This is a genomic window from Streptomyces sp. BK208 (assembly GCF_004364245.1).
Lineage (GTDB): Bacteria > Actinomycetota > Actinomycetes > Streptomycetales > Streptomycetaceae > Streptomyces.
This window is the reverse complement of sequence record NZ_SOAV01000020.1, coordinates 1-51,969: the sequence shown is the minus strand read 5'-3', so window position 1 is coordinate 51,969 and position 51,969 is coordinate 1. Positions and strand designations below refer to the sequence as shown.

General features: G+C 70.6%; 42 protein-coding genes and 4 pseudogenes. 24 read left to right on the top strand and 22 right to left on the bottom strand.

Annotation, left to right across the window (positions count from 1 at the left end; translation table 11 throughout):
• The first annotated feature begins 391 nt into the window (after positions 1–391).
• Positions 392–928: a GNAT family N-acetyltransferase gene (locus EV562_RS34310; protein ID WP_133890780.1), complete on the top strand. Its 537-nt coding sequence runs from the start codon at positions 392–394 to the stop codon at positions 926–928.
• A gap of 757 nt (positions 929–1,685) precedes the next feature.
• On the opposite strand, the gene EV562_RS34305 is transcribed toward EV562_RS34310, so the two are convergent.
• The gene (locus EV562_RS34305; RefSeq protein ID WP_208298486.1) at positions 1,686–1,847 is read right to left on the bottom strand and encodes a hypothetical protein; all 162 of its coding nucleotides are present in this window, start codon (positions 1,845–1,847) and stop codon (positions 1,686–1,688) included.
• Positions 1,848–1,937: 90 nt separating this feature from the next.
• Here EV562_RS34305 and EV562_RS35830 point away from each other — a divergent pair.
• A pseudogene (locus EV562_RS35830) lies at positions 1,938–2,075 on the top strand (HNH endonuclease); the annotation flags it as partial.
• 157 nt (positions 2,076–2,232) lie between these two features.
• On the opposite strand, the gene EV562_RS34295 reads toward EV562_RS35830, so the two are convergent.
• A complete protein-coding gene (locus tag EV562_RS34295) occupies positions 2,233–2,550 on the bottom strand; it encodes a hypothetical protein (protein ID WP_133890778.1) in 318 nt (105 codons plus the stop codon).
• Between the two features lie 600 nt (positions 2,551–3,150).
• Here EV562_RS34295 and EV562_RS34290 point away from each other — a divergent pair.
• Both EV562_RS34290 and EV562_RS34280 read left to right on the top strand, forming a co-directional pair.
• The gene (locus EV562_RS34290) at positions 3,151–6,414 is read left to right on the top strand and encodes an RHS repeat-associated core domain-containing protein (protein WP_243860318.1); all 3,264 of its coding nucleotides are present in this window, start codon (positions 3,151–3,153) and stop codon (positions 6,412–6,414) included.
• A gap of 1,440 nt (positions 6,415–7,854) precedes the next feature.
• Positions 7,855–8,127, top strand: a pseudogene (locus EV562_RS34280) (IS5/IS1182 family transposase); the annotation flags it as partial.
• Positions 8,128–8,208: 81 nt separating this feature from the next.
• On the opposite strand, the gene EV562_RS34275 reads toward EV562_RS34280, so the two are convergent.
• Positions 8,209–8,979, bottom strand: a complete 771-nt coding sequence (locus EV562_RS34275) for a methyltransferase domain-containing protein (RefSeq protein ID WP_133890776.1) — start codon at positions 8,977–8,979, stop codon at positions 8,209–8,211.
• Between the two features lie 200 nt (positions 8,980–9,179).
• A complete protein-coding gene (locus EV562_RS34265) occupies positions 9,180–9,803 on the bottom strand; it encodes a TetR/AcrR family transcriptional regulator (protein ID WP_166662154.1) in 624 nt (207 codons plus the stop codon).
• Between the two features lie 139 nt (positions 9,804–9,942).
• On the opposite strand from EV562_RS34265, the gene EV562_RS34260 reads away from it, so the two are divergent.
• The 4 genes from EV562_RS34260 to EV562_RS34245 all read left to right on the top strand — a co-directional run bounded on the left by EV562_RS34260 (position 9,943) and on the right by EV562_RS34245 (position 14,162).
• Positions 9,943–10,758, top strand: a complete 816-nt coding sequence (locus EV562_RS34260; protein ID WP_133890774.1) for an oxidoreductase — start codon at positions 9,943–9,945, stop codon at positions 10,756–10,758.
• Positions 10,759–10,871: 113 nt separating this feature from the next.
• Complete coding sequence (locus EV562_RS34255; protein ID WP_133890773.1) at positions 10,872–11,132, top strand: hypothetical protein; 261 nt, start codon at positions 10,872–10,874, stop codon at positions 11,130–11,132.
• Positions 11,133–11,392: 260 nt separating this feature from the next.
• Positions 11,393–12,442, top strand: coding sequence for an NAD(P)/FAD-dependent oxidoreductase (locus EV562_RS34250; protein ID WP_133890772.1), 1,050 nt, complete (start codon positions 11,393–11,395; stop codon positions 12,440–12,442).
• Between the two features lie 88 nt (positions 12,443–12,530).
• Positions 12,531–14,162 carry an MFS transporter gene (locus tag EV562_RS34245; protein ID WP_133890771.1) on the top strand — a complete coding sequence of 544 codons (1,632 nt, stop codon included), beginning with the start codon at positions 12,531–12,533 and terminating at the stop codon, positions 14,160–14,162.
• 347 nt (positions 14,163–14,509) lie between these two features.
• Here EV562_RS34245 and EV562_RS34240 read toward each other — a convergent pair whose 3' ends face one another.
• The 4 genes from EV562_RS34240 to EV562_RS34225 form a co-directional block, all read right to left on the bottom strand.
• Complete coding sequence (locus EV562_RS34240) at positions 14,510–14,917, bottom strand: hypothetical protein (protein WP_133890770.1); 408 nt, start codon at positions 14,915–14,917, stop codon at positions 14,510–14,512.
• Complete coding sequence (locus EV562_RS34235) at positions 14,914–16,026, bottom strand: hypothetical protein (RefSeq protein WP_133890769.1); 1,113 nt, start codon at positions 16,024–16,026, stop codon at positions 14,914–14,916. The genes EV562_RS34240 and EV562_RS34235 overlap by 4 nt, the downstream gene beginning before the upstream one ends.
• Before the next feature lie 966 nt (positions 16,027–16,992).
• The gene (locus EV562_RS34230) at positions 16,993–18,810 is read right to left on the bottom strand and encodes a hypothetical protein (protein WP_133890768.1); all 1,818 of its coding nucleotides are present in this window, start codon (positions 18,808–18,810) and stop codon (positions 16,993–16,995) included.
• Positions 18,807–20,195, bottom strand: coding sequence for a site-specific integrase (locus EV562_RS34225; protein ID WP_243860317.1), 1,389 nt, complete (start codon positions 20,193–20,195; stop codon positions 18,807–18,809). Before EV562_RS34225 ends, EV562_RS34230 begins: the two co-directional genes overlap by 4 nt.
• A 430-nt stretch (positions 20,196–20,625) precedes the next feature.
• Between EV562_RS34225 and EV562_RS34215 the strand changes: the two are divergent.
• A pseudogene (locus EV562_RS34215) lies at positions 20,626–21,241 on the top strand (ADP-ribosylglycohydrolase family protein).
• Positions 21,242–21,524: 283 nt separating this feature from the next.
• Here the strand turns inward: EV562_RS34215 and EV562_RS35950 are convergent.
• The 7 genes from EV562_RS35950 to EV562_RS34180 all read right to left on the bottom strand — a co-directional run bounded on the left by EV562_RS35950 (position 21,525) and on the right by EV562_RS34180 (position 29,295).
• Complete coding sequence (locus EV562_RS35950; protein ID WP_133890766.1) at positions 21,525–23,318, bottom strand: ABC transporter ATP-binding protein; 1,794 nt, start codon at positions 23,316–23,318, stop codon at positions 21,525–21,527.
• Positions 23,319–23,507: 189 nt separating this feature from the next.
• Positions 23,508–23,822, bottom strand: a complete 315-nt coding sequence (locus EV562_RS35285) for a helix-turn-helix domain-containing protein (protein WP_279588525.1) — start codon at positions 23,820–23,822, stop codon at positions 23,508–23,510.
• Between the two features lie 89 nt (positions 23,823–23,911).
• Complete coding sequence (locus tag EV562_RS35280) at positions 23,912–25,126, bottom strand: hypothetical protein (RefSeq protein ID WP_166662152.1); 1,215 nt, start codon at positions 25,124–25,126, stop codon at positions 23,912–23,914.
• The gene (locus EV562_RS34195) at positions 25,102–25,716 is read right to left on the bottom strand and encodes a flavoprotein (RefSeq protein WP_133890764.1); all 615 of its coding nucleotides are present in this window, start codon (positions 25,714–25,716) and stop codon (positions 25,102–25,104) included. The genes EV562_RS35280 and EV562_RS34195 overlap by 25 nt, the downstream gene beginning before the upstream one ends.
• Positions 25,713–26,690 carry an LLM class flavin-dependent oxidoreductase gene (locus EV562_RS34190; protein ID WP_133890763.1) on the bottom strand — a complete coding sequence of 326 codons (978 nt, stop codon included), beginning with the start codon at positions 26,688–26,690 and terminating at the stop codon, positions 25,713–25,715. The genes EV562_RS34195 and EV562_RS34190 overlap by 4 nt, the downstream gene beginning before the upstream one ends.
• Positions 26,691–26,782: 92 nt before the next feature.
• Positions 26,783–28,027, bottom strand: coding sequence for an insulinase family protein (locus tag EV562_RS35945; protein WP_133890762.1), 1,245 nt, complete (start codon positions 28,025–28,027; stop codon positions 26,783–26,785).
• On the bottom strand, positions 28,024–29,295 hold the full coding sequence (locus EV562_RS34180; protein ID WP_133890761.1) for a pitrilysin family protein: 1,272 nt from the start codon (positions 29,293–29,295) through the stop codon (positions 28,024–28,026). The genes EV562_RS35945 and EV562_RS34180 overlap by 4 nt, the downstream gene beginning before the upstream one ends.
• Before the next feature lie 158 nt (positions 29,296–29,453).
• On the opposite strand from EV562_RS34180, the gene lxmK reads away from it, so the two are divergent.
• The 7 genes from lxmK to EV562_RS35260 all read left to right on the top strand — a co-directional run bounded on the left by lxmK (position 29,454) and on the right by EV562_RS35260 (position 35,436).
• Positions 29,454–30,560, top strand: a complete 1,107-nt coding sequence (lxmK, locus tag EV562_RS34175; protein ID WP_133890760.1) for a class V lanthionine synthetase subunit LxmK — start codon at positions 29,454–29,456, stop codon at positions 30,558–30,560.
• Position 30,561: 1 nt separating this feature from the next.
• On the top strand, positions 30,562–31,530 hold the full coding sequence (locus EV562_RS35940; RefSeq protein ID WP_133890759.1) for a T3SS effector HopA1 family protein: 969 nt from the start codon (positions 30,562–30,564) through the stop codon (positions 31,528–31,530).
• Positions 31,531–31,553: 23 nt separating this feature from the next.
• Positions 31,554–32,855: a tryptophan 7-halogenase gene (locus tag EV562_RS34165; RefSeq protein WP_133890758.1), complete on the top strand. Its 1,302-nt coding sequence runs from the start codon at positions 31,554–31,556 to the stop codon at positions 32,853–32,855.
• 32 nt (positions 32,856–32,887) lie between these two features.
• Positions 32,888–33,055 carry a hypothetical protein gene (locus EV562_RS35275; RefSeq protein ID WP_166662150.1) on the top strand — a complete coding sequence of 56 codons (168 nt, stop codon included), beginning with the start codon at positions 32,888–32,890 and terminating at the stop codon, positions 33,053–33,055.
• Positions 33,056–34,525: 1,470 nt separating this feature from the next.
• A complete protein-coding gene (locus tag EV562_RS35270; protein WP_166662149.1) occupies positions 34,526–34,690 on the top strand; it encodes an LxmA leader domain family RiPP in 165 nt (54 codons plus the stop codon).
• Positions 34,691–35,023: 333 nt separating this feature from the next.
• The gene (locus tag EV562_RS35265; RefSeq protein WP_166662148.1) at positions 35,024–35,179 is read left to right on the top strand and encodes an LxmA leader domain family RiPP; all 156 of its coding nucleotides are present in this window, start codon (positions 35,024–35,026) and stop codon (positions 35,177–35,179) included.
• A gap of 101 nt (positions 35,180–35,280) precedes the next feature.
• Positions 35,281–35,436, top strand: a complete 156-nt coding sequence (locus tag EV562_RS35260) for an LxmA leader domain family RiPP (protein ID WP_166662147.1) — start codon at positions 35,281–35,283, stop codon at positions 35,434–35,436.
• A gap of 78 nt (positions 35,437–35,514) precedes the next feature.
• On the opposite strand, the gene EV562_RS34160 is transcribed toward EV562_RS35260, so the two are convergent.
• On the bottom strand, positions 35,515–35,820 hold the full coding sequence (locus tag EV562_RS34160) for a transcriptional regulator (RefSeq protein WP_243860316.1): 306 nt from the start codon (positions 35,818–35,820) through the stop codon (positions 35,515–35,517).
• Positions 35,810–36,232: a hypothetical protein gene (locus EV562_RS34155; protein WP_133890757.1), complete on the bottom strand. Its 423-nt coding sequence runs from the start codon at positions 36,230–36,232 to the stop codon at positions 35,810–35,812. Before EV562_RS34155 ends, EV562_RS34160 begins: the two co-directional genes overlap by 11 nt.
• A 171-nt stretch (positions 36,233–36,403) precedes the next feature.
• Between EV562_RS34155 and EV562_RS34150 the strand changes: the two genes are divergently transcribed.
• The 3 genes from EV562_RS34150 to EV562_RS34140 all read left to right on the top strand — a co-directional run bounded on the left by EV562_RS34150 (position 36,404) and on the right by EV562_RS34140 (position 40,097).
• Positions 36,404–37,315 carry an ATP-binding cassette domain-containing protein gene (locus tag EV562_RS34150; RefSeq protein WP_133890756.1) on the top strand — a complete coding sequence of 304 codons (912 nt, stop codon included), beginning with the start codon at positions 36,404–36,406 and terminating at the stop codon, positions 37,313–37,315.
• Positions 37,312–38,487 (top strand): ABC transporter permease, encoded by a 1,176-nt coding sequence (locus EV562_RS34145; RefSeq protein WP_133890755.1) that lies wholly within the window; start codon positions 37,312–37,314, stop codon positions 38,485–38,487. Before EV562_RS34150 ends, EV562_RS34145 begins: the two co-directional genes overlap by 4 nt.
• A 305-nt stretch (positions 38,488–38,792) precedes the next feature.
• A complete protein-coding gene (locus EV562_RS34140; RefSeq protein WP_166662146.1) occupies positions 38,793–40,097 on the top strand; it encodes a cation:proton antiporter in 1,305 nt (434 codons plus the stop codon).
• 293 nt (positions 40,098–40,390) lie between these two features.
• On the opposite strand, the gene EV562_RS34135 is transcribed toward EV562_RS34140, so the two are convergent.
• Entirely contained in the window at positions 40,391–40,741 is a 351-nt protein-coding gene (locus EV562_RS34135; RefSeq protein WP_133890753.1) for a helix-turn-helix domain-containing protein, read from the bottom strand.
• Between the two features lie 155 nt (positions 40,742–40,896).
• On the bottom strand, positions 40,897–42,012 hold the full coding sequence (locus EV562_RS34130) for a transposase (RefSeq protein ID WP_133890752.1): 1,116 nt from the start codon (positions 42,010–42,012) through the stop codon (positions 40,897–40,899).
• Between the two features lie 337 nt (positions 42,013–42,349).
• Here EV562_RS34130 and EV562_RS35255 point away from each other — a divergent pair, with 337 nt between their 5' ends.
• The gene (locus tag EV562_RS35255) at positions 42,350–42,988 is read left to right on the top strand and encodes a TetR/AcrR family transcriptional regulator (protein ID WP_166662145.1); all 639 of its coding nucleotides are present in this window, start codon (positions 42,350–42,352) and stop codon (positions 42,986–42,988) included.
• A gap of 49 nt (positions 42,989–43,037) precedes the next feature.
• Here the strand turns inward: EV562_RS35255 and EV562_RS34120 are convergent, their stop codons facing one another.
• Positions 43,038–43,997 (bottom strand): NAD(P)-dependent oxidoreductase, encoded by a 960-nt coding sequence (locus EV562_RS34120; protein WP_133890750.1) that lies wholly within the window; start codon positions 43,995–43,997, stop codon positions 43,038–43,040.
• A complete protein-coding gene (locus tag EV562_RS34115) occupies positions 43,994–44,632 on the bottom strand; it encodes a ScbR family autoregulator-binding transcription factor (protein ID WP_243860315.1) in 639 nt (212 codons plus the stop codon). Before EV562_RS34115 ends, EV562_RS34120 begins: the two co-directional genes overlap by 4 nt.
• A gap of 119 nt (positions 44,633–44,751) precedes the next feature.
• Between EV562_RS34115 and EV562_RS34110 the strand changes: the two genes are divergently transcribed.
• Positions 44,752–45,696, top strand: coding sequence for a ScbA/BarX family gamma-butyrolactone biosynthesis protein (locus EV562_RS34110; protein ID WP_133890748.1), 945 nt, complete (start codon positions 44,752–44,754; stop codon positions 45,694–45,696).
• Positions 45,697–46,255: 559 nt separating this feature from the next.
• Here the strand turns inward: EV562_RS34110 and EV562_RS35805 are convergent.
• Positions 46,256–46,414: pseudogene (locus EV562_RS35805) on the bottom strand (XRE family transcriptional regulator); the annotation flags it as partial.
• Positions 46,415–46,601: 187 nt separating this feature from the next.
• Here EV562_RS35805 and EV562_RS34105 point away from each other — a divergent pair.
• The 3 genes from EV562_RS34105 to EV562_RS34095 all read left to right on the top strand — a co-directional run bounded on the left by EV562_RS34105 (position 46,602) and on the right by EV562_RS34095 (position 51,019).
• Positions 46,602–49,103 carry a DEAD/DEAH box helicase gene (locus EV562_RS34105; RefSeq protein ID WP_133890747.1) on the top strand — a complete coding sequence of 834 codons (2,502 nt, stop codon included), beginning with the start codon at positions 46,602–46,604 and terminating at the stop codon, positions 49,101–49,103.
• 186 nt (positions 49,104–49,289) lie between these two features.
• Positions 49,290–49,889: a hypothetical protein gene (locus EV562_RS34100; RefSeq protein ID WP_133890746.1), complete on the top strand. Its 600-nt coding sequence runs from the start codon at positions 49,290–49,292 to the stop codon at positions 49,887–49,889.
• A gap of 869 nt (positions 49,890–50,758) precedes the next feature.
• Positions 50,759–51,019: a hypothetical protein gene (locus EV562_RS34095; protein ID WP_133890745.1), complete on the top strand. Its 261-nt coding sequence runs from the start codon at positions 50,759–50,761 to the stop codon at positions 51,017–51,019.
• The last annotated feature ends 950 nt before the right edge of the window (positions 51,020–51,969 follow it).

Here is a 51,969-nt window from a genome sequence, read left to right as displayed (position 1 = left end):
CCCGCCCCCGCCCCCCCCCCCCCCCCGCCCCCCCCCCCCCCCCCCCCCCCCCCCCCCCCCCCCACTCGTGGCTCTTCGGCCCGCGCGGCGCCTAGTTTGCTCGGACGGGACGCGGCCGGGTGCCGGGGCTGGTCTGTACGAGGGCAGGGCGCGGCGCGCCCTGGTCGTTGGCGCCGTCGATGCTGAGCGTCAACGGTGGATTCTCTGTCCTGCTTCGGTGAGGGCAAGCGTGAGGCACCCCAGCCACTCACCGGATCGCGGGTACTCCCAGGTCTCGACGTCCGCCAAGGTTGCGCGAAGGTCCTTCGGGGTTGGGGGACCGGCCTGCTGGCCGAGTGACCGGCTGAGCGATCACTTGGCCCGACCTCGAAGGAGAGATCATCATGTGGGGATGTCTGACAACCAGCCCTCTGTGGCACCGGTGGTGGTGCGGCTTCCTCAGTACACGAAGACGGACCAGGACGAGATCCTCGGTGACCGTGATGACCCCTTCGGTGTAGCCGCGGCCGGTTTGACCTGGCTGCCCAAAAAAGAGCACTTCGGTATCAGACACGGCGACCGGCTTGTGGCACACGCCGGCCTCCTCCGGCTGCCTGTTGCGATCGGCGATGCTGAGACAGAGGTGGTAGGCGTCGGTGGCGTGGCCGTCGCACCCGACATGCAGGGCCAGGGATTGGCCCGGCGCGTGGTCACGGCGGCACTTGAGCACGCTCGCACGATGGGTCCTCAGCACGCGCTCCTGTTCTGCAGGTCTCCCCTCGTACCGCTGTACCAGCGCCTCGGATGGCACCCCCTCGACAAGGAGGTCCTTGTCGAACAACCCGAAGCCCGCCTGGTGCCCATGCCACTGCGGACCATGGTGACGCCCCTTCGCGACAACGCACGCTGGCCTTCAGAGCTGGTGCGTCTGTTCTCCCTCCCGATGTGACCGGACCCTTCCACTACGTTCTGTCCGGCCGATCTTGGTCTGTGGGAGGATGCCGTCCGTGACTTACATCCGAAGGGATAGTGCCTCGTAGAACACCAGCTTCGCTTCGGCCGCGGGAACGCGGCTGTGGTAGATCTTGGGTGCGGTATCGCGATGTCCCAGGCCTGTCGGGAGCGGCGAATGCTGCTGTCCGTGTGCTCGAACGGGAGCGATTGTCTCCGGGCATCGTGTCGGTGGCGCTGAGCCTGTGGTCCGTGCGCGTCCACGGCACGAGGCGCCGGTGGAGGCAATGGGAGGCGGAGTTCACCTGCCCCTGCTGTGGCGAGGGTTGGGCCCGGGACAAGCTGCAAGACGCTCTGTGCATGCTTCCGCCAAGGGCCTCCGGTGAACTGCGGGTGCAGGTCGAGCGCCTGGACGCGGTGCTCCTTGGGCGAACGCATCACGAGCCGACGGAAGACCCCGGGCTAGCGTGGTGGCATCGCAGATGCTGACCGTGCCCGTGTCACTCACTGGTTCGTTGGCTGTTGCGTGACTGGCCGGGGGGATCTGACAGAACAGTGCTTTCACCGTCTGACTCCAGAGTCGGCCATGGCTGGCAGACGTGGTCCTCAACGCCTTCGCCTGAGTGGCAACAGCGACATCACCTACGACGTCTGACCCGCCCACCTGCCCACCTGCGCCCGCGGACCGGCCGCCGGGCGTCTGCACGGCGGCCGGTCCTGCGTCCGCGCCCTTACCCGCGCGCGGCCGGGAGGGGTTACGCGGCGAGTTCCCAGGTCATTCGCTGGTCCGGGCCGCCGTCCACCGCGTCCCGCAGCGCCACCACCTCGGTCTCGTCGGCCGTCAGGCTCCAGCGGAGCTTCGCGGTGATCCGTTCGGCGATGTACCGGCAGTGCGCGCGGCGGCCGGCGGCATTCATGGGCCGGCTCCCGGTCTCGATCCGCCCCGCGCTCATGCTGGGAGCGGACGCTCGACGAGCCAGCGGCCGCAGAGCCCTGACCATGTCCTGGCGACGTGGCTGCCGCCGGCCGCTGAGGTGCACTGCCGCTATATCGCCGAGTGGGCGGGCACCAAGCTGCGCTGGAACCTATGGGCCGACGAAGCCGAGGCAGCGGCCGTGCGCGAGGTCGTGGCCAGCTGCCCGTAGACGACCGTTACGTACGAGCCGGTGCCTTAGGAGGCGAGGCCACCGCCCTTGTCGGTCTGCAGATGCGGTTCGCTGGTGGCAGTGCCACAGTCCTGCGGACAGTCTGGTGCCGACGTGGGGAGGGAGGGTGGGCACCAGGCTCCGTCGTGCCTGAGGATCAGGCGGCTTGCCCGTACTCCCTCGTCTGGAAGTCGTCGTGGTCCTCTGGCTGCCGGTGCGCTGCCCTTTCGCGCAGGCGCAGGAGACTCCAAGTCAGGATGCCGGCGAGGGTGAGGTACCAGGGCAGGGGCCACAGGAGCGACCACCAGATGACTCCGGGGTGCAGCAGTGTCTCGGTCGCGGCGCCGCCCATGCCGGCGGCGAGGCTCCAGCACAGCAGCCGGCCGGCCCGCCGCACGGATCGGTCCGCGCGGTGGGCGGCGGGGTGCTGGCGACTGAGGGACGGGCAGGTTCTGCGTCTCGCAGGGGTGCTCATGGGAAGGGGGCCTTTGCGGCGGAGGCGGTTGCCACGGGCTGGGGACCACGCATGCGGGGCGCGGCAAGTGTGCACGGTGCGATCCCGGCCTTGCAGCACAGCCAGACGCTCAACCATGGTTCTGGGACAACTTCCCGGCCCCGGTGGTGAGTCGTGGCGAACGCGGAACCTGGGTAGCCAGGCCCGATGGGAAGATCAGGTCAGGTCTGAACCTGTCCTAAAAGCGATCTCTGTCGGCCACTTGCTTCCACCAAGTGACGGTTTCGCTCGATTCACGCCAGGTTTCACAGCTAGATCGATAACAGGACCGCCTCCTCCCTGCGTCTGGCGTCGGTTTCACCCCTCTTTATGTATGAATGATGCACAGAAGCGGTGGGGCTTATTCCGGCCGGAATGCATATGCGATTCGGGGGGAGGGTGGGCTGTTTTGTGTGGTTCCTGTGACAGGTTGTGAGCCCGCGGTGACCGTTGGGGTTGCCGTGTCTGTCTTCCTGTGGGGGGAAGTTGATGCACTCGCGTGCCACGAGCGCGCCGTTTCGGCGTGCCCGCAGAACGCACAGAACCGCTCTCGTCTCGGCGATCACCACGGCCGCAGTCGTGATCGCCGCGGCACCCGGCCTGGCGGCGACGCCGAAGCCAGAGCTGCCGGAGCCGGAGAGCCCATGGACGAAGCCGACGAAGGTGGAGGCTCCCGCGACGCCCGCCGGCAAGACGAAGGTGCCGGCGTCGCAGGCGGAGGCCAAGCCGTCCGCTGAGGTGGCCGCCTGGCGGGCGGCGCAGAAGGCCCGTGCCGCGGGCGAGGAGCCGGCCAAGAGCTCGTCCTCCCGCCCGTCGGCTGCCGCGGACGCCACCGCGACCACCGACTACCTGCCCGAGGGGCAGGGCGAGGTGCCCTGGCACCAGATTCTCGACACCCGGCTGGACGACGCGCTGGTGGCGCGGGTGAACGTCTCCGACGGCAACCTGATGCTCGCCGCGACCGACTTCGACATCGCCGGCGCTGGCCAGAAGCTCCAGCTGACCCGCACCTACAACTCCCTTGAGGCTCCGTGGGGGAAGGTGTCGCAGCGCTGGTGGCAGGCTTACGAGCGCTACCTGCAGGTCAACGACGGCGAGGTGGACGTCTTCGACGCCACCGGCAACCTGCTGCGCTTCACGGCCAAGGCCGACGGCACCTACACCACGCCGACTGGCTACTCCAAGGACCTGAAGAAGAACGCGGACGGCACCTACACCCTCACCGACCGCAAGTCCGGCACCAAGGACACGTACAACGAGTACGGCACCCTGCTCAAGGTCACGGACAAGAACAAGGGCACGATCACCGTCGACCAGCACGACGAGGGCAGTGAGCACAAGGGCTTCAAGCTCACCGAGACCCGCTCCGGCCGCTGGATCGATCTGGTCAAGACCTACCCGAACCAGTGGCAGGCCAAGGACCACACCGGCCGCACCGCCGTCCTCGACCTCGACGGGGCCGGCAACCTCGCCAAGGCCACCGACACCGCCGGCAAGGCCACCACCTACGCCTACGACTCCTCCCGCCGCGTGACGAAGGTGACCACCCCGGAGGGGACGGTCACCCTCTTCACCTACGACGGTCACAACCGCGTCACCTCACTCCAGCGCGCCACCGAGTCGACGTCGAGCGGCCACACGGGCCCGACCTGGCGCTATGACTACAGCGCCGCCACCCCCTCGGAGGCGGGCACCACCACCGTCACCGACCCGGACGGTGACGCCACGCAGTACGTCCACAACGCGGACGGCGAGGTCACCAAGGTCACCGACCCGCTCGGCCACTCCCGCCACTCCACGTACAAGAACCACCTCACCCAGACCGCGATCGACGCGATGGGCACCGGCACCGACGGTACCGGCGGCAACACGACGACCTACGGCTGGGACGGCCGCAACAACGCTGTCTCCCAGAAGTTGCCGCTCGGCGCCACGGCGTCCGTGTCCGCGTACCAGACGGTCGCAGGGACGGACCTGCCCAACGACTTCACCAGCGCGGACGGCCGCAAGGATTCGTTCAAGTACGACACCAACGGCAACACGATGTCGGTGACCACCACGGGTACCGCCGGCGCGACCCGCGAGTACACCTACAACGAGGCTGACCCGAAGTGCGGCGGGTTCGAGGGGCAGCGCTGCACGGCGAAGGACGGCAACGGCAAGGTCACGTCGTTCGAGTACGACGACGAGGGCAACCTGTGGAAGGTGAAGCCGCCGGCGCCGCTGGGGGAGACCACCTACACCTACGACGCGCTGGGCCGGGTGGAGACGGTCAAGGACGGCCGCGGTATCACCACCGTCTACAGCTACGACACCCGTGACCGCGTCCGCGAGGTCTCCTCCACCAACTTCACCGTCACCTACTTCTACGACGGCGACGGCAACCTGAAGGCACGCACGGACGCCTCGGGCACCACCAAGTGGGACTACGACAAACTCAACCGCGAGAGCGTGCGCACCCTGCAGAGTGGCGCACAGACGGCCCTCGCCTACACCCCGGCAGGCGACGTCGACTACTACACCGACCCGACCGGGAAAACGGACTACACCTGGGACACGGCCGGCCGCCTCGACTACCTGATCGCGCCGGACGGCAAGAAGACCGACTTCGACTACGACAACAACGACAAGCGCACCGAGACCGTCTACCCTGGCGGCACCACCCAGGCGATCACCCTCGACAAGAACGGCCGCCCGGAGAAGATCAAGACCACATCCGGCCCCCAGACCTTCGTCGACCTGGCCTACAGCTACAAGAACACGGCGGGCAAGGACACCACCAAGATCCGCACCCGCACCGACAACCTCACCAAGTACACGACCAGCTACACCTACGACTCCCAGGACCGCCTCTCCTACGCCCTCGAGGCGGATGCGACGGGCACGCGGAAGGCGTCGTGGCTGTACTGCTTCGACAAGGCGGGCAACCTCACCGGTCAGGACGGCAGCAAGAACGCCTGCCCGGGCGGCACGACCTATACCTACAACGATGCCAGTGAGCTGACCGGCAAGAACGGCTCCACCGCCGGCTGGTCCTACGACAAGCTTGGCAACGAAACCGGCGCAACCAGTGGCACCGTCCGCACGAACGAATCCTGGACCGACTACAGCCAGCTGGCCGGTATCACCGCAGGCGGCAAGACCTACGACCTCGTCCATGCGGGCACGGATAACGCCGAACGTACCAAGCTCGGCTCGACCTGGTTCCACCACACGACCCTAGGCCTGGCCTCCACGACCACGAACGGCGTCGACATCGGATTCATCCGCGAACCGGTGGGCACGCTCAACTCCATGACGACTGGGGGGAAGTCCTACTACTACCTCACCGACGCCACCGGCAACGTCCTCGGCCTCGCCGACAACACCGGCAAGCGCACCCACACTTACGCCTACGGCCCCACCGGCCTCCCGCGAACCACGCCGACTGAGACGGTGGCTCAGCCGTACCGCTATGCGGGTGCATACGCTGACTCGACGGGCCTGTACAAGATGGGCCACCGGTACTACGACCCTGCCCTTGGTCGCTTTACCCAGCCTGATCCCTCCGGCCAGGAAAGCAACTCCTACCTCTACGCCAAGGGCGACCCCGTCAACCAGAGTGACGTCCAGGGGCTGTTCAGTTTCTCTGACCTCGGTATCGACGCGGCAATAGGGGCTATCGGCGGCGCTGTGACGGGCTGCGTTGGTGGAGCGATCACGGCCGGCCTCGTCGGTTCCGCAGCTGGTCCGGCGGGAACCACGGTGGGAGCGCTGGGCGGGTGTGCCATGGGAGCCGTTGCTGGCGGCTACAGCGGTATAGCTGGTGGCATCGTCACTTCCACCCTGAACCAGACGCTTAAGTAGCTGGACGAGAATGTGAAGGTACAGAGATGAGTGGACTCAATGTGCTTCTGGTAGGTCTGATCATCGGAGCTGTCGTGGGGCCCGTGACAGTCCTGCTGGTACGCAGGTCGCGGCGCTCTCGATGACGCTCCTGCCCTAAGAGGGCCCCAAGCGACTCAAGGAATACGCCAGCGGTTCGAGCCCGGTTACCAGATCGGCCGCATGGCGGCCTGCTGGTACCGGTTGAAGTCCGACCAGGACCCGGCTGAGTGACTGCCGCCAGCGGGACCAGCCTTTGATATGCCGAGTCCTACTCGCACGAGCGGAACGACGCGCCTCCCAAAGGCGCCCGGCGGTCCGAGAAGGCCGATCACGGACGGATGGCGGTAAGGGCCCCAACGCCCTGCGAAGCCCGATCCAGCCAAGGTTGACGACGAAAGCGCGCCGCCCTCACTCGGGCGACGCGCTTCCGGCGTATGGTGGCGAGCCTCTGGCCAATGGTCAGGCGCGTCCTTCGCGACAGCGTCCGGCCCGGTGCTGAGGCGCGCAGCCCGCAGCCACTTCCTGCCGGCCGTGACGCCCCCCGTCCGGGCGACAGCACTGCTCAGGCGCGCCCAGGGCGGAAGACTTTCGATTATGGCGTGGATGCTGCCGGAGCCGATGCTCACCACGTCGGCGGCCAGCCCCGACCTACCCCGCGGATCCGCCGCTGAGCCGAAGTTATGGACAGGGTTTGTTGTTGTCCGTTGTCCAGTGCCAACGGCCCGGGCGAGGTCTCTGTCGTGGATCCGTAACCGGACGTGGCCGACGGGACGGTGAGTTCGTACCTACGCCGTATGCGGGGCCGTCGCCGCCTTCGTCAGTGTCGGATCAGGCCCGTGCGTTTAACGGTCGCCAGCAGCGGAGCCGTGTCCATGTCGCCCGGCCCGAGATCGCCACGCCGACCTGGATCCGCGCCTACTCCAGCCCCTTCCCGACCCTCGCGGGGATCGGGCCAGCGGCCGAACGGGCCGATCTGGCTAGGGCGTTCGGCTCCGAGAGCCCCGGGGCCCTTCGCACGGTGCGACACCAAGGGGATCACGCGTGCTCCCCTTGGTGTCGGGTGTGCGCGAGCAGGGCGGCCACGACGTCGTTCGCTTGGTCCTCGGTCTGTTCAACGACGGTGCCCACCGCGTCGGTGGTGACGCTTCCGGGCCCGGTGAGCTCCACGCGGGTCGGCCGGCGCGGGGCGACGGTGACCAGTCGGCCGGGGTGGCCACGCGGTACTCGTCGTCGGGGACCGGCGTGGACGCCAGGTCGCGCCACTGCTCGTGCGGATCGGGATCGTCGCCGTCGTACTCGACGACCAGGCGGAGGCCCGCCGTGAACTCGTCGAGCTGACCGGCTGTTCGACGGGGGCCGGAGACGATCGCCGCGTTCTCCTCGGGCATCTGCTCGTCCCGGCCCTCGCCGCCCTCGCCCGCTTACACCGGAAAGCTCGTCGACTGGGCGAAACAGCACTTCAACCTGACCGTCAAGCCGGTCAGCCGGCCCAAGGACGCCTCTGGCTTCGTCATGCTGCCCCGCCGCCGGGGCGTCGACAGGTCGTCGCGTGGATGATGCACGCACGCCGTCATGCCCGGGACCAAGAACGGCTCATCCAGTACTGAGACCCTGAACACCTGGGCCGTCATCACCCTCATGACCAGGCGTCTCGCACGGAAGGGGCCCACCCTCAGCTGGCCAAGGAAACCCGTATCGGCCACGAGTGCCTGACAGACGTGGTCACCGTTCCTCGGTCAAGCGGATTCCCGCAGCCCGTGCTCCATCTGCTCTCTAGGCGGAGGCGGCAGCCACGAAGAACGGAATGGCGATGAGGAAGCGGCCGGCCTCGGCGCGTCGGCGCTGTTCGGCGACCCACTCATCGGCCTGGCCACGGCCGACCGCACCGCTCGTGCAGGCCCCCTCGGAGAGCATGGTGGCCAACGACAGCATCGCAGGATCGGTGAACACGCTCGTGTGCACCTCGACGGTGACGTCGTTGAAGCCGCCGTCCAGGAGCAGGTTGCGGTACTGGCGGCCGGCGCGGGGCGTGCCCAGGAGGTCGGCACGGGCGTGCACGATCGTGCGGGTGAGCGCCGCGTCATCAGAGTCGACCATGATGGCGTCCCAGTCCTGCCCGACCAGGACGATCCTGCCGCCCGGGCAGAGGACGCGCCGCGCTTGCGCCACCGCGCTCCACGGCTCCTGAAGAAATTGGAAGACCTTGTCGGCACGGTAGCCGCGCACACTTCCGTCGGCGAACGGCAGATCCTCCGCCCCCGCCTCCCAGAACTCGGCCTCCGGCCACCGCTCCCGGGCCGCGGCCAGAATCCACGGATCGGGATCCACGCCCACCGCGTGGACGCCACGCTCGGCCAGCTCGGCGACGGCCCGCCCGGCACCGCAGCCGATGTCCACGACAGACGAGCCCGGGACAAGAGACAACAGTTCATAGGAGCGGGCCCGCAGCAGGCTTGCGCTCGGCATCTGGTCCATCGCGTCGAGCAGGGCCAGCATGGCCTCGGTGTCTCGGTGCTTTTCCACAGCTTCCTGGTTCTTGGACATGGACGCCAGGCTCCGACTTGATGTCAACATGAAGTCGAGCGGAGACAACGGCGCGAGCGCGATGAGCATCGGCGCTCTTGCGGCACGGTTCGGTCTCGCCACGCACGTCCTGCGGCATTTGGGAGTCGATGGGCCTGCTGCACCCCGTACAGGACGCAGGCTGACGCCGTCGCCACGGCGCGGACGGCGCCGTGCCCATGTCAGTGGTGGTGCGGGCGAGGCAGCAGGGCGAACGCGCTCTCCGCTATCGAGGTCAGGCGCTCGGGGCTGTGGCCATACGCGCCCACGACATCGCTGCCGCGGATGACGGTCAGCAGAAGGTACGCGAGGTCGTCGGGATCCGCGTCGGGGTCGAGGTCGCCGTTGCGCTGCGCCGCTCGCACACAATCGGCCACCGCCGCCCGGACGACGGAGAAGCAGTCGTTGGCCAGGCGTTTCACCTCAAGGTCGGAGGCGCCGACCTCCAGGGCCATCTTGGCGGCGAAGCAGGCCGCCCCCGCCCGGTCGGAGGCGGGCGCTACGTCGGGGGCGAGTGGCACCCCGTGGACGGCGCGGAGCAAGTACGCGTGCAGTCGTTCCAGGGCGCCCTCGTCCGGTCCGTCGAGCATCTTCCGCGGGCCCTGCGCCAGCCGGCCGAAGTACCCGGCCATCGCCTCCAGCAGTACGCCGTGCTTGCCGTCAAACGCTCCGTAGAGGCTGCCGCGGCCCAGGCCGGTGGCGGCGCTGATGTCGTCGACGCTCGTGCCGTTGTAGCCCGAGGCGCGGAACTGCCGCTCGGCGGCATGCAGGACGTGGTCGCGGTCGAAGCTTCGTGGTCTGGCCATACAAAGACGGTAGAGCCGACCCACTCTTCTTGACAAGTCAGTACAGAACTACATAGGTTCCGGACTGTTCAGTAAACAACCGTCCTGAACTCACCGGACAGCGCCCGACGAGGCCATGCCCACAACCCAAGGAACCACTATGCAGACAGCTCCGCGAGTGGCCCTCGTGACGGGCGCCTCCTCCGGGATCGGGCGGGCGGCGGCGCTTGCCCTGGTGGGTGCCGGCTTCACGGTGGTCGGCACGAGCCGCATCGCGGCGAAGGCCGAGCCGCTCGCCGGGGTGACGTTCCTCGATCTCGACGTGGCCGACGACAAGTCGGTCCGCTCGCTGGTCGGGGAGGTGATCGATCGGTTCGGCCGGATCGACGTCCTGGTCAACAACGCAGGCGTGGGCGCGGTCGGCGCCGGCGAGGAGAGCTCGATCAGCCAGGCCAAGGAGGTCTTCGACATCAACGTCTTCGGCGTGATGCGGATGGCCAACGCAATACTGCCCCACATGCGCGCCCAGGGCAGTGGCCGCGTGGTCAACGTCTCCTCGGTACTCGGTCTGATCCCAGCCCCCTTCATGGCCGTCTACGCCGCCACCAAGCATGCGGTCGAGGGCTACGCCGAGTCCGTCGACCACGAGCTTCGCGAGTACGGCGTCCGGATGCTGCTGGTCGAACCGGCCTACACAAGCACGAGTTTCGAGGCGAGCAGCATGGCACCCGACTCGCCCCTGCCGGTCTACGCCGCACAGCGGGAGGTCTCCCGAGACGTGCTGGCCACGGCCGTGCGCAACGCCGACGGCCCGGACGTCGTCGCGAAGGTGATCGTCGCGGCCGCCACCGATTCCAAGCCCAAGCTCCGGTACACCGCCGGCTCGATGGCCAAACGCGTCAGCGTTCTGCGCCGGATCGTGCCCTCGCGCGCCTTTGACGGACAGATCCGCAAGCTCAACCGACTGGCCGGCTGACGCCGCAGTACGGGACGGCGCCCGAGGAGGCGCACATGTCCAAACCAGAGACACCGAAGCCGGCATCAGCATCTCTCGTCCGACCGCTCTTGGGCGCTGCGCGGACCGTCATCATGACCGTGGACGACGATCCCGGGGTGTCCCGGGCCGTCGCCCGTGACCTGCGGCGGCGCTACGGCGCTTCGTACCGGATCGTGCGCGCGGAGTCCGGCGAGTCCGCTCTGGAGACGCTGCGGGAGCTGAAGCTGCGCGGCGACCTCGTGGCGCCGATGATCCCCAAGAAGCTCATACTCGACATTCCGGGCATCGTTGCGGCGAGCGAGGGCCGACCTGCCGTACTTGACAACTCGGTACAGAACCGTCTAGATTTCTGACTGTTCAGTACACAACGGTGCTGAGCTCACCGGACAGGCTGCGTGCACGCCCAGCGTTGCGATGCCTTCCAGGCCGACAAGGCACGGTCGCACCCTCGCGATCCTCGCGACGGCGTTCATCGGCGTACTGGATCTGTACATCACGAACGACCCCAGCAAGGGGCCGGACTCTTCACAACAGCCCCAAGACGGTCGCCGCCCGCATCCTGCGCTTCCTGAACGGCTGCCCCCTCCCCAGAACTCGAAGGACTGACCGAACCATGAACGACACGGAAAAGCAGGAGGTCGCGGTTGTGACGGCTCCTGCGTTCGCGAGCGACGCACTGGCCGAGGGGACCGTCGACACGGTGGTGATCGGCGGGGGCGCCGCAGGACTGAACGGTGCACTCATCCTCGCCCGCTCCCGCCGCTCGGTCGTCGTGATCGACAGCGGCTCACCGCGCAACGCGCCCGCGGAGGCCATGCACGGCTTCATCGTCCTGGACGGCACCCCGCCGTTCGAGATCCTTCGGCGGGGCCGGGAGCAGGTGCGCCAGTACGGTGGACGCGTCGTGTTCGGCGAGGCGGTCTCGGCCGAGTCCGCCGCCCCGTCGGCGGACGGGGACCTGCGGTTCATCGTCACCCTGGCCGACGGCCGCAGCGTCACCGCCCGCCGCATCCTGGTAGCCACCGGCCTCACGGATGTGCTGCCGGAGGTGCCCGGCCTCGCCGAGCACTGGGGGCACGGTGTGGTGCACTGCCCGTACTGCCACGGCTGGGAGGTGCGCAACGAGCCCATCGGCATCCTCGCCACCAGCGCGGCCTCCATCGGCCACGCGCTCTTGTTCCGTCAGCTGACCGAGGACCTGACCTACTTCACCCACACCACCGACCTGGACGAGGACAGCCGCGCCCGCTTCGCCGCCCGCGGCATCCGCGTCATCGACACCCCGGTCACCGAGGTCGTCAGCGACGAGGACGGTGCCCTCGCCGGGGTTCGCCTGGCCGACGGGCAGGTCGTGGCCCGCCGCATCCTCGCGGTCGCCCCGCAGATGCAGGCCCGCACCCATGGCCTGGCAGGTCTGGGCCTGCCGGTGCAGGACCTGCCGACGGGCCGCACTTTCGCCTCCGGTATCGACGGCACCACCGAGGTGCCGGGTGTGTGGGTGGCCGGCAACGTCGCCGATCCGGTTGCCCAGGTCGGGGCCTCCGCAGCGGCCGGCGCGCTGGCCGGCATCGACATCAACAAGGTGCTGGCCGTCGCGGACACCGACGCGGCCCTCCAGGGGATCGCCGAGGGAAGCCCACAAGGGGTCACAAGGCGATCTTGAAGCCCGGAGATCTCAGCCCGTCACCCGCTCGTCGCACGGGGAGTCAAGTGATTCCGCTCGTCCGCCCCGTCCCCCTCAGGAGCTACTGATGTCCTTCCTTGTGAATACCCCCGTGGAGAAAATGACCGGGCCGTACGCGCGGCGCTGGTGGGCGCTGCTCGTGCTGTGCCTGAGCCTGCTGATCACGGTGATGGCGAACACGTCGCTGATCGTCGCCGCCCCCGACATGACCACCGACCTGGGCCTGAGCAGCAGTGATCTGCAGTGGGTCGTCGACAGCTACACCGTTCCGTACGCGGCGCTGATGCTGGTGCTTGGCGCGATCGGCGACAAGTACAGCCGGCGCGGCGCACTGGTGCTGGGTCTGCTGGTCTTCGCCGCCGGTTCGGTGATGGGGAGCATGGTCGACGAGACCTCGCTGGTCATCGTGGCCCGCGCGATCATGGGTGTGGGTGCCGCGGTCGTGATGCCGGCCACGCTGTCCCTGGTGGTCGCGACCTTCCCCCGGAGCGAGCGGGCCAAGGCCATCACCGCCTGGGCCGCGACCTCCGGGGTGGCGGTAGCCGTCGGCCCGCTGGTCTCCGGCTGGCTGCTCGAAGACCACGCCTGGGGCTCGACCTTCCTGATCAACGTGCCGATCGCCGTCCTCGCCGTGTTCGGCGCGCTCGCCCTGGTACCGCCGTCCAAGGCGGAGGGCATGGGCCGGATCGACTACGTCGGTGGTCTGCTGTCGATCGTCTCCGTCGGCTCCCTGATCTACGCCGCCATCGAGGGCCCGCACGCCGGCTGGGGCGTCGGCCCCGTCACCGCCGCCGTGGTCGCCGGTGCCGGTCTGGTCGCCTTCGTCGCCTGGGAGCTGCGGCACCCGCACCCGATGCTGGACGTCCGAAGGTTCGCGCTGCGGCCTTTCACCGGCTCGATGCTCGCGGTGATGTTCTTCTTCTTCGGTATGTTCGCCGTGATCTACTACTCGACGCAGTTCCTGCAGTTCGTCCTCGGCTACGGCGCCCTGGACACGGGTGTACGGCTGCTGTCGCTGGGCGGTGCGGTGTTCCTCGGGTCCGCGGTGACCGGGGTGCTCGCCCCGAAGCTGGGCGTGAGGGTGATGGCCGTGACCGGCCTGGCCATCGGCACGGCGGGCATGTTCCTGCTCACCCAGATCGACAAGGGGTCGACGTACGGGGACTTCCTGGTGCCGCTGATGATGCTGGGCCTCGCGCTCGGACTGGCCATCTCCCCGGCGACCGACACGATCATGGGCTCCTTCCCCGAGTCCGAGCTGGGCGTCGGCGGCGGTGTCAACGACACCGCGCTGGAGCTGGGCGGGGCGCTGGGCATCGCGGTGCTGGGCTCGCTGCTGGGCACGGCCTACCGGGACGAACTGACCGACCTGGTGGGCAACCGGCTCCCGGCGGAGGCGATGGAGACCGCCAAGGACTCGGTCGGCGCCGGCCTGGCCGTCGCAGAGCGGGTCGCGCAGGATCCCTCCGTCGGGCCCCAACAGGCCCAGGCCGCCGTGGACGCCGTCCACCAGGCATTCGCCCACGGAGTCGCCCAGACCAGCCTCATAGGCGGGATCATCATGGCTGCCGGAACCCTGATCGTCCTCGCGGTCCTGCCGGGTCGGCGCGGGTTCATGAGGAAGAGCGCCGAGCCGGGGGCCGGGACGACGGCGAGCGAGGCGGCGACCGTGCGGGAGCACACCGGGTCCACCCGCTAGATCTCCGGCGAGGCGTCCACTGGATCGCCGGGCACCGCCTCCGCCGGATCGCCCGCGAAGCGCGTCGGGCAGGAGCCCGGCGGCGCGAGACGCGCAGGGCGCGAGCGTGGTCTACGGCCACGCGGATCCTCTGCCGGAACACCTCACGGCCCTTGGCCTCCGGGACGGCCCGGAGGCCAAGGGCTGTGAGGTGACAGCGGCGGTCGCCGCAGACGCCGCCCTGCGACGACGGTCATGCTCGATGCGACCGTCGTGATGCACTGCTACCTGCGATGACTGTTGTTCTCAGGACACGCATCAGCGCAGGAAAGCAGGGCATCTCCAGGTGACCCGGACGGGGCCCCAGGTCAGGGCTGTGATGGTGCGGATGTTCGGCTGCGGGTGGGCAGGGGGATGACGGTGCTGGCGCCGCGCAGGGCGTGGTTTTCGAGGGTGAGTTGCCGGATGGCCTCCTCGTACAGGGCGAGGGTGCGGCGCAGGTCGGTGTTCTCCTGGCGTAGCCGGCGGAGATTCTCCTCCTTGGGCTCGTCGGTCTTCAGCCGGTCCGTGCCTGTCTGGCTGCCGGCTGTGGGGATCCGGGGCCGGAAGTGGGTGTCGATCAGGTCGGCGTAGTGGCGGTGGAAGGTGGCGTGGGGGATGCCGAGGCGGCGCTCGATGGCGGTGACGGATGGCCTGCGTCCGCTGGCGGACGCCTCGTCCAGGACGGTGTCGATGGCGGCCTTGACGGTGTCGGCGTCGGGCAGGGCTCGTTTCACTCGGCGGGCTCCGGATCGTGTCGGGCAAGGAACGCGGCCATGGCACGGTGCTGTTCCTGTAGACGGTGTCGGACGTAGGGGGCGAGACGGTCCCCGTCGTCCAGGGCGTCCTCTATCTGAGTGAGGTGGCCGGCCAGCGCGTGGTGGTTGGCCGGGCTGAGGGCGGTGTTGCGGCAGACCAGGGGCTGGCAGTCGGCCAGGACCGGCTGGTGGCCGGGGTCGGCAGGTGCACGGCACAAGGCGCGGTCGGGGTTATAAACGCAGGTGACGAAGGTGCCCGGGTACACGTGCGGGTCGTGGCGGGCCAGGATGCGGCGCAGGCGGGCTTCGTCGGTGACGACCTGGCCGTCGAAGACCGTGTGGCGGGCGAGCTCGGCGAGTCGGGCTTCGGCTTCCGGGCCTGCGGGACCGGTGAGAGTCAGCCGGTCGTCGTCCGCGCCCAGCTCGGCGAGGAACTGGCCGCGGGTAAAAGCTTCTTCGGCCTCGACCTCGTCGCGGAAGCCTGAGTCGCTGGTGCCGGCGTAGCCCTCGAACATCTGAATACGCTGGTGGCGGTATTGCAGGGCGCCTGCGATGGTGCCGCCGGGCCGGCGGGCGATGAACCAGGCCAGGGTCCGACGGAACTGCCGGGGAGTCAGGTGCGGCAGCCGCCCCTTGTCCTCGGGGATCGCATCCACGCGTGAGTGAGCCGCACAGTAGGCGTTGATCCATCCGGCCAGCGCGGTGATGTCCCTGATGGTGGTGGCGCTGGTGCGCACACGCCCAGCCACGTGGTGGCGTTGATGGTTGGCCGACTTGAGCGGGTGCGCGAACAGGTAGGGCTCGTCGGCCGGCTGGCAGCGTTCCAAAACAGCGACGGCCCGCGCGACGGGAGCGGTGACGATCCAGGTGGCGGCCGCGCCATGGACGCCTTCCCCCTTGAAGGCCAGTCCGTGAAGCCGGTAGCGGTAGATACGGCCGTCGGCGTCGCGCTGGGCGCTGACGCAACCGCGCCGCAGGTGTTTGATCTCGGAGTCGCGAAGGCCGGAGAGGTAGGCAATGACGATCCAGCAGGACACCTGCAGCAGCCGTTCGAACTGGCCCACGTCGTAATAGGAGATCTGCTCCAACCACCGCCGGCCGTCCACCTGCGCCTGCGGGACGTGTCGTAGGGGGGGAGTCGGTGCCCACACCGAGGTCGCGGACCGCCTCCTCGATCAGCCGCCGGGGTCGCGCCTTACGGAACGGGTAGGACGGATGGCCCGCGAGCCGGGCCAGGTAAGCGAAGTTCGGGAACCCCCCTCTGCCGCGCCATCCGGTGGCCATCGCGGGCGCAGCTGGCAGGGGTTGTCTGCGCCGACGGAAGTCGTCCAGTACAGCTTGCAGGGCCACGAGCAGATCGGGGTGGGCAGGCGGGCGTGCGTCGATGCTGTCGCGCTCGGCGCGAGCTGCGAGCACGTCGTCGGCGAGGTCGTCCGCCCAGCGCAGCGCCCAGCTAAGCAAGGGGCCCATGATGTGCTCGGGGATGCGCTCGGTGAGGTTCTCGTCGTACCGCCGGGGGTTGGCGCGCGCCCATGCCTGCCACCGCGCACGCCGCAGCGGGTCCTGCCCAAGGTGGTCGGCCAAGCGGGAACGGTAGGCCCACAGCATGCGCACGGCACGGCGTTGGCGATAGACCGCGCTGACCGACAGTCGCAGCGACGTCAGCTCGGCGTGGTAGGCATCCAGGTCCTCGCCCGTCAGGTGCGCCAGTGGGAGCTGACGGCTCTGTGCCCACCCCAGGAAGTGGCGTACGCAGGTGAAATAGGCGCGGATGCTGGAGATCGTGATCGGCTCTTCGCCGGGCGGGGTGTCCTCGATCAGCAGAGCGTAGAACAGAAGCTTGGCGGTGTCCCGGTGAGCGTGCGGGACCTGCGTGAAGTCGAGCCGGTGGGGCTTGCGGTCTGCGCGCAGCCATGCCGGCGTCAGCGTCCACACGTCATCGCCGTACCGGGAGGTCTCTTCCAGCTGGGCCTCGGCCCGCAGCGGACGCCTGGCCAGGACCAGAGCGTTCTCGGGCACGGCGGCGCGATGTCCGGGCGCTTCGGCAGCGTGTGTCATGACCACTCCTTCGGCCCGTGCAGAAGGTCGAGCATCAGATGGTGTTGTGTCTCCTGGGCGGCGGCGCGCTGGGTCGGGCTGAAGCGGGGCAGGATGTCGCGGGTGAGGATCTGCCAGGTCGCCCCGTACCGGGCCGTCCACTGCTCGACGTCACGGCGCTGAAGGTCCTCGCGCAGGGCCTCGGCCAGGGAGAGCAGAGCCGGGAGATGGCGCTCCATCACCAGAGCGTTGGGGCAACCGAAGCAGGTTAGGAACGACTGCCGGCATCGTCCTCCGCTGGGTCCGTGCTCGATGTCCGTGCACGCACTGGCCAACGTGTCGAGTTCGCCCGCGGCCGCCTGCTCGCGCACCTGCTCCGGCACAGCGGCGACCGAACCGCCACCGAGGCGAAGGACGACCGCGCGGGCGCTCTCCTCCGCGTCGGTGATCGCCTCAGTGAGTACGTCGGCCGCCCACTCGGCGACAAACGGGTCCGTGCGCAGGTAGTGGGTGAAGGAAGTGTCGGCTGTGTTGGTCACCCGCGCGGACGGCAGATGCCCTCCGACCTGCTTCGCTGTGCGAACCTCGACGGTTTTCTTGATGCGCGTCACCATCATCTGCAGGGGCTTTCCGTCATCGCCGACCAGGCCGTGACACCCGGCCCACGCCCCTAGCTTCAGCTTGCGTGCCAGCTCCGCATCGAAGGGACCGATGTGCCCGCCGGTGGCGGCATTGAGGACGCCGCCGCGGCCGTTGCCCGCCCAGATCGACCACACCGATCCGGTCCCGGAAAACGCCCGGCTGCGGCCCATCATCCGGTGCAGCAGCAGGTAGAAGCCGCCCATCGTCCGCAGCTGACGCTCCTCATCCACGCTCCAGTGCACCGTCGTTCGGGAGTTGGCCTTGCCCCGGCGGCGTTTGGTCAGCGTGACCGCTACCGCGCGCTCCTCCAGCAGCCGGTGCTCGGCGGGCAGTTCCTTGAGCGTCTCCGGGTTGCGGCCGCTCAGTCCGGCCGCGTAGATGAGCAGCGGGGCAAGGTCCGGGTCGACCACGAACAGCTGCTTCGCCTGCGCGTAGCAGGCGGCCGGATACTCGCCCACCGTCAGCCCGCGGTAGTCGACCTGGACCCGGCCCGTGGCCGCCATCGCCTCCAGCCGCGCCCCCTGCTCCCGCTCGGTCACCGACAGGCTTTCGTCGCCTGCGAGGAAGCGTCGCAGCAGCCTCTCGCCTGCCATGATCCGGTCGCGGATGGCTGCCACGTCGGAGCGGGCGGCGGCCATGATAGCCTGGAACTCGCGATCGGAGTACCCCGGACGCGCAGCCTGCTGGGCATCCATGCCGTGCCCGGGCTGCCCGGCATAGTCCGCCACCGCCCCGTCCAGCCGGTCCTGACCGGGCAGGACACGCACGATCCGCAGCAGGTCCTGCAGGTTCCGGCGGGCGGACTTCTCCCCACACGTCTGCCGCCTCGACATCAGGTATCGCTCCAGGTGACGCACCCGCAGCTCCTGAACACGGCGCGGTGGTACCGCAAGCTCGTCCAAGAGCAGCAGGAACCGCTTGACCGTCTGCCATTGGCTGCTCGCCGCCCGCTGCGTGCGGCGTCCGCCGCCGGGCCCGATTCGCACACCGAGCGCGTGCGCGAAGTCCCGGTGCAGCCCCGGCAGCGGCAACTCCTCGAACCGGAACACGCGCTCGCGACCGTCCTCACCGGTGAACCGCACCACCGGCGCACCGCCGTCCTCGGGGACCTCCACCACCCGGGGCGGCTCGTAGAAGCCGTCGGGCACGGCCGCCGCACGGCCGCGGCCCGCGCGGGGCACCTCCGTGCTCACGCGACCACGGCCGACCGCTCCAGCCAGCCCTCCTCGCTGAAGCCCACCGGCTCCCACGCGCCCTCCGGTACCAGCTCCAACCGGGTGCGCATCTCCAATTCCTGCAAGGTGTGCAGGTACAGCGCCGTGGTCGTCGCCGAGCGGTGACCGAGCCTGATCCGCACCCAGTTCAGCGGATCACCGAACACCCGCTGACACGTCAGCCGCTGCTGCTCGTTCATCTCGCCCAGGGCCTGCAGATGGCCCCGCCACAGCAACTCCAGCGTGATCACCGCGTACGAATGCCGCAGCATGTGCGGCGTCGCTCCCACGTCTACACCCTGGGCACGACACCGCGCGTCGGCGTCGGCGAAGACCTGCTTCCATCCGGACATCGTCATCGGCAGCCCCCACTGGTTCAGCCACACCATCGCCGGTTCCCACTTGCCATCAGCCGTTGCCATCAGCAGCCGGCGCCGCTCGCCGTCATCCAGGCGGGCCACCGGCACCCATCGACCCCCCATCCGCACCCGCGGCACGGCCGGGTCCTCCACCAGCAGCGACCGGCGCGTCGGAACGTAGAAGCCGCGCGAGCGGCCGTAGTCGAGCATCTCGGCCCGGTCCCACTCCATGTAGTCGCGCACATCCCGCAGCACCGACACCGGCCAGTACACCGCCCGCCCCGACCTCCCCTTGGAGATCGCGTGCGGCAGCACCGCCCGCGCATTGACAACCCCGGACACCGCAGGCGGCAGCTCCGGCAGGTCGAACACCGTCAGCGCCGAGTGCTCGCACAACCGCAGCCCGGTACGGACCATCGAGTCCGCGTACGCCGCGTTTCGGGCCGCCCACCTTCCACGGAACCCGCGCCGGGGCATCTCCTGCGCGTCGTAACCGCACAGGCCGACATTGCGCCACAGCCGATACGACCTCGGTGGCAGCCACTTCACCTCCCGCCGAGGCCCCGTGTGCGACGTCTCCGCCGGCACCTGCCGCACCATGCCGTCGCCGGTCCCGCCCCGCCAGGGCGACCACACCGCGGCCGCCCGCTGACGGATGGGGTTGGCCCGGACGAGGTCCTGCTCGATCGCCCACAGGTAGAACTGGTTGACCGTGGACACCTCCCGGTCCCAGCTGGTGTCTTCCAGGCGAGGTCCACGCTCGTCGCGACGACGCCACCACTCGTACACCGCCCGGTCATCCATGGACGCGTCACGCCAGTCATGCCGGCCTCGCGCGAACCACAGGAAGTCGAAGTACGTGCGCAAGTCTCGGGCATGGGCGGCCTGGGTGTTCCACGGCGAAGACGCCAGCCACACCGAGAAGTACCGGTTCAGCGCCACGTCGTAACCGCCCGCCGGACTGATCAGGAACGGCTGTCCCTCGGGTACGCCCAGATCGTCCAACCCCTCATTGAGACCGGCGAACAGGGCGCTGAACTCCCGTATGAACGGGGTCACTCGGCGCGGCCACGCCAGGTCTCGGCGAGCGAAGTGCACTCGCCAACCTGTGATCGACATGACGGTGGACGATAGCTCGTGGACAGCTCAACAGCGCATAACCGAAGTGGGACGGCTACTGTGCCCAGCTCGTCCGCTACGCGGACGGCTTGGTGCTGCTGCGCTCACGACAGGGCATCGACATGACAGCGGCGTTCCCGGAGTTCCGGGCCGCCGCACTCGCGCAGATGCCCGGCGATGTCGCCCTCGAGGGAGTTATGTGACCCGCACGGGTGCTGGAGAAGGAATAGACGTGCACGTCAGTCGACGCGACGCAGATAACCTGCGCGTATGAAGCGGATGCAGCCGGGCCGTTGGCGCGGTCGTCAGCTCAGCGGTGGGTGACCTCTGGGCGGCTCATTCGAGTTTGGTCCCCAGGGAGCATTTTCCGCGCGGTTTCCCGCGCCTGGTGCCGGTGACGAGATAGGTGGAGGCGGTGGCTGGGACCCCGGCGAGGCGACCGACGACACGCAGATGGCCGTTCTGGTCGCGGAGTCGCTGCTGGAGCGGGTGGGTTGGATCTGCCGGACACTCATCCGCGTCACGTTCGAGGGCACTGACCCCCTCACCGTACTCCCGGACATCCTGGCTCTCGTCCCCCACGACCACCGCGGCCGCTACGCCACCGTCCTCTCGCCCGACTGGGCATCCCGATCAGGCGACCGGGTTCGCCGGTGCCGTGTGGCCCTGCCTGGGCTCCGCCGTTTGGGCCCTGCGCACCACCACCAGCTTCGAGGACGCGATACGCGCGGCGATCGACCTCGGCGGCGACACGGACACTGTCGCCGCGGTGACCGGAGGCCTCGCGGGGGCGTACTACGGGCTGGACGCAATCCCCACCCGCTGGTCTCAACCACTCCATGTCCCCCTACCGGGCTTCGACGGACGGGTTTCTGGAGCTGGCAGACCTGTTTCACCTCGCTCACCGCCTCTTGGAGGAAAGCCGTCGGTGAGACACACGTGGTGGCACACCTAAACGGGGAGCTGGTGGTGTGGGAGGCCGACCGCATGGCGTTCGAGAGGCTACAGCAGAGCCTGGCCCGCCGCAGCGGTGCCGGCGCCCTGGCGGCCGCGCGTACCTGGCCCGCCCACCTCGTTAGTGGAGTGCGCGCGGGCTCCCGTCGGACGATCCACGACGACAAAGCCCGCGTCTCCGCAGGTAGCCCACCACTTGTCGTGGGGGGTGTTTTGGGTTGTGTGGCGGGGCAATAGTGCTGCCCGTTTGGTGGTGGGGGTTCAGGCGGGTGTGGGTGTGGGTGTGGGGTTGGGGTTGGGGGTTTGGGTGGCTATGAGTTGGCGGTATGGGGTGCAGCGTTGGAGGAGGGTGTGGTGGTCTGCGGCGTCGATGACGGTGCCGTGGTCCATGAGGATGACGTGGTGGGCGTGGTGGATGGTGGACAGGCGGTGTGCGACGACGATGACGGTTCGGTGTTGGGCGAGTTCGTCGAGGACGGTGCGTAGGCGTTGTTCGTTGATGCCGTCGAGTTGGCTGGTGGGTTCGTCGAGGAGGATGACGGGGGCGTCGGACAGGAGGGCTCGTGCCAGGGCCATGCGTTGGCGTTGGCCTCCGGAGAGGTCGTTGTCGCGGCCGAGGATGGTGTCGAGGCCTTGGGGGAGTGTGTTGATGACGTCGGTGAGGTCGAGCAGGTCGAGGGCGTGGGTGAGTTCGGCGGGGGTGGCGGGGGTTTGTTTGCCTAGTTGGAGGTTGTCGCGGGCGCTGGCTTCGATGAGGGTGAATTTCTGGTCGACGTAGGTGATGTGGCGGCGGAGGTCGTCCAGGGGCCAGGTGTTCTGGTGGTGTCCCAGGATGGTGATGTGGCCGTGGGTGGGGCGGATGAAGCGGTCGATGAGGGTGAGGGTGGTGGTTTTGCCGGTGCCGGAGGGGCCGATGAGTGCGGTGAGGCCGGTGGGGGGTGTCTGGAAGGTGATGTTGGTGAGTGCGGGGGTGTGGCTGCCGGTGTGGGTGTAGGAGACGTTGTGGAAGGTGATGGCGGGGGCGTCGGGGTCGGGGGTGGGGGCGGGGGTGTGGGGGGAGTGGGCGGATTCGTCGGGCAGGGCGAGGAGTTCGTTGCAGCGGTCGCGTGCTGCTGTGCCTGCTTGCAGGCGGCCCAGGGCGCTGGTGAGGGTGGTGGCGGAGGGGATGGTCTGCAGGAGGTAGAGGAGGAAGGCGGCGAAGTCGGCGGTGCCGAGTTGGCCGGCGGCGATGCGGGTTCCGCCGGTGAGGACGACGGCGATCATGGCGAACTGGTTGCCGAGTTGGGTGACGGCGGGGACGACGGACTGCAGGCGGGCGCTGGTGAGTGATTCCCGGCGCAGGGTGTCGGCGTCCTGGGCGAGGGCTGTGGTGACGAGGGGTTCGGCGCGGTTGGCTTTGATGGCGGTGAGTGCTTCGAGGTGTGCGGTGAAGCGCTGGGCGATTGCTCCGTTGGATTTCTGCTGGTTGATGATGCTGGTTTTGAGGTGGCGCAGGGTGGTGGTGAGGACGGCGATGACGAGGAGCAGTGCGGTGACGGTGACGAGGGTGAGGACCCAGTCGAGCCATGTCATGACGATGAGGGTGGTGAGTACGGTGAGTGCGGCGAGGGGGAACTGGGCGCCGACGTCGACGACTTGGCGTAGTTGCAGTGCGTCGGAGGTGATGCGGGCGGTGAGGTCTCCCGTGCCGTGGGAGCGTACGGTGGCCAGGGGCAGGCGCAGGGTGTGGGCCATGACCCGGGTGCGGATTGTGTAGACCATTTCTTCGCCGGCCTGGGCGATGAGGAAGCCTGCTCCTGCCATGGCGGCCGTTCCGGCTACGGCGGCCAGGCACATCCAGGCGAGGGGGGTGAGTACGGGCCGGTCCTGGGCGAAGCTGGTGATGACTTCTTTGGCCAGCAGGGGCAGGGACAGTGAGGCTGCGGTGGCGGCGAGGGCGAGTGCGACGGCGGTGATCAGCGGCCAGGGTGTGGTGGCCAGTTCCCGCAGGAGCCGGATGGGCCGGCCGGTGGGCAGGGGCGGGCGGTCCGGTGGGGTGGTGGGGGGTGGGTTCATGGCGGGTGCCTTTCGGGTCGGTGCCGGCGGTGGTGTCAGGGCCGGCGGTGGCGGCAGTGAGGGTGGTGGTGGCTGGGCCGGCGGTGGTGTCAGTGCCGACGGTGGTGGTGTCGGTGAGGGTGGTGGTGGCAGGGCCGGTGGTGGTGGTAGGGGGCGGGTGCGGGGTGTCGCACTGGAGGGGGTGGGGGGTTAGAGCAGGGAGCCGCGTGCAGGGCCTGGGCGGAAGCTGCCGGGCAGGCCGGGTCTGCGGGTGAATTCGCTGCGTTGTTGCCGCAGGGCGAGGTGGGCGTCGCCGAGTGCGGCTTTGAGGAGCACGATCTCGTTGCGGAGCTGGCGTTCGCGGTCGGCTTCTTTGGTCTGGCGGGCCTGTGGCTGCAGGCTGTCCTGTCCGGCGGTGACGAACTGGCGGCGCCAGTTGGCCACGGCCTGGGGCGAGACGCCGGCCTGCTGCGCGGCCTGGGAGAGGGTGAGGCGCTTGCACAGCAGGTCCAGCACGAGGCGCACCTTTTCCTGGGGCGGGATGACGGGTTGCGGCGACACGGCGTCCTTCTGTCTGCTGCGGCTGGGGTTTGCGGGGCGGGTGGTCCTGTCTGTCAGCGGGGTGGGAGGCAGGTGGTGCCGTCGCTGTCGAGGAGGTCGGCCAGCATCGGGATGTAGGTGTGGAGGCTGGGGTGCCAGCCGACGTAGTTGGCGAAGTCGTGTGCGTGGGTGGCGATGCGGACCACGGCGCCGGCGGCGAGGACGCCGGGGTCGTAGCCGGGTCCGTAGTGGTGGAGGAAGGCGGTGGTGAGGTCGCCCAGTGCGGGGTCGGGGTGGCCGGAGAGTTCCGCTGTGCGCCGGAATTCCTCGATTTCGCCGACGATGCTGGCCAGGTCCGCTTCGGGCCGGCCGTGGGCTGCCTCGGTGCCGGACAGGACGGTGGCCGGTGTGCGGGGGCCGGGTGTGTGGGGCGGGATGATGTTGCCGAGGGTGAGCCAGCCGTGCAGGACGGTGTCCTGGGCGGTGGGCTGGAGCAGGGTTTCGGTGAAGTCACGCAGTTTGGACAGGCGTTCGGTGCCGAGCTGGGTGCGCAGGCGGTAGTGGAAGCCGGCTCCGGCGCGGGTGCCGCGGCCCTGTGCGAGCCATGGGCGCAGCCGGGCCAGGCCGGGCGGCAGGGCGTATGCGTCGGGGGGCGGTGTGGGGCCGGGGGTGTGGAGGATTTTCAGCCGGGCGCCGAGGGAGGCGAGGAGGGGGGCGAGCGGTGGTCCGGACCCGTCCTGGTCGAGAAGGACTCGGGCGGCGCTGCGGGTGCCGGTGGTGTGCCAGGTGGCGCTGTGGCCGTCCGCGTGCAGCGGGGTGGCGAAGCGGAGGGTGTCGTCGGAGGCCTGCAGTGCGCGTGCGGCGAAGCCGGCCGGGATCCTCGGGTAGGGGGCGGGGTGGTTGCGTCCGCGGGTGTGCTGCCAGTGGACGCCGCCCTGGGGACACCGCGTCAGGCGGGTGGTCTGCAGCCCGGTGCCGTAGACCGCGATCTCGGGCCCGTAACCGGCCGCGCCCTCGGAACACCGGGCCGGCTGGGTGGTCTGTGGTCCGGTGGTGTGGCCCGTGGTCTCGGGCGTGTTGCTGTCCGCGCCCTGGGGGTCCCGGGTGGGCTGGGTGGTCTGTGGTCCGGTGGTGTGGCCTGTGGTCGGGGGTGTGTAACTGGCCGGGGGCTTGTAACGGGCCGCGTCTTCGGGGCGCCGGGCCGGCTGGCTGGTCTGTGGTCCGGTGGGGTGGCCGGTGGTCCGGGGTGGGTGGCCGGCCGTGGTCATGAGGCGTCGTGCTGGGTCCATGCGCGCAGGTCCTCCAGGGCGCTGAGGGCGTGAGGCAGGAAGGCGGCGCTGCCGATGCCTTCCTGGCCGGTTGTCACGCTGGTTCCGTTCACGGGCGGCAGGACCGTGACGTTCTCGCGTTCGGACAGTTCGAGGATGTGGCGCTGGTAGGCCGGGTTGTGGTGCCCGTCGGGGGGCAGGGAGGGGCAGATCACGATGGGGGCCCGGGTGCACTGGAGTGCCAGCAGGGCCGGGGTGTCGGCGAGTCCCAGCGACAGGCGGGCGATGAAGTGCATGGTGGCGGGGTGGACGAGGACCGCGTCGGGCCAGGCGGCGAGGTGGACGTGCAGGGCACGGTCGGGTTCGTCGGGCCAGACGTCGATGGTGGGCAGGCCCCCTCCGCCGACCGCGGCGACGGCCGTGGTGCCCACGAAGCGCCGGGCGGAGGGGGTGAGGACGCTGCGGACCTCGGTGTGCGGGTAGTGGGTACGCAGCCAGCTCAGCCAGTTCGGCAGGAGCATGGCCTGGATGCCGCCGGTGGTGAGGTAGAGGAGCCGTTTGCCGTGGAAGGGGGGAGTGGCGGCGGCCGGCGGGGACAGGGGTGCCGTCATCGGGTGCTCCGGCGGGCGAAGGCGGTGGTGATGGCGGTGAGGTCGCGGATGGCGGCGCCGGGCCCTTCGTGCATGTGCAGGCCGCACACGTTGACGATGACGTCGTCGATGCCTGCCTGGTGGTAGGCGGTGATGGTGTCGGCGATGTCGTCGGCGGTGCCGGTGGCGAAGAGGTTGTGGTCGATCAGCAGTTGTGCGCCGGCGGCCGGGTCGGAGCGGTCGACGGGTATGCCCGCCTGGTTGAGCATGTCGGTGTAGTGGGGGGCGATCAGGTGCGGTCCGACCGCTTTGAGGGAGATCTGCTGGAGGTTGCGGCCGGGGCGGGCGAGGGCGCAGTGGACGACGCTGGCGACTTTGGGGCGGGCGGGGCGGCCTGCGGCCCGGGCGGCTTCCTCCATGGCGGGCACCAGGCGCTCGCGCAGGAAACCGAGGGGGGTCAGCCAGGTGATGGCCCAGTCGGCGGCCTCGCCGGCCAGCCGCGCCATGGGAAGGCGCAGTACTCCCAGGCCGATCTCCACCGCCGGGGTGTCGAGTGCGGCGATCTCGATGCCTTCGGTCTGCCAGGGCCCGTCGTCGGTGGCCATGCTTCCGTCGAGCAGGGTGCGCATCATCCGGATGTAGTGGCGGGCGGCGGTGACGGGCTTGTCGTAGGGCCGTCCGTTGACGCGGCGCTGGAGTTCCCTGCCGCCCGGTCCGAGGCCGCTGATGTAGGTGTGCCCGGACAGGGCCGCGACGGAGCGTGCGTTGACGGCCGCGGTCATGGGGTGGCGCAGGGGCATGAGGGTGACGGCGGTTCCGAATCCGACGTCGATGCCCATGCCGGTCAGGGCGGCGAAGACGGTGTGGGTCTCGATGGTGAACGACTGGCCGAGCCACAGGCGCCGCCCGGAGGTGTTCTCGGCCACGCGGGCATAGGGCAGGACGTCGCCGAGGGTGGTGGGCATGGCCGGGTACATGACGCTGACGGTGGGCATGGGTTGTCCTTCGCTCGTACTTCGCTGCTGGTTGCGGGCGGCCCGGTGGGCGGGGCACGACCCGCGTGTTCTCGGCCCGGGCGCCGCGGCGGCTAGCGCCACTGGCCGGGGTGGTCGGTGGCGTCTCCGCAGACGACGCCGCTGAGGAGCGCGGGCCGGTAGCGGCCGGCTGCCGCGCGGACGTCGGCGGCGGTGAGCGCGGCCAGGGCCCGGGGGACGTCGGTGAGGGCGCTGGGGGGCAGGTCCTGGGTGAGGGCGGCGGTCAGCAGGGAGGCTCTGCCGCTCTGCGAGCCGGTGTTGATGGTGTAGGCGCCGGTGAGGAAGCCGCGGGCCGCGCGGAGTTCTTCCTCGGTGGGGCCCGTGGCGGCGAACTTTCCGGTCAGGTCCATCAGCAGGCGCACCGCCTGCCCGGCATGGCGGGTATGCACGTCGGCCTCGATGACGGTGAAGTCGCGGCCGGCGTAGTCGGTTCCCGCCCGGCACCGGTAGGCCAGACCGTGCTGTTCGCGCAGCACGGTGTTGATCCGGGAGGAGAAGCTGCCGCCCAGTACGGTCGCGGCCGCCTGGTGCGCGGCGAAGTCCGCGACGCTGGTGCGCGGGGGGCCGGGGGCGATGAGGCGGATCTGTGTCTGGTCCTGGCCGGGGCGGTGGCTGCTGGTGATGCCGGGCGCCGGCACCGGGGCACGGAGCGGGTCCGGCCCGTCGTCGTGGCGGGCCGCCGGTTTCCAGTGGGCCAGGGCCGCCGAGAAGCGGGCAGCCGCTTCGTGCGGCCGGGTGTCGCCCACGAGGGCGAGGTGGGCGTGCCGGGGGGTGACGAACCGGTGGAGGGCCGCGGTGACTTCCTGCCGGGTGATCCGTGCGGTCAGTGCGGGGTCGGGGCAGGGGTCGAGGGCCGGGGGCAGGTGCCCGAAGTACTGGGACCACATGCGGCGGGTGGCGTGGACGGCGGGCTGGGAGGCGGTCAGGGACGCCTGCTGGGTCACCAGGGTGACGGCACGGCTGACGAGGCCGTCGCTGAGGGCCGCGCCGACGAGTGCGGCGAGGGTGCCGGCGATCAGGGGCTGGTGTTCGGTGGCGGCGTGCAGGCCCAGCATCAGCCAGTCGCGTCTGCGGCTGACGCTGGCGATGCCGCCCACCTGTTCCAGGCGGGCGGTGGCCGGGTGCAGCGACAGGCATGCGGCCAGCACGTCCGACACCGCGAGGTCGGCCGGGGTGTCCAGGCGCAGGCGGATGGCGAGCCGTGCCTGCAGCAGGGGGACGGTGCTGAGCGCGGTGGCGGTGACGGTGAGCCCGCCGGCGGCGGTGGCGGTGACGAGTTCCGGGGCGGGCGCGCTCATCGCGGCATCTCCTTGGGCAGCAGGTTCAGCAGCGCCCTGCCCGCGGGGGAGGACACCCGGGCCGCGGCCGCCGCGATGTCGCCGTCGGTGAGGTCCCCGACGTGCTGCGCGAGGTCCTCGCCGATGCCGGCCCGGCCGAACAGGAGCGCGCCCCGGGCCAGGAACCGGGCCCGGTAGGCGGGGGAGTCGAAGTCCCGGTAGAGACCGGTGCGGGTGCGGGCCACGGCCCGGGCCGTCTCCGCTCCGCGGGCCGCTCCCTCGGCCACGTCGCGCAGCTGGTTCTTGACGGTCTCCTCCGTCTTGTCCGCCCGGCCCGGCGGGTGGTGGGCGACGATGACGAAGGTGTCGGGGTGGACGACGGTGAGCGGCCCGAAGTAGCCGGTGGCCGAGTCCGCCTTCGCACCCAGCGCGGCCAGGGCGGTACGCACTCTGGCGTTGCTTCCGGTGGTGAGCAGGTGGGACAGGGCCATGTGGGCCGCGTATCCCCGCAGGTCACGGCGTGCGTCGGGAAGCCGGGTGCCCAGTGCCCACGCGGGCTGGGGGGCCAGCGGGTCGTGGCAGGTGCCCCGGCGCTCGTCCGTGCCGGGCGGCTCGTCGGGATCGTGCGGCGCCGGCGCCGCACGCCCGGCGACCTCGGCGAAGGCCACGCGGGCCAGGGCGAGGGCCTGTTCGGGGTCGCAGTCCCCGCAGACGGCCAGGACCGCGTTGCCCGGTGCGTAGTGCAGGCGGAAGAAGGCACGGCAGTCCTCGGCCGTGGCGGCATCGAGGTCGGCCATCTCCCCGAACCCGTTGTGCGTGTTCTCCCACCGGTCGAACATCACGCCGGGCAGGACGGTCCAGGGAAAGCCCCCGTAGGGCTTGCCGGTGACCTGCAGACGTATCTCTTCCTTCACCACGGCGCGCTGGGTGGCCAGCAGGTCAGGGGAGATGGCCAGAAATCCCATACGGTCCGCCTCGAGCGCCAGGACCGTCTGCAACGCTTCCGCCGGAACGACCTGATAGTAGTCGGTCGAATCGGGAAACGTGTTTCCGTTGACGACTCCGCCGCATGCCTGAACAATGGAGAAATGCTCCCCGGGCGCCGTGTTCTTCGAACCCTGGAACATCATGTGCTCGAAGAGGTGGGCGAATCCTGAACGCGTGGGCTTTTCGCTCCGGAAACCGACCCGGTAGTTCACGGAGACTCCGACTCCGGAGGCTCCCTCGACCCGCTGGGCCACGACGCGCAGCCCGTTCGCGAGTGTCGTGTGTGCGATGGCATCCGACATGGCCAAGATTAGAACCGCGCCGCCACCGGCACCTCAACCATTACTTGACCGGCGGCTGCCCGTCCTCGCAGCGGAGCGCCCATATTCCCGGCACAGCTTCAACGAACACCGAAAATTGGGAGTTGCTGCCGCCCGCGGCGCCTCCTTAATCTCCTGGCATGGAGACAGAAAACCGTGCCCGAAACGGATCCCACCGGTTCGCACCGGTCGATCTTGACAGTGTTCCGGAGGTCGATGCACTGCTCACGCAGCTCGGAGTGGGATCGTTCGACCGGACCACGGTGACGACATCTCTGGGACGCAACGACAACTGGAGCGGAAACACCGCCGGCGGCAGCAGCGTATTCGTCAAGCGTTTCAACGGGCCCGACCGGAACATACGGATGTCCCGCACCACGGCGTTCTGTTCCGCGGCCGAGAACAGCGTGACGACGCCTCAGCTGATCGGAGCCGACGAGGAGAACGGACTGCTGGTGTTCAGCCGGCTCTCCGACGGCCGGAGCGGGGCGGAACTGGCCGCCGACAACGCGTTCGACGAGACGCTGTGCGCACGCGCCGGCAAAGCCGTGGCCGCGGTGCACGGGCTTGATCCCGCAGGGTTCGACTGTGCCGCGCACCCGCTCCCGCCCACCGCGAACCTCCAGGCGGTGCCCTACGACTTCTACACGGATGCGACGGCCGCGGAACTGGCCACCTGGCGGCTGATGCACGGCGACCCGGACCTCGCCGACGCCGTACGCCGCCTGCGGCACAGCGACGACGCCTCCCTGCCCTCCCGCTGCCCCCTGCACGGCGACATGCGCCTCGACCAGTTCCTGCTGGCCCAGGGAGAGCTGTACCTGACGGACTTCGAAGAGGCCCGTATCGGCGACCCCGCCCGGGACATAGGCGCGTTCGCGGGCGAGTGGCTCTTCCAGGCCGCCCGCAGCATCCCGGTGACCCTGGCCGAATCGTCCCCGGCCGGGCACGTCCCCACCCACGAGGAGATCATCGCCACCGGGGTGGGAGAGATCGAGCAGCGCAGCCCCCTCGTCCGCCGCTTCTACCGCGCCTACCTCGAGCACGCCCCGGCCGCCGTCCGGCAGGACACGGAACTCGCGGTGAGAGCCGCCGCGTACGCCGGCTGGCACATGCTGGACCGCATGCTGGCCACGGCGAGCTCCGCCACCCGGCTGTCACCCGTGTCCAAGGCGGCGGCGGGCATCGGGCGCACCGTCCTGCTGGACCCGGCCGAATTCACCTCGTCCCTGGGCCTGGAGGCCTGACATGCTGCACGGAAACCTCGGCCTGGCCGGGCACATCGCGGCGCTGGCCCAGCAGGTCACCGTCACCCCGGGAGGCCTCAAGGCCGAAACCGCCGGCGAGACCTACGAAGCGGACACCCCGCAGGCACTGGCCCGCCGCCTGTCCTCCGTCCTGTACGACACCCTGCACTCCGGCCGTGACAAGCCGCTGGACATCAGGCCCCGTTCGCTGCGCAACGCCGCCCTGGACGCCGCACTCGACCAGGCCACCGGCCCGCTGACCACGCATGCTGCGGGGCGCGTGCACTCGCAGGCCGCCGACCACACGGTGGTGGTCCTGGACGGGCTGCGGGTACGCGTCCCCGACGACAAGGTGCTCTCGCGCTCCGGCGAGCACGTCACCGTGACGCTCCCCGGCGCCAGGCCCGGCCTCTCCTCCGGCTTCTTCTTCGCCCACTCCAGCCGGCCCGCCCCCGCCGGCCGAGGCCCCCTGCTGCGGATCTACGGGCACATGGACACGGCGGACGCGGCCCCCCGGGTATGGGGTGCGCTGGTCGCCTTCCTGGAGGACGCGGGCGTCCCCTGGCAGGCGAAGATCGCCTCCTCGCCCCTGGTGTACCCCCGCAAGGACGCCGTGGTCGTCTACCTGCCCCGCCCCTCGTGGCGCATCGCCCGCGCCTGCGCGCACATGCTGGAGGAGACCGGACTGCTCGCCGCAGGCACCTCGCCCTTCACCCGCGCCGTCACCGCCTCGGTCGGCTGCGCCTTCGAGCCCGACGACCCGCGCCGTGCGCGCCAGGAGCTGAGCTTCGGACAGCACCGCACGCAGGTGTTCGCCGACGCCCTGGTCCAGCACGCCACGGCGCCGGCCGGCGAGCAGGAGCCGCTGGCCGACACCATCGCCTCGGCCTTCCTCGACGCGGGCATCGACCCCGCCGAGCCGGCCCGCAACCTCTCCTCTCCCGTCACCGACGTCCTCCGGCCGTCCTGACCCCTCAGAAGGGACTTCTTGGTATGTCTGACATCCAGAGCTATGACGTGGTCGTGGTCGGCGGCGGCCCCTCCGGATCCACGGTCGGCGGCCTCCTCGCCAAGGCCGGCCACCGGGTCCTGATCCTGGAGCGCGAGCGGTTCCCCCGCTACCACATCGGTGAGTCCCTGGTCACCGGCATGACACCGCTGCTGACAGAACTCGGCCTGGTCGAGGAACTGGACCGGCGCTTCCAGCACAAGACCGGCATCTCCCTGCGCTGGGGATCGGACCCGCAGCCCTGGCGCAGCGACTTCTCCTCCGCCAGCAGCGTCTACAGCCACGCCTGGCACGTCACCCGCAGCGAGTTCGACGAGCTGATGCTCAACAACGCCCGCTCCCTGGGCGCGACGGTCGTGGAGGAAGCGCACGTCAGCGAGGTGACCGGCGCCGGCACCGGCACGGTGACGGGCCTCGTCTACACGCACGGGGGCAAGAAGCACCAGGTCACCAGCCGCTACGTGGTCGACGCCTCGGGACAGGCCCGCACCGTCTCCCGCAAGACGACCAGCACGCAGTGGCAGGAGGACCTGCGCAACGTCGCGGTGTGGGGCTACTTCGACACCTACACGCCGATCGAGCACGACCAGGACATCCTCGTCGAGGCGGTCGACGGCGGCGGATGGTTCTGGGGCATCCCGCTGTCGAAGGACAAGCTCAGCCTGGGCTTCGTCCTGCCCGCCGAGCGGCTGGCGCAAGCCGTCCAGCAGGGCAGGAGCCAGCGGGAGGTGTTCCTTGAGGGCCTGGCGGCCAGCAACATAGCCAAGACGATGGTGGACCCCGGCGACACCCCGCAGGAGATGAACACCGCACGGGACTGGTCCCACCTCAGCGACACCTTCTACGGGCCGGGCTGGGTGGCGGTCGGGGACTCGGCGGCGTTCATCGACCCCCTGTTCTCCTCGGGCATCTGGCTGGGCACCTCCGGCGCCTGGCTGGCGGCGCGCGCCCTCGACTCGGCACTGGCCGACCCGGCCGGCGAACAGCACGCGCTGCAGCGGTTCGACGCCGTCTACCGGCAGCTGTTCAGGGACGTCCTGCTGTACGTGCGGTTCTTCATGGACCCCTCCCGGCTGCGGGAGGAGTACATGGAGCGGGCGCGTGAGATCACCCAGATGTACACCGAGTCCTCCAGGGTCGGTTTCGTCTCGCTCATCTCCGGCATCGGCGCGGTGGCCGACCTGGTCGACTTCGACCCCATGGGCATGGACGGCCTGCGCGACATCATGACGGAGCGGGCGCAGCAGGCCCAGGCCAGGTCCGCCGACACCGCCGCCGCGGTCTGAGCCGGGCCTGGCGTGCCCAGGGGGTGATGTCCATGGACGAGCCGGTGGCACACGGGCCGGCGCGGGGTGACATGCGCTGTGCGGCTCTGACGTGTTTCCCCTCCGACGACACCGGTACGGGCAGCGACGACGGCTGCGGCACCGGCCTGCGCAGCAGACGCTCCACCATCCCGGCGCTGCCCACGGCCTGGGTGTACTGATCACGGCGGGTGCGGCTCCTCGAAGCAGCCAGGAGCCGCACCCGCAGCGCTTTTCTCAGTCCTGCCCGCGGCAGCCTCGCGCCAGGCCCCGGCCGGCCCCGCCAGAAGACGAGCGGCCCACCGGGCCCCCGCCGGAGCCGGCCGGACAACCGGCCCGCAGGCGTGCGGGGCCCGCAGGCGTGGCCAGTGGCGCACCCGGGCCCCCGGCCGGGCGGCGCGTGCGAGGCCGGATGCCGGCCGGGGGCGGTCACTTCCGCGGGCGCAGCGTCCGCGCCGCCGCGAACACGAAGAGACCGTCAGCTGCCGGGGCGTCCCCATAGGTGCGCGGACACCGCCCCCTGGCTCGCCCCCGGCCCCCGGCTTCGGGCCGCTGGGCTCCGGCTCCCAGCCCCCGGCCGCTGGCCCGCCCCCCGGCCGCTGGTCCCCGGCCCGCCCGGTCAGAAGACGGCAGCAGAGGGTCCTGTGCGCCCCCCTGACCGCAACGGGCAGGCGCGGGCGGTCAGTTGCCCGCCGGCCGTGGCCGGCGCGTCTCGCGGCTGTGCTGAGTGACATGGCCTCCCTCGTGCGGCCTCCGGCCTGCCCGCCGGCTGTGCACCGTATGCATCCCCGGCCCCCGGCCCCCCGGCCCCCTGGCCCCCTGGCCCCCTGGCCCCCGGCCTCCCGCTCCCGGGGCCGGCAGCGGCGGCCGAGACCGCGCGCAGTCGTCAACGGCCCGGTCCTGCCCCGGAACTCCGCCAGTCGCCTCCTGGCGGCCGTGACCTCGTCCGCGACAGCGCGGCGCCCTCTTGGGAGCGGTGCACGCGAAGGCGGGGGAGCGGCCCGTTCGGCAGCGCGCCCGCCGCGGACTTCTTCGTCGGCGAGCCCGGAACTTCCTTCCCGTCACGCCCCGCCGGGTGAACCCATGAGTCCCTGACCCCTGTGCCGGTGGAGGACCGCGGGTGCTCATCCGGCGTCCGGCGAGGCCGTCACGCCTCGGCACCGCGCGTCGCGGTCTGCCCGGCACCTCTGCTCACACCCCCGGGCGACGTCGGGCACGGTGTCCTGGGCCGCTGCTGCCGGACGGCTGCGAGGGGCAACGCCGTAGCGCTGCCCGGTATCTCCTCAGGGCCCGGGGCGGCCGGCGCGCACGGCGCAGCCGCCGAGGCGTGCAGGGAGACGGCGGGCGACGGGCGGACAACGGATGCCGGTCCGCCGGTGCCTTGACGCACCGCATCGCACCGCACCGCATCGCACCGCACCGCACCGCATCGCATCACGCCGCACCGTGGCGTTTCACGGCAGCCTATCCGGCGCTCCAACCTATGGGACCGGTTGCTGATCGGCGGAAACGTTGCAGGTCAGAGCCGGTCCTGGTTCAACGCGGGCGGTGGCGGGACGTCGACAGTGCTCGGCCGGCCTGAGAGATTTCTCGTGTCGGACGGGGAGTTGGAAAGCCCTCCCGCTCCCGTCCTCAACGGAGAGGTCACTGTCATGAACGAGAAGCTCATCGCCGGTTACGCCGCCTACACCGACGCCGACGAGTTCGGTACGACGGCCCTGGGTGAGGCGCTGGCGTCCGTCGAGTCCGTCAGCTGGGTCCTGTCGGCGGCCTCGGCCGGCGCGAGCGTCGCGGCCACCTTCGACGTCGGCTGCTGAACCAAGGATCAGACCAGGCTCGTTTCGGCCTGCGCGGCGGCAGACAGCAGGCGGGTCCACCCCCGTCCCGGCTGCTCGCCGGCGCTTCCCACACGGTGCGGTTCCCCAGATCTTCGGGGAACCGCACCGTGGCGTTTACGGCGGTCCGCCTGTCTGTCCAACTTACGGCGTTGATTGTGGATCGGGGAGAACATCGCAGGCCAGAGCCGGTCCTGGTTAAACTGCGGCGAAGCTTGAACATCGACAGTGCTCGCCCGGCCTGGGAAGTTTTCCGTGTCGGACGGGGAGTCGGAAAGCCCTCCAGCTCCCGTCCTCAACCGAGAGGTCACTGTCATGAACGAGAAGCTCATCGCCGGTTACGCCGCCTACACCGACGCCGCGGAGCTGTCCGCCGCCGCTCTGGACGAGGCGCCGGCCACGATCGAGATCGTCACCGCGACCGTCGCGTCGTTCGTCGCCTCCGCGGAGACCTACGACATCAAGTGCTGAGTGCCGCGGCCCGGAGGCCGCGCGCCTAGACACTCTGGAGGACCGGCGAACTCGGTGAGATCGCCGGCCCCTCCCGTCGGTCCGAAGAGGGAATGGGTTCCATGAACGAGAAGCTCATCGCCGGTTACGCCGCCTACACCGACGCCGCGGAGCTGTCCGCGGCCGCTCTGGGCGAGGCGCCGGCCACGATCGAGATCGTCACCGCCACGGTCGCGTCGTTCGTCGCCTCGGCCAAGACGTACGACATCAGCTGCTGACCCGTCACAGCCTGCGCACGGGGCACCAACGGCCTTCCCCAGGGGGGTCACGGTGCCCCGATCGTGCGTTGTGGGGGCTCACGCGTGGCGCGCTGCGCTGTCGGCGATGTCCTGCAGGGCCGCCAGGTGACCGAGCAGGGCCTTGCGGCCCTGGTCGGTGAGCGCCAGCCAGGTGCGCGGGACCTTGCCCACGTGCCCCTTGCGGACCGCGAGGTAGCCGAGCTCGTCCAGCGCGCTCACGTTCTTGGAGAGGTTCGAGGCGGACAGGCCGCAGTACTCCTGCACCGCCCGGAACTCCGCCTCGTCGCAGCCCGAGAGGAAGGCGGCCATGCGGAGCCGGTTGGCCGTCCGGAAGGCGTCGTCCAGGCTGTGCTCACCTGTCACGGCGGACCTGTTTCCCCAGCGCCGCCCAGGTGTAGGCACCGAGTCCCACGCCCACGGCCACGTAGATCCAGCGGGTGCCCGGGCTGGAGGCCAGGGCCGAGACCACGATGGCGATGCAGCACACGCCCACCGTCCGCCACTTCTCGCGGGCCGGCCCGCGCAGCCCGCTGATGCCCTGGCGGGCCCGCACCCCCAGGAGCAGCCCCGCGGCCGCCGCCGCGCACAGCACGCCCCCGGCGACCGAGGCGAGCTTGAGCCAGCCGCTCTCGGGACCGAGACCGGCAAGTGCTACCGCGGCAGCCACGAGAACGCCGCAGACGGGCGGCGTCCATCCGGGCAACTGCGGCTGCACAGAGGCGTCGTAGGACTGACGGGCCTGATCGAGCGCACTGCGTGCTTGTTCTGCGTCCATGTTTGCCATGTTGGCATGTACTTTCCTGACTTTCAAGTAGTAGCTTCCTGGAAACGAGCCCGGCTCCTCCCGTCCGCGCCCGCCGCGCCCGCCGCGCCGGCCCGGGACCCCCCGGGAGCCGCCCGCAGTCCCGCACCGCCCCTACCCGGCGGAGTTCAGGAGTGAGACAACGTGAAAGCACTGGAGATCAGCTCGCTCTCCAAGAGATACGGGGAGCGCATCGCCCTCGACTCCCTCTCCTTCACCGTGCCGCCCGGCGAGATCTTCGGCTTCGTGGGCAGCAACGGAGCAGGCAAGACCACCACCATGCGCATAGCCGTGGGGGTGCTGGAGGCCGACACGGGCGAGGTGCGCTACGGCGGAGAGCCGGCCGGCCTCCACGGCAGCACCCGCTTCGGCTACATGCCGGAAGAACGCGGCCTGTATCCCCGGATGACGGTCGCCAGGCACCTGGTCTATCTCGGCCGGCTGCACGGTCTCGGCGCGGCGGACGCCCGCGAAGCGATGCTGCGGTGGACCGAGCGCCTGCACCTGGCCGAGCGGCGTGAGTCGACCATCGACTCGCTCAGCCTGGGAAACCGCCAGCGTGTACAGCTCGCCATCGCTCTCGTCCACGATCCCGACGTCCTCATCCTGGACGAGCCCTTCTCCGGCCTGGACCCGATCGCGGTCCAGGACATGGCCCAGGTCATCAAGGAGAAGGCGGCCGACGGCGTCCCCGTCCTCTTCTCCAGTCACCAGCTGGACCTGGTGGAGCGCCTGTGCGACCGGGTCGGTGTGATCCGCCAGGGGCGGCTGGCCGCGTGCGGCAGCCCCGACGAGCTGCGGTCGGCCGGCACCGCCCGCCTCGATCTGCACGTGGCCGGCGCCCGCGAGGACTGGCCGGCCCACTGCCCCGCTGTCGCCTCCTACACCTCGCACGAGGACGGAGTGCTGATCGAACTCGCACCCGGACACGACGAGAACGCCGTGCTGGAGGAAGCCGTGAGACACGGCCTGGTCCGCCGCCTCGTGTGGCACCGGCCCGCTCTCGCCGAGACGTTCCGCCACCTGCTCGAGCCCACGGAAGGCACCGACCGATGACCGCACACGCCGCAACCGACCGGACCGGCGCCCTCAGGGACATACGCCTGGTCTACCAGCGGGAAGTGACCGCCCGGCTGACCTCCAAGGGCTACTTCGCCGGAATGCTGATCATGGTGGTGCTCGTGGGGGCCATCGTGCTCGGCATGTCCTACCTGGGAGCGCCCAGAACGCTCCAGGTCGCCGCCTGCGGTGCAGGCACCGCGAAGCCCGCCGCCGCACCCGCGGACATCGAGATCAGCACGTGCACGGGCCTGGAAGCGGCACGCGAGGGGGTCGTGGACAAGGACCTCGATGCGGCCATGGCCGTCGAGGCCGGAAAGGCCACCGTCCTGGTCCGGGGCGACAGCGACCAGCGGGCACAGGACACCGCCGCGGCGATGGCCCGGAACTGGGCGCTGGAGAAGGCCTACCGGGAGCAGGGCGTCGACGTACCGCGTCTGACGCAGAGCATGTCCGGCAGCCTGCCCCGGGTCCGGACGGTCGGGGACAGCCTGCAGGGCAAGCAGGTCGGGGCAGCGGTCAGCCTGGTGATCGTCCTGTTCATGCAGATCATCGGGCAGGGGTCGCTGATCGCCCAGGGAGTGGTGGAGGAGAAGTCCACCCGCATCGTCGAGGTCCTGCTGTCCACCCTCACACCGCTGCGCCTGATGACCGGGAAGGTGGCCGGCATCGGCACCACGGCGGTGCTTCAGATCCTCGTCCTGGTGGGGGCCCTGGTCACGGCGCGCGCTTTCGGCGGCGCGGGGAGCAGTGTGATGCCGGGCGCCACGGCCGTCGTGTCGCTCCTGGTGTGGTTCCTGATGTCGTTCGCCCTGTTCGCGGGTCTCTTCGCCGCGGCGGGTTCCCTGGTCTCCAGGCCGGAGGATCTGCAGTCCGTCCTGATGCCGGTCATGGTGTTCTCCCTGCTGCCGGTCGGCGCCGCGGCCGCCGCCGTCGGCAGCCTGGACGCCCCGTGGGTGCAGGTTCTGCAGTATCTGCCGCCCTTCTCGGGCGTGCTGATGCCCCTGCAGGCCGGCGTCGGCAACGTCTCGCTCTCGCAGCAGGTGCTGGCCGCCGCCGTGATGCTGTGCGCCGTGGGCGGCTGCATGTGGCTCGCGTCCCGGGTCTACCGCAACTCCATCCTCAAGATCGGTGCCACCGTGCGCTGGCGCCAGGCTCTCGCCGCGTGACCCCGGCCCTCCCCGGCCCGGCCCCGGCCCCCCGGCGCGCCGTATGACCCCTGGCGCCGTATGACCCCTGGCCCCGTATGGCCCCGGCGCCGTATGGCCCTGGCCCCGCGTGGCCCCTGCCCGCGGCCCCGTATGGCCCCGGCCCGCCGGCCCCGCGTGGGCCCCGGCTTCTCGCCGTGTGGCTGCGGCCCGGCGTGGCTGCGGCTTTCCGCCGTGTGACCTCGGCCTTTCGCAGGTATCCCGCCGGGCGCCGGTGACTTCGCCCGCCGCTGTCCGGTCCGCCCACTCCAGAGGGATCGACCACCGTGTCCGTACTGCATCTGCTCGCTGTTCTCGTCACCGTTCTGGCCGCCGCTCGCGGCGGCCGGGCGGTGGCCCGCCGGCTGCGTCAGCCCGAGGTCGTGGGAGAGATCACCCTCGGCCTTCTCGCGGGCCCTGCGGTGCTCGCGTTCTTCGGCCGGCCGGCCTTCGACGCGGTGCTGCCCCAGCCCGTGCTGGGTGACCTGAAGCTCGTGGGCGAGGCCGGGCTGGTTCTCTTCCTCGTCGGCCTCGCCCACCGTCTGCAGACCGCGGCACGGCCGGGCAGGCGCGCGGTCGCGTGGGTGAGCGCGGGCGCCCTGCTGCTGCCGCTGCTGTGCGGGGCCCTCTTCGCCGGCTGGATCGTCCTGCGCGAGGACACCGCCGTCCGCGGTCATGCCCCGGCCGCCTCGTTCGTCCTCATGGTGGCCGTCACGCTGAGCATCAGCGCGGTGCCGGTGATGGCCCGGATGATCGCCGAACGCCGCATGCACCGGTCGGTGACGGGGGCGCTGACGCTCACCTCGGCCGTCGTGATCGACACACTGGGCTGGCTGTTGCTGACGCTGGCCCTGTGTCTCTCGTCGGGCAGCCCGGCCGGGTTCCTGCGCTCGCTGCTCGCACTCGCGGCGGCCGCCGCGGGTGCGTGGGCCCTCAGGGCGGTGATGCTGACGCCGGCGGCCCGCCGGCTGGGCGAACGGGCGCCCGGTGCCGCCGCCGCCGCGCTGGGCACTGCGGCCATCGGCGTCGCCCTGTCGGCCGAGCACATGGGGATGACGGCGATCGTGGGGGCGGCCGCGGTGGGGATGGCGGTGCCCAGAGGCGGGAGCAGCCCGTGGGCGCCTGCTGTGGCTTCGGTCTCCCGGGCCGGGCAGGCCCTGGTCCCGGTCTTCTTCGTGGTGACCGGCGTGACGGTGTTCGGCGACAGCCGGGGGGCCGCCGGGTGGCCGCTGTTCGCCCTCGCGATCGCTCTCGGAGCCGCGGGCAAGATCGGCGGCGGGTACCTCGGGGCGCGCCTCGGCGGGCGCTCGCCCCGTTCCTCGCGTCAGGTGGCCGTGCTGATGAACACGCGCGGGCTGACCGAACTCGTCATGCTGCAGGCGGGGCTGGAGTCCGGTGTCCTCACCCCTGCGCTGACCCGGGTCCTGGTGGTGATGGCCCTGGTGACCACCGCGATGACCGGCCCGCTCCTGCGCCTCCTGGACCGCGGCCCCCACGGCCCGGCGTCCGCGATCCCGCCGGCGTCCGCGGCCCCGGTGGTTCCCGCTCAGCCTGCCGCCCGGCTCAAAGGCGCCGTGCCGGCGGGCCGGTGAGGCGTCCGCCCGGAAAGACAGCGGGCCCTTTCCCCGTTCTGCCCGTGCAGCGGTGTGGTGCGCGCCGCCGGCCTCTTCGGCGGGCGGCACGCACCACGGGGCCGGCCGGTGCGCCCGGGCGGGCACAGGAGCGGGCGCGAACCGGGGACGCGCCGGGCACGCGGCACCGAGGCGGTGCGTGCCCCGGCGGGAGGGCACGCACCGCCTCGGCGCCGCGTGTGCGCACGGCCCGCCCGGCCGCCCGGCCCGCACGGCGCGCCGTGCGTGCGGGCCGGGCGCTGCCGGGGGAGGGGTCAGGCGCCTCGGGCCGAGGCGAGCGCGCCCTGGTTCACACGTCCCGGTGAGGAGGCTCTCGCCGAGAGCATCGAGGCGCGGATGGAGCGCAGCTGCAGATAGGAGTCCCCGAGCGCCTGCTTGAGTTCGGCGACTTCTCCCAGCAGCTGCCTCTCGCGCTGGCTGGCCTGGTCGAGACCGGTCTCCAGGCCGTTGCGGCCCGCTGTGACGAAGCGTCTCTTCCAGTTGTATATGGCCTGGTCCGTGACACCGGCGGTGCGGGCGGCCTCCGCGGCGGTGGTCTCCCCGGCGAGGACCGCCAGGACGATGGTGACCTTCTGCTCCGGGGGAAGAGCGGGCGGGCGCGGCATGGGCTGTCTCCTGGGGTGGTGGGGCTGTGGACGGTGTGATGCGGCGGGCCGGGCAGGGGCGTGGCGCCGGCGCGGTCCTGACGGTCTGTCCGGCCGGCTGGAGGTGCTGCTCTCCCGCTCCTGCGGGCCTGGCCGGGGGGAGGCCGGGCCGGCCCTCAGGCGCCCGGGCCGTGCGGCGGGTCCTGTCGCAGGCACTGCCAGGCGTAGGCCGCGGACACGATGGTCATGTGATGGTGCCAGCCGGGGAACGACCTCCCTTCGAAGTCGGCGAGCCCCAGCCCCTGCTGCATGTCGGTGATCGCCCCGGCGGAGCGTGTCAGCAGGGCGGACAGGGCCGCGAGGCGGTCGGTGCGCTCGCCGGCCAGACTGGTCAGCCACCAGCTCCGGCGGGCCCGGTCCCCGCCGCGGCCCATGGCGATGACACGGCAGGCGTCGAAGGTGCCCCCCGTCCCGGGCGTCCTTCCCGGGGCCCAGACCGGGGCGGTGGAGACGATCTGTTCGGCACCGAAGGTCAGGGCGGCGCCGCGGCCGGGCCGGTCGGTCAGCGACCGCGCATCGCGTTCGGTCCCCTGAGAGGTGACCAGCCGGGTGTGCGGCGGGACCTGGACCATGAAGGGCTGGCGGCGGCGCAGCATCGCGTGCACCAGGTGGAGGCTGTCGGCATGGGGGGTCAGATCGGCGACGACGGGCAGGCTCCGGCTGCCGGCCCAGCGGTCGCACGAGGCGAGGACCGCTCCCGTCTGCTCCTCGAGGCTCTGCGCGGGGGAAGGGTCCTGCACCCCCGCGTGCCGGCGCTCCCCGCCTGCCGGCCACGGCGCGGGCAGGTGCAGCTGCCAGTCGACGGGCACGGTACTGCGCGCGGAGGCCATGAAGAGGCCGAGACCGACCTGGCAGCTGGCGCTCCGCCCGAGCTGCGGGACGAAGCGGGTGTGCACGCCGCAGCTGTGCAGGCCCCGCTTGGGGATGTAGGCCAGATCCAGGACGTACGCCTCCGGGGCCTGACGGGCCGTCACCCAGCGGGCGAGCGCGTCGCGTACGGGCTGCCACTCCCAGGGGCTGACGTTGATGAACTGGTGCATCGACTGCGACGCGGTCGGCGAGGCGGCCACCGCCGAGGCGATGCGCCGCAGGGACTTCTTGCCCGGCGTGGCCAGCAGGCCCCGCAGGTAGATGCGTGCCCAGCGGCGCTGGTCGGCTCGCGGCAGGCCCGAGAAGAGCTCGTCCGCGAACGAGTCGACCGAGGCGACCGGCGCCGGAGCGTACGTGGTCATGAGGCATCCCCTCCCCCTCGAGCCGGCCGGCAGCCGGCGACCCGAAAAGAATAACGAACGCCCCTTTTTTTTGGGATGGCTCGGTCGGATCGCCCTCCCATTTCGCCAAGTCGGCTGCGTATCCCGTGGTCAGCGGCCCTGCGCGGGGCGGGGGCCTGACGCTGTGCGCCCGAGGGACCGGGAAGGCGGGCCGCATCTTCGCCAACTCTGCGTTGCCGGACGGCGCCTGGCCTTCACAGACTGTGCAAACTGTGACATCCACTCAACTGCCCCATGCGCAGAACAGTCCGGACCCGGCTTCCCCGCCCCGCTGCGGACGACGACCAGGGAGACAGCGATGACGAGGCAGGAAAGGGCTGTACGTACCCGGGCGGCGTTCCTGCGGGCGGCCGCGGAGCTGTTCGACGTGAACGGCTACCACATCACGTCGCTGGCCCAGGTCTGCCGCAGGGCAGGGCTCTCCTCGGGCGCGATGATGTTCCACTTCCCCTCCAAGCAGGAACTCGCGGACGGCGTCGAGGCGGAAGGGCGAAGCCGGCTGGCGGCCGCGCTCGGCAGCCGTCAGGAGGCCGCGTCCGGCCCCCCGCTGCAGAGCGTGGTCCGGCTGTCCGTCGCCTTCGCGGAAGCGGTGGAGACCGACTGCGCGGTGCGGGCCTCCCTCGCCCTGGCCCGCGACCGCGGCCACAGCGATCCGCTGTCGGATCTGTGGCTGCCCGTGATCGGCGAACGGATCGGCCAGGCGTTCGCCCAGGGGCACCTCGCCGGCGGGGTGAGCGAGGACGACGTACACGCGCTGGCGGAACACCTCACCCGCGGTGCGGTGGCCTGCCGTACCGCTCACCTGGTGGCCGGCCGCACCGGGGAGGGCGCGGCCGCAAACGTGCTGGCTCAGCTCTGGAAGGCCGTGCTGCCCGCCCTGTCCGCCCCGGCCGCACCTCTCACCCGTGCGGGGGAGGAGCACCCGCTGCCGCCGTGACGGGCCGGAACCTTCCCCGGCAGGGAGCTCCGCCGCGAACGGCGCCCCCTCATCCGCGCAGGAGCGTCCGGTAGAAGGCCGCGGCGCGGGGGAGCCGGGACACCGGGCCCGGCCCGGGCGGGCAGCCGGCGATGCGCCAGACCTCGTCGCTCACGTACCAGTGGTCGCGGGCCAGCAGGGCGAACTGGCGCTCGCTCGTACGGCCGGGCCGCTCGCGCAGCCGCAGCAGACACTCGGCCCAGGGCAGTTCGGCGGACACGTGCGGAAGCACCCCCTGCCGGGCCAGTCCCGCCAGCAGTTCCCCCGTCCGCACGGGCAGGGGATGGCTGGCATGCAGGACCCGTCTGCCGGGGGCGGGTGCGCCGGCGGCGAGGGAGACGATGAGCCTGGCCAGGTCACCGACGTCGATCACGGACAGCAGCGCGCGGCCGCCGTCCCACAGGGCCGGCACCCGTGCCAGGAGTTCGTCCAGGGCCGGCACCACCCAGCGGTCGCCCGTTCCGGTCACCAGTCCCAGGCGCAGGACCGTCGCGCCCGCCTCCAGGGCGTACCGCTCGCCGGCCAGCCGGGTCCGGCTGGCCGGCGAGACGGGCGCGGGCCGCACGCCGCCGACGGCGACGCCGTGGTGCGGCCCGGGCCCGTAGACCGCGGCGGTGGACAGATGGACCACGTGCCGCACTCCGGCACGTACGGCCTCGGCCATGAGCGCCGCGGTCCCGGTGACGTTGACGGCCGCGCACCGCGCCTCGTCGGAGCTGAGGGAACAGGCCAGACTGAGCAGGACGTCGGCACCGTCGCAGGTGCCGTCGAGCGTCGCGGGCGACGCCAGGTCGGCGTAGCGCCACTCGACGCCCGGCCGGCCCGCGTACCCTCCCGGCCGCCGGCCGAGCACCCGGACCCGGGCCGGCGCCGCCCCCGGACCGCCAAGGCCGCCGTCGAGGAGCGCGCCCATGACCGCCGACCCGACGAAACCGGTGGCGCCGGCCACGGCGATCCGCGGCCCGCTCACGCGCCGGCCGCCCGGGCGCCCGGCCCCACGCGCAGCCCCTGCCGCGTCTGCGCATCGGTGAGCGCCGGAAGGAAGTAGCGCCACAGGGCGGCGACCCGCTGGGGGAGGTCCTCGCGGTGGGTGGCGGCGTTGGAGAATATCTGCGTCCCCGTGTAGGCACCCACCAGCACGGTGGCGAACTCGCGTACGTCGACGTCGTCGTACAGCTCGCCGTCACGCCGCGCCGCGACCAGCTGCGTGTGGAACAGCTCGGCCCACTCCTGGTAGGCCGTGTCGTCGTGGATGCCGAGCTCACCCTGCTCGACGGCGAGGCGGACACTGGCCCGGAACAGCACGTTGTCCGCGAGTTCGCCGGCGATGTGGAACGTGATGTCGATGAGCCGCTGCAGCCCGTCGCGGCCGGCGGGGAGCTGGACGAACTCCTGCTGGCTGGCCATCACGGCGTGGGCGAGGGCTTCTTTCGATTTGAAGTGGAAGTACATACCCCCCTGGGTCACCCCGGACCGGCTCATGATCTTGCTGATGCTGGCGCCCGCGTAGCCGCACTCGTCGAAAACCGCAGCAGCCGCACGGAGGATCACCTCGCGAGTCCTCACCGCCCGCTCCTGCTTGGGCTCGCCCACCAGGATCCTCATCTCCCTCGACAAACAAAACGAACACCCCTTATTTTACAGGGGCCTCACGATCTGGACGACACAGAGGTCGATTCAGACATGGGGGATTCTGATGGGTATTTCGCCAAGGGGGGCATGAAGTGCTTGTTTCAGCGGATCGTCACGTAGCGGCACCTACGCTGACCACGACCGTCGCAAGAGAGTTCGTCCACCGGGCCGCGTTCGCCGAAGTCTTCCTGACCGGCTGGCGCGCAACGGGCCAGGACACCTTCACCGTCACCGCCCAGTGGCCGCGCAGCCACAGCTTCTACACCTCCGAGCACGGCGTCCACGACCCCATGCTCATGGCCGAGACCGTCCGCCAGACCTTCCCCCTGCTGGCCCACGCCGCCTACGGCATGCCTTTCGGGTACCAGCTGAGCTGGTCGCACTTCCAGCTCACACTCAACCCCCAGGCCATGCGCATCGAACGCACACCCGCCGAGATCGAACTGCGGGTCCGCTGCAGCGACATCCGGTACCAGCGGGGCCTTCCCGCCTCCATGTCCATGGACATCGAAGCACTGAGGGACGGCGCGACCCTCGCGGTGGCCGGCACCCGGTTCGGCTGCCACTCACCGAAGATCTACGAGCGCCTGCGCGCCGGCCGGGCGGGAGTGTCCGAAGTGTTTGCCGGCGCACCGAGACCCACCGACCCCGCACCGTGCGCCGCCGTCGGCCGCACCCGCCGCGAGGACGTCGTCCTGTCACCCTCGGGAACTCCCAGGCGCTGGCAGCTCCGGCTCGACACGGACCACCCGGTCCTCTTCGACCACGCCGTCGACCACGCACCGGGCATGGTGCTGCTCGAAGCCGTACGACAGGCCGCCACAGCGGCGTCCGCAGGCTTCGGCCCCGGCATCCTGACCGCACTTGACATCGTTTTCCACCGCTACGTCGAGTTCGGCTCTCCCTGCTGGCTCGAAACACACGACGAAACCCTCATCTCCGCCGGCGCCCGCTCACGCACCCGCATCTCCGCCCACCAGGACGGGACACCCGTCTTCACCGCGAGCGGCGACATCAGCCCTCTTCCGGCCCAATAGTCGCCTCAGGCAATATCCTCCACCCCGCCCCGCCGCGACGCCGCCCCCACACCAGCCGCCCGCCCCACCCCCCACGACCACCGCCCTACGGCGACGAAGCCACCCGCACACCGAACCAGCCGACAACGACACCCCCACACATCCCGCACCACACACGCCCCCCGCCCCCCGCCCCGACGCGGCCTTCCCCAACGAACCACCCCTCCGCCACCCCGCACACCACGCGAAAGCGACCGACCACAGCAACGCCCGCACCACAAGCCAGAAAAAACAACCAACAGCGAACCGAGCGACAACAAGACCTCTGCGGCCCGGACCCCACCCCGGGCCGCACAGCCCCCATGCCGCGACGAGGAGTGGGACGACAAAGAGGACGGGAAAAATCACGCTCCCGCCCCCGGGGACCAAGGTGGGGCGCCTCATCCTGCGGAGGCTGCACGACTGCACGGGCGACACCCGGTGAGAGGCCGCAGACGCCGAGACCGGCGATCTCGAGACCATAGCCTCCGCGGCCCTTGGCCGATCAGGACACGACGGCAACAGCGCTGCACTTCGGGGCGGCCGCGGCCTGTTCCGCCGTCGCCTTGATCCGCGGCCGCCAACGCGTGCAGACCTCACGCTCGAGGCGGGCGGCGAGCTCTGAGCGGGCCCTTCTGATCTGTTTCTTCACATACCGTTCCACCGCGCACTGCCTGACGCCGAGCAACTCGGCAACGGCACCGTCCGGCCGCCGTGCTTCTCGCACCCGAACACCCCTCCCCGCGTCCGCGGGGTGCTCCGTACCAGGCTGAGCTGGCGAAGCTCACACCGCCGTCCTCCCCGCCGACGCAGGGGGACCTACACTGCGCCACAGCCCCGACCAGGGCACACTCGTGTCCTCCCCGGCACCATAAAGGACCCTGCTCATGACGAAGCTCCGTCCCCATCAGCGTGAGGCTGTCGATGCCGTGCGGGCCGCCCTGGAGGTGCCCGCAGCCGGCACCGTCCCCGAGCGCGGGCTGCGCACCCAGATCGTGATGGCGACCGGCTCGGGCAAAACCCTGGTTGCCGCGCAGAGCGCACACGAACTCCGCGCGGGCCGGGTCCTGGTGCTCGTGCCTTCGCTGGATCTGCTGGCGCAGACCGAGGCGGCCTGGCGTGCGGCCGGCCGCACCGGCCCGATGATCGGCGTCTCCTCACTGCGAGGGGAGGGCACCGGCTTCCCCAGCACCACCGACGTGCGGGAGCTGACCGCGTGGGTGCGGCCGTTCGACAAGGTCACCGTCTTCGCGACGTACGCCTCCCTCGGGCTCGGCACCCTGGAACGGGCGCACCAGGCGGGGCTGCCGGGCTGGGACCTGATCGTCGTGGACGAAGCCCACCGCACGTCGGGCCGGATCGGGAAGCCGTGGGCGGTCGTCCACGACAACACCCGCATCCCCGCGCTGCGCCGCCTGTACATGACGGCCACGCCCCGCCTGTGGCAGCTCGGAGACGAGGAGGCGGCCGGCGCCCCGGGCGAGCTGGTCGCGAGCATGGACGACGACCCCGCCGGCCCCTTCGGCAGCCGGGCGTACACGTTGACGCTGTCGCAGGCCATCGACAGGGGAATCTGTGCGCCGTACCAGGTGGTGTGTGTGGACATCACCGACACCCGGCTTCAAGCCGCGCAGCTCCTGGGCGCCGGGGCCCGCTCGGACGAGATCCGCGGGGCCCGGCTGGCAGCGCTCCAGACAGCGCTGGTCAAGGCGTCGTCGGAGGAAGGGTTCAGGCGCACGCTCACCTTCCACCACCAGGTCAAGGAGGCCGAGGCGTTCACGGCCGGCCTGCCCGACGTCGCGGCCAAGCTGCACACCGAGGACCCCGTCCTGTACCCGGCAACGACCTGGGCCGACTGGCTGTGCGGCGAGCACAAGCCCGCCCACCGCCGCCGGGTCCTCGCGGAGTTCGCGGCCGGGATCGCCGCCGACGGCACGGTGGTCGAGAAGGGCTACCTGAGCTCCGTGAAGGTGCTCGGTGAAGGCGTCGACACCCGGAAATGCGACTCCGTGTACTTCGCGGACGTACGCGGCGCCATGCCCGACTTGGTCCAAGCCGTCGGCCGAGCGCTGCGCATGCAGCCCGGCGAGGGCAAGGTCGCCTCCCTCGTGGTGCCCGTCCTGCTCGGACCCGGCGAGACGGCCGACAACATGCTCACCTCCCGCGCCTTCGGCGGGCTGGCCAAGCTGCTGACCGCCCTCAGGGCACATGACGCCCGAGTGGTGGAACAACTCGCCGAACCGCAGGTCCCAAGCACCCCTCAGGCTGCTCATGGCGCCGAGCAGCGCCAGGAGGACCAGACGGAGGGGGACGGCGGGCCGTCGGCGGCCGCACGGAGCTTGCTGAAGTTCTCCACGCCGCGCGACCCCGCCGCGCTGGCCGCGTTCATCAACCTGCGCGTCCTCAACCCCGAGCACCAGCACTGGCGGCGCGGCATCGAGGCCGCCACCCTCTACCACCGGCTCCACGGCGACCTCAAGGTCCCGTTCACCTACCGGGTGCCCGCCGCCGACGACCAGGAGACGGCGGCCGCAGGGTGGCCGGCCTCGCTCGCCGACTTCCCGCTCGGGCAGTGGATCGCCGACAACCGGCGCACCTACGCCCGCGGCGACATGGACGCCGACCGCGCCCGGCAGCTGGAGAAACTCGGCATGGTCTGGTCGCACTTCGACGTCGCATGGGAGCAAGGCCTCGCCGCGGCACGCGACTGGGCCGCCGAACACGGTCACCTCCTGGCCCCGCTGGACGCCACCTACCAGGGCTACCGCGTGGGCATCTGGCTGAAGAACGCACGGACCGCCGCCCGCAAGGCAGCCGACATCGAGCAGCAGCGCGCCGAGGGCCTGTCGGTAGCCTCGTCGGCCGGGGCGCTGTCGGAGGTGCGGCGCGAGCAACTGGAGGACATCGACCCCTCCTGGTGCCCTACCTGGCCGGTGGAGTGGCAGCGCGCCTTCCACCTCGTACGCCTCCACCTGGACACCGGCCGCCCGCTGCCCACCTCGCCCGGCGACGTCGTCCACCAGGGAGAAGACCTCGGACGCTGGGTCCGCTCCGTCCGCCTCGGCTGGGACAAACTCACCACCGTGCAGCAGTGGATGTGCGAACAGGTCCTCGGCATCGAGCCCGCCACCGAGGAGGAGAAGCCGCGACCGCGCCGCACGCAAGCCGACAAGTGGGCGCTGAACTACGAGGCCGCCAAGCAGTTCTACGAGCGTGAGGGGCACCTCCAGGTCCCCCGCAAGCACGTTGAACGCATCGTCGTCGGGGAGGACCAGGAGGAGCGGGAGCACAAGCTCGGAGCATGGATCGGCAACCAGCGCAGCCGGGCGGCGACGCTGGCCCCGGAGCGGGTCGAGCAGCTGTCCGCGATTGGGATGCGGTGGGCGTAGCGGACGCCGATCCCGTCGGAATCCGCGAGGCGTTGTGACTCTACTGCTTCGACAAGCGTAGAGCCCAAAGCCTTGTTTCCCGACTCAGCGCCCCGGTGTTGCTCGGTAGGCTCGGCTCCACCGGCTGCCAGGGACTCTCGGTTGGATCATTGGGCAGCGGCGCATTCACTACACAGGGGGAAGCCCATGGAGTGGGGAACTGTCGTCAGCGTCGCCGTCGGCGGGCTTATAGGCCTCAGCGGCGACACCATTGGAAGGATCGGCGCCCGCCGGCAGGCACAGAGGGCCCGGCAGGAATCCTTGGAGGACGCGGAGTCGGCCCGAAGAAGAGCCATTGAAGACGAGAGCAGGGCAGCCAAAGCGGACCGCGAGCGCCGCGCAGTCGAGAACATCCTGGGTGCCTACTTGGAGCACCCCGTCAGGCTCCTCAACCAGCCACCCCACGAGACAGATAGGAGCGCCACCAAGATCTGCGCCATCCTGGGTTTCGAGCAGTCCTTCCTGCTGGACAGAGAGCTACGCCTGCGTATCGCGGAAGTCTGCTACCTCTTGGACATGGCTCAGTCCGGCAGTGTCCCCGGACACTCCCTGGCGGAAGTTGCGTTCCTGTCCCGGAGCGAGACCCGCATGCTGATGGGCGCTTGGTCGAGGGGAGACACTCTGCCTGAATCCGTTGAGGGCTGGCGGCAGCTTCGGCAGTTACGTCCTGATATCGAAGCCCGATGGCAGGGAACGCTGAGAGATAACGGCTCATCGATCGTTGTGCCCCCACTCTCCATCTACTGATGCACAGGACCCGGCTTGCGAGCTGTTCGTAGGCCGGAAGCGACAGGTCACCGAGCCCTCCCCGCCGACGCGGGGCGCTCCGTCCCCGAGCACCAGGCGGAGCGCCATACCGTCGTCTTCCCCGCCGACGCGGTGTCCCAAAGCTGCTGATGGTGGGCACTGACCTGGCGGCGTCTTCCCCGTCGATGCGGGGGATGTTGTACACCGCTGGCCGGACTCGAACGGAAGCCGCTCGTGAGCAGCCGCACAAGCGTTGCGGAGTGCGTTGGGGGCGCGGCTTGAGGCCGCAGCGCTCGGCGTCCGGCCCTGACACACGAAAGCGGCCGGTGCCCAATCCGCCGAAGCGGGTGGCAAGGGCACCGGCCAACCCAAAGACCCTCCGAAGAGGACTCCAGCGCCAGCATATCCACCCCACCGGGGCCGCCGGCCTCCCCGCACAACCCGCCGCGCAGACAAAGCCAGCAGACCGCCCCGCGGCGGGGCGCGCACCACAACCGTGCGCAGCAACGCGTCCCCCTCTTTTCCGGGGTGGGTGGGCCGGGGCGCGGCACCGGACGCCGCCTGCCACGCGGGCGGGGCACCGGGCGTCCGCTGCGTTCCCGCCCTCGCTGTGCGACCCCTGCGGCGCTGCGCCGGGCACCGACAGCGCTGCGCGCCATCGGAAGCGGCGACCGGCACCACGCCCCGGCCCACCTACCCCGGAAAAGGGAATAGCGAAATCCTGTTCAGACGGAAAAGAGAGAAAAGGAAACCTCCTTTCGAGGGCTCTTTATTTGATCTTGCCTGGCGAATTGAATAGTCTTTTCCTTGTCGGGAGGGAGTGGCACCCAACCGGCAAACCCAAAGGCCAACCGAAAAGGAGCCAGAGAATGGAAACGCAGCGCTACACTATCGGGAAGCGCGACGAAGAGGGGTTCTATCCCGTCACCGTCGACCAGACCCCGGCCGGGACCGTCCACCGCCGTCACGGCAGCTGGTACGCGACCATGCCCGGCCACCCCGTCCAGCGGGCCGCCGACCGGCACCAGGCCGCCGCCCACCTCGTCACCCTCATCGACCAGGGCAAGCGCCCACCATCCCCGCTCAGGCCCCCGTCCACTCACCCGCCGACCGGCTGCGCTCCACCGTGAGCGTGCGCGCCACCCGCACCTACGCCTACCTCCTGCCGGACCTGCGGTTTACCATCCCCAACCTCGTTCGCTCCCCAGAGGCCATGTCCCGCCTTGCCCAGCTCGGATGGACCCCCCTTGCGGGGCTACCCCGGCGCGGATCAGCCGTGGCTGATGGAATGCCGCCTGTGCGGCTGGAAGGGACACCGGTTCTGGAGCCACCTCCGGGGCCGCAACGGCAACGGCATTCCGCGTCCGGCCAACCGTCACCCAGGCTGCATTCCCGTCAAGGAACACCCCCTGGCACTCATCAACCTGACCGCCGAACGCAAATATGAGTGCGCGTGCGAATTCCAGCACCCGACCAGCGTGGAACAGGCCCAGGACATTTTCCGATCCATCGAAGTCGCCGTGAATGCAGGGGCAGCAATGCGAGCCACCCTGTACTCGCGGGGAATCCTGGAACCGTGCCCCGCATCGAGTCGCCGGGCACTCGTCCTCAGGGCCGCGCTCGACCGCAGGGCCAACCGGCGAAAGAACCAGGCATAAGCCAATCTGCCCCCGCTCCGAAGGGAGCGGGGGCAGAGGCTGGTTCCAGAGTCAGTCTGGTGATTCACTTTGAAGCACGGGGATGGCCCGTTTCTGCCAAAGCTACATGGGGCATCACCTGATGCAGGGTCACCACCGCCCGGCCACCCGCCCTCCTCGCTGCCCGGGCCGCAGGCCCGTTGGCCGTCCCGCGCAGCGGGTGCGGCCGGTGGCTGGAGCGCAGCGGAGGCCACTCCAGCGGGGCAATGCCCCGCAGCTCCGGGAGCGCAGCGGACGGAGCGTCACCGGCCCGGCGCAGCCGGGCCGGTGGGCTGCTCGCGCAGCGAGCAGCAGCGCTCACGCGGAGCGGGAGCGCAACCCCCGCGCGCAGCGCGGGGGTTCGCTTGCCCAATCGCGCAGCGATGGGGTACCCGCTCCGCGGG

Coding starts and splice junctions, on each gene's coding strand:
- EV562_RS34310 (WP_133890780.1), top strand. CDS start 392: ATGTCTGACAACCAGCCCTCTGTGGCACCGGTGGTGGTGCGGCTTCCT.
- EV562_RS34305 (WP_208298486.1), bottom strand. CDS start 1,847: ATGAATGCCGCCGGCCGCCGCGCGCACTGCCGGTACATCGCCGAACGG.
- EV562_RS34295 (WP_133890778.1), bottom strand. CDS start 2,550: ATGAGCACCCCTGCGAGACGCAGAACCTGCCCGTCCCTCAGTCGCCAG.
- EV562_RS34275 (WP_133890776.1), bottom strand. CDS start 8,979: ATGTCCAAGAACCAGGAAGCTGTGGAAAAGCACCGAGACACCGAGGCC.
- EV562_RS34265 (WP_166662154.1), bottom strand. CDS start 9,803: ATGGCCAGACCACGAAGCTTCGACCGCGACCACGTCCTGCATGCCGCC.
- EV562_RS34260 (WP_133890774.1), top strand. CDS start 9,943: ATGCAGACAGCTCCGCGAGTGGCCCTCGTGACGGGCGCCTCCTCCGGG.
- EV562_RS34255 (WP_133890773.1), top strand. CDS start 10,872: ATGACCGTGGACGACGATCCCGGGGTGTCCCGGGCCGTCGCCCGTGAC.
- EV562_RS34250 (WP_133890772.1), top strand. CDS start 11,393: ATGAACGACACGGAAAAGCAGGAGGTCGCGGTTGTGACGGCTCCTGCG.
- EV562_RS34245 (WP_133890771.1), top strand. CDS start 12,531: ATGTCCTTCCTTGTGAATACCCCCGTGGAGAAAATGACCGGGCCGTAC.
- EV562_RS35950 (WP_133890766.1), bottom strand. CDS start 23,318: ATGAACCCACCCCCCACCACCCCACCGGACCGCCCGCCCCTGCCCACC.
- EV562_RS35280 (WP_166662152.1), bottom strand. CDS start 25,126: ATGGACCCAGCACGACGCCTCATGACCACGGCCGGCCACCCACCCCGG.
- EV562_RS34195 (WP_133890764.1), bottom strand. CDS start 25,716: ATGACGGCACCCCTGTCCCCGCCGGCCGCCGCCACTCCCCCCTTCCAC.
- EV562_RS34190 (WP_133890763.1), bottom strand. CDS start 26,690: ATGCCCACCGTCAGCGTCATGTACCCGGCCATGCCCACCACCCTCGGC.
- EV562_RS35945 (WP_133890762.1), bottom strand. CDS start 28,027: ATGAGCGCGCCCGCCCCGGAACTCGTCACCGCCACCGCCGCCGGCGGG.
- EV562_RS34180 (WP_133890761.1), bottom strand. CDS start 29,295: ATGTCGGATGCCATCGCACACACGACACTCGCGAACGGGCTGCGCGTC.
- lxmK (WP_133890760.1), top strand. CDS start 29,454: ATGGAGACAGAAAACCGTGCCCGAAACGGATCCCACCGGTTCGCACCG.
- EV562_RS35940 (WP_133890759.1), top strand. CDS start 30,562: ATGCTGCACGGAAACCTCGGCCTGGCCGGGCACATCGCGGCGCTGGCC.
- EV562_RS34165 (WP_133890758.1), top strand. CDS start 31,554: ATGTCTGACATCCAGAGCTATGACGTGGTCGTGGTCGGCGGCGGCCCC.
- EV562_RS35275 (WP_166662150.1), top strand. CDS start 32,888: ATGGACGAGCCGGTGGCACACGGGCCGGCGCGGGGTGACATGCGCTGT.
- EV562_RS35270 (WP_166662149.1), top strand. CDS start 34,526: ATGAACGAGAAGCTCATCGCCGGTTACGCCGCCTACACCGACGCCGAC.
- EV562_RS35265 (WP_166662148.1), top strand. CDS start 35,024: ATGAACGAGAAGCTCATCGCCGGTTACGCCGCCTACACCGACGCCGCG.
- EV562_RS35260 (WP_166662147.1), top strand. CDS start 35,281: ATGAACGAGAAGCTCATCGCCGGTTACGCCGCCTACACCGACGCCGCG.
- EV562_RS34155 (WP_133890757.1), bottom strand. CDS start 36,232: ATGGACGCAGAACAAGCACGCAGTGCGCTCGATCAGGCCCGTCAGTCC.
- EV562_RS34145 (WP_133890755.1), top strand. CDS start 37,312: ATGACCGCACACGCCGCAACCGACCGGACCGGCGCCCTCAGGGACATA.
- EV562_RS34135 (WP_133890753.1), bottom strand. CDS start 40,741: ATGCCGCGCCCGCCCGCTCTTCCCCCGGAGCAGAAGGTCACCATCGTC.
- EV562_RS34130 (WP_133890752.1), bottom strand. CDS start 42,012: ATGACCACGTACGCTCCGGCGCCGGTCGCCTCGGTCGACTCGTTCGCG.
- EV562_RS35255 (WP_166662145.1), top strand. CDS start 42,350: ATGACGAGGCAGGAAAGGGCTGTACGTACCCGGGCGGCGTTCCTGCGG.
- EV562_RS34115 (WP_243860315.1), bottom strand. CDS start 44,632: ATGAGGATCCTGGTGGGCGAGCCCAAGCAGGAGCGGGCGGTGAGGACT.
- EV562_RS34105 (WP_133890747.1), top strand. CDS start 46,602: ATGACGAAGCTCCGTCCCCATCAGCGTGAGGCTGTCGATGCCGTGCGG.
- EV562_RS34100 (WP_133890746.1), top strand. CDS start 49,290: ATGGAGTGGGGAACTGTCGTCAGCGTCGCCGTCGGCGGGCTTATAGGC.
- EV562_RS34095 (WP_133890745.1), top strand. CDS start 50,759: ATGGAAACGCAGCGCTACACTATCGGGAAGCGCGACGAAGAGGGGTTC.